We start from the raw sequence: 54,480 nt of genomic DNA, 5'->3' as shown, positions 1-54,480 counted from the left end.
TTGCATTAATGGCGATAAACTTAAGAAAGTACGCAATACGGGAATGGTAATTCCCAATTTATACATAAAAATAGAGAAGGTGATGTCAAATTCGACATCACCTTCGTTTCACTATGATAGAAAGCATTCCGCTTTAATGTTTTTTAATCAACACAGATAATAGTTTTTTCGGTAACATACGCTCTAAAAGTACCGCAATCAAGCAAACGGTAATAAAGCAATAAACAAAAAACACAACACTCCGAATAAATTTCGTTACATCTAAGATCATAATCCACTTATCAAGAAAATGATAGCCGATGATCATGAGTGTAAATAATCCACAATATGAAGTTAGAGCTAAATAACGTTCCTTGTGCGTAAGTTGCTTAATGATTGTACGTTTTCTAAAAATTTGGATGACAAGTAGCAACGTAATTGCTGTAATCAATATGCTAAGTAGCATTTGCATCCCCCTCTCAAGCGATTCCTTACCTATGTAGTTTTGACTGCTCTTATACTTATATTGTTCCCAAATCGCTCAAAATTCAAGCAATTGCTTTTAAAAATTTAAGAATTTTTACATATTTGAAATATAATAAATATGCTGTAAGTACTTAGTATTTATTGTATAGACTTATATACGATAGAGTATTTGCTTGTATTCAACATAAAAATTTTACTATTTTTAGCCTAAATAGCTTAGGTTCTATAGTAAACATATGAAAAAATTCATTGCTACATCATTTTTGTAAGGCATTCTTAAAAGGCAACACGATGAAGGACTGGGAAAAATACGGCACGATAAACCGTAGTACTATTTATAAAAAATACAATACTTCATTCGTAAATTCTTACGCTGAAATGAACGTTAGCAAAGATTTCGCCGAAACATTTACACATTTTATCTTCTTAAAAAAAATAGCTACCACAGCCTTTCAAAACAAAAAAATTCGTTACTTCTACAAAAATAAAGGCATGGTGATATGACGCAATGGCATTCTAAAAAATATCAACAAGTCATACTATTAAAAAAGAGAACCCGTCGAATCATACGGGTTCTCTTTAGTCGTGTAAGCGATATTGTTGGCATCCATTATCGATTAAAAAATGGACTTTCTTCTATTATATTAGCGTAATGCAGTTGAAATTGATTTTGATTGTAGGTGTAGACCGATAAAGTCTGGGCCACCTGCTTTTGAACAAGTGCCGGACATATTATAGCCACCAAATGGTTGGTAGCCAACGATGGCACCTGTACAGCCACGGTTGATATATAGGTTCCCAACGAAGAAATCTTGTTTTGCCTGTGCAATATGGTCTTCATTGTCTGAAATAACAGCACCTGTTAAGCCGTATTCTGTGTTGTTTGCGATGTCTAATGCTTCATTAAAATCTTTTGCTTTTGAGAAAGCAACGATTGGACCGAAGATTTCTTCCTGCATTAAGCGTGCGTTTGGTGCAACATCTGCGACAACCGTTGGATTGACAAAGTAACCTGTTGAATCATCTGCTGTCCCACCGGCAACGATGCGGCCTTCTTCTTTCGCTACATCGAAGTAGCTTGTAATTTTTTTGAATGCAGCCTCATCAATAACGGTTGCCATGAAGTTTGAGAAGTCTTGTGGGTCTCCGATTGTTAAGTCATTTGTTAATTTCACCACTTTTTCAAGTACCTCATCATACACATCCTCTACGATTACCGCACGTGAACATGCTGAACATTTTTGACCAGAAAAACCAAATGCTGATTTCACAATAGATTCAGCTGCTAAATCTAAATCCGCCTCTTTGTCGACCACAATCGTATCTTTTCCGCCCATTTCTGCAATGACACGTTTGATCCAAATTTGACCTTCATTTACTTTTGATGCACGCTCGTTAATACGTAAGCCGACATCACGAGAACCCGTGAAGGATACAAAGCGTGTACGTGGATGGTCAACTAAGTAGTCACCCACCTCACCGCCAGGCCCTGGAATGTAGTTGACAACACCGGCCGGAAGACCAGCCTCCTCTAAAATTTCCATGAATTTATAAGCAATCACTGGCGTTGTTGACGCTGGTTTTAATAACACCGTATTCCCTGCAACTGCAGCTGCAACTGTTGTACCCGCCATAATCGCAAATGGGAAATTCCAAGGCGAGATGATCACACCGACACCAAGTGAACGGTATTCGAATGTATTTTTCTCACCGTCACGTGAGTTGACTGGCTTGCCATCTTTTAGCTCCAGCATTTGACGCGCATAATATTCCATAAAGTCGATTGCTTCTGCTGTATCCGCATCGGCTTCAATCCATGGCTTGCCTGCTTCTAGCGTCATCATCGCTGACATTTCATGGCGACGTTCCTTCGTAATTTCTGCTGCTCGTAATAAAATCGCCGCGCGCTCTTCTGCTGGGGTTTTACTCCACTCATCGAATTTTGCATCTGCGACCTGCATCGCACGTTCCGCTAATTCTTTTGTTGATTTTGACACCGTCCCTACAACTTGTGTTTTATTCGCTGGGTTATAAGACGTAATTTTGCCATCCGTTGTAACACGTTCGCCACCAATAATTAACGGGTAGTCTGTGCCAAGCGTCGCTTTCACTTTTTCAAGTGCTGCTTTGTAAGCCGTTACATTTTCCTCTTTCGAAAAATCTGTTAATGGTTCTGTTACGTAGTCTGGTAAGTTTTTTACATCAATCATCAATAAATCCTCCTCGGTGAAAGTGCCAAAATATTTTGCACATTTATATTTTACATTTTTATTATAGTGCATAATTATTTTACAAAGCAACTGTTTTATACGATTTTTTTGTTTTTTCGAGAATTTAATTACCCCAAACAACATTTACGCATAAAAAAGAAGCCAAGGAATCCATTCCCTGACTTCTTTCATGTTTTAACGTTTTGAAAGGCGACCGATTAAGAAAGCCCCTGCTGCTAAACCGAGTAGCGTATTTGTTTTTTTGTTGAACACTTGCTTCGTTACAAGCGCTAAATTTTGTGGACGCTCTGCTAGACGGCGCATAAAGTAGCCGTACCAATCTTCGCCAAACGGTACATATGTTGTGAAGTGATACCCTTCTTTTGCCAATTCCTTTTGCATATCTGAACGGAAGCCATAGAGCATTTGGAATTCAAATTTATCATTCGAAATATCATGCTCTTTAACAAATTTTTTAATATGCGCAATAATCGTATGATCATGTGTCGCAACCGATGTATATTTTGCATGCAGTAAACTATATTCTAAAAGTTTTACATAGTTTGCATCGATGTCTGCCTTGTCTGTATAGGCCACATCTGCTGGCTCCTTATACGCACCCTTTACAATGCGTAATCGATAATCACTGTATTTTTCTAAATTATCCATCGCCTCGTGGAAATACGCTTGAATTACTGTACCAACGATACCTGGGTATTTGGCATGGACCGCTTCTAAAATCGAAAATGTCGGATGTAAGCGTGAATAATTTTCTTGATCTAAGTTAATAAAAATACCATACTCATACGCTTTTTCAGCAATTTCTAATACATTCTCTAAGCAAAAATCATAATCAATATCCAGACCCACCTGTGATGGCTTAATTGAAATATGGGATTGAACACCACTCGCATGAATCGCTTCTACGACTGCTAAAATTTGCTCTTTTGCTGCTGTTGCTTCAGCGCGGTCATGTACAAATTCCCCTAAATTATCAATTGTTGCTTCGATGCCTTGCTCATTCAAATGACGAATCGTCTCGATTGCCTCGTCAATATTTGTCCCCGCCACGACAGATTGTGCACCTAATTTCAATCCAAATTTTTGTGCCCCTGCATTTAGCGTACGATTATTTGATAGTGTTAAAAAGAAATTTTTTAGTAGTTCAGCCATTGCCCAAACCCCCTTGCATTATTTGATTTGAAGCATAAAACGTTTTTTTTATTTTTGCAACTATTATTTTTTCTACTTTTTCTCGTTTATCACAGAAAAACGTTTACTAAAGCGCTTTCATCATTTGTAAAAAATATTTTTGAAGCATAACAAAAAGACCTTTCTTTTGTAAAAAGAAAGGCCTTTTATACCCTATTAGGTGTTATTTAAAGTTATAGTTCGTTACAATCGGCTCGCGACCTTCTGTTGTATCACGGAAATATTCATATAAGCATGTGCCTAAGAATGAGCCTGCCATATTTTTTACATTTGTAAAGCCAGCACCTTGAAGCGCTACCGTTGCGTTATAGCTTCGTTGTGCAGAACGACAGTGAATATAAACTGGAATATCGCGAGGAATTTCATCCATACGTTCACGTAACTGGCTTAAAGGAATATTATGTGCACCCTTTAGCATGCCATTTTTTAATTCTGCCTCTTCACGCACATCGACAATATAGGCCCCTGATTCTACTAATTCACGCGTTTGTGACACATGAACTTGCTTGAAGCGTCCCGCTAAAAGATTATCCGCTACGAGTGCCGCCATATTCACAACATCCTTGGCTGTGCCATACATTGGTGAATACGATAACTCTAAATCTTTTAAATCATCGACTGTGCCGCCAAATGAAATAAGCGTCGCAATGACATCAATTCGTTTGTCTGCATTGCCTTTACCAATTGCTTGTGCACCGACAATCTTTCCTGTTGGCACTTCAAAAATTAATTTGAAATGAAGCGGATTACTATTCGGCATTAACCCCACTTTATCAGGCGAAATAACATAAACGCTATCGACTGTCATACCTGCTTCACGTGCTGTGCGCTCATTGATGCCCGTTGTCGCACATGCGTAATCAAAAATTTGAATGCTTGATGAACCAATGACACCGCGGTGACGGTTTGTGATGCCGTACATGTGATCTGCCGCTGCACGCGCTTGTTTTTGAGCTGGTCCTGCCAGCGCAAGACGTGTTTTCTTATGCAAAATTTGGTGGAATACTTCAATCGCATCGCCTACCGCATAAATCGATGGATCACTTGTAACATAATTACCATCGACAACAATGGCACCCGTTTCACCAATATCTAAGCCCGCATCCTCTGCTAAAGTAGTATCTGGACGAACGCCAATGGCTAGTACGACTGCATCCGCTTTTACTTGCTTACCTGACTGCAATGTAACTATTTTGTCCTCGATAGATGCAAGACCATCTCCTACACGTAAATCAATGCCTTTATCAAGCATCTCCTTATGAATGATTTGAACCATATCGTCATCAAATGGCGCCATTACTTGTGGTGCAAATTCAATCAGTGCAACATTTTTATTCGCTAGGCGTAGATTTTCTGCCACTTCTACACCGATAAACCCACCACCGATAACGGCGATATTTTCAATCGTATCTTGTGATACATACTGCTGTAAGCGTTCAATATCCACGACATTACGCACTGTGAAAACATGTGTCGCATCGATACCCGGAAGCGCTGGTACGATTGGTTTGGCGCCTGGAGACAGCACCAACACATCATAGCTCTCATCACTTGTTTCACCTGTTGCATGATTATGTATTGTCACTTTTTTATTCACTTTATCAATATGTGTTACCTCTTGAAAAACACGTGCATCAATATTGTATTTTTTCTTAAATTGTACCGGATCCATCATTAATAATTTTTCGCTATTCTCAACAATTCCACTTAAATGAAACGGTAATGAACAATTAGAAAATGATACATGTGGACCTTTTTCAAGCATAATAATCTCAGCTTTTTCATCTAAACGACGAACACGTGCAGCAGTAGAAGCTCCTCCTGCTACGCCGCCGATCACAACAACTTTTTTCGACATACTATCCCTCCATTATTGAATATAGCTTAATTTTATACCTATCGGGGTATCAAAACAATACATTACGTAAAAAACTTCCTAGCATTGCTACTAGAAAGTTTTCGTTTCTTCATCAGAGAACGTCATTTTTAAAGGCTCTATTTTATGTGCAATAAGCCAACCTGCCGCATTACGCACCGCAATTTTTACACTTTCACCATAAACATTGTTATGATTACGATCTTTAATCAATGCATGTATTAGCTTGCGTTGATGACTTTGAAAGCGCTCGTTCTCCTCTGATTTTTGTACAGCATCATAGTAAAGCTTCGTCTGAGAATCAAATGAATTAAAATATTGAACATTTTTAGTATCCATTATTTTACTTAATCCTTCTGTTGTTTTTTGTAATATAAAATGCGCTAATACATACGCTGAAGGCGCATAATAAGCATATTTTTGTAGAAAATCTGTGACTGCTGGATGATTGTACATAATTTCCATCAAATAATAATTTGCTGGATAAACAAATGATTTTTCCCAATTTCGAACACTGACTAAACGCTCACTATTTAACTGCGCCCATATCGAAAGTTTCGCTGTTTCATAATCATCTGTCATCGTTGACCAAGCAGGGGACGCCGGTAATGCATCCTCTAGCAATGCTTTCTCTTCCAGAAAGACAGTGAATTGCGCTTGATCAATTAAAAACAAACAATTTTTTTGTATAATTTGATTGTTCATTTGATTGCTTTACTCCCTTATCACATATCGAAAACACATTAATTTTAGAAAAATTCAAATACTTTATTAAGAATACCATACCATTATAGTGTTTTCTATTACTTTATAAACTTTTTATTTTTTTGTTTACATTTATTTAAATAAAATATATATTGTTTATTATAAAACAAACGAAAGGTGTTTTTGTTTATGAAAAATATTGAAAAGGTGTCTTTACACCTTGGTTATAAAACGGATAATGAGCAACTCCATTGTTTATATTGTGATTTGACCTTATCTGTTCATGAAATTTTTTCAATAGACGGTCGTTTTTTTGATGCTACGTATAAAATGCAACAACATATAAACGAAGTACATGGCGACAATTTTGAAATGCTTTTACAACGCCCTAAAAAAGACATTGGTCTCTCAGATATTCAGGTGGAAATGCTACGCTATTTTTATGAGGGCTTAAGTGATGAGGAAATTGTCGAAAAGTCCGATACCATTTCAAGTGTCTCAACTGTCCGACAACATCGTTTTAAAATGCGCGAGCGTGAGCGCCAAGCACATTATTATTTAGCGTTAATGGAACTATTAAAAACACCGCATCCATATTCGGTACATGAGGGGGCAAAGCAAGTGGATGAACGTTATGCCATAACAAATGATGAGCGCCAAAAGATTTTAAGTAACTATTTTAAAGAAGGTTTAGATGGTGCTATCGAGACCATTCCGAGTAAAGAAAAGCGCAAAATTGTCATACTGCAGCATATTATCACACGATTTGAAGCAAAAAAATCGTATACAGAGGCACAGGTCAATGCCATTTTGAAAGGCGTTCATGAAGATTACGTTTCGCTACGCCGCTATTTAATTGAATATGGCTTTATGACGCGTAGTGATGACGGTTCACGTTATGAACTGACAACTCATTCTTAGCCAAAAAAACCAGGTGCTGCTAAAAGACACCTGGTTTTTTCAAGATAATTTATTGTTGAACGAGTCGCACAAGTAATGTCGAAAGTGTTGTTTTTTCTTCATCTGATTGTGTAACTTTCCATAACTCTTGCAGTAAATTTTGCTCACTATTTTGCGGATCTTCATTTTTAGCTAGATGTTCTGCGACGAATTTAGCACCTTTTGCTAACGTTTCTTCGCTCAATCCAAGTTTTTCACCACGTGATACTTGCTTACCTAAATAAGATTTGAAATCTTCAAAATCATCTAAGATTTTTTGCTTCTGTTCGGGAGTTAAATTATTTAACTTTTTATCTACTTGGTTTAAATTTTCATCCATTGCTAGAACCTACTTGAAATAGTTTGTACTAGTACATGTATTAGGATGCCCTTTATTTATCTAATTAAACATTATAGTTTGAAAAATCGCTTTGTATTGCTCGCAACTGTTTCAAAAAACACCGTTTCCTCTACTTGCATAATATCCGCAATTTCACGGCCGATATGCGGTAAATACATTGGTTCATTCGTACGTGATTTGGGCTTCGGTTTCAAATTTTTTGGAATTAAATACGGTGCATCTGTCTCAATCATGAGACGGTCTAGTGGCATATATTGTAGTGCATCACGTAATTCCGTACCGCGTTTTGGATCACATACCCAGCCCGTCACACCTATATGAAAGCCTAAATCTAAATAATTTTTAAGTTGCTCCTTATCACCCGTGAAGCAGTGTACAACTGCACGTTCAATAAGCGCTGGATGCTGCTTCATGACATCGATAAATTCGCGATGTGCTGCACGTTCATGTAAAAAAATCGGTAAATCATTTTCTTCAGCTAAAGAAAGCTGTGTCTCAAATACGCGGTATTGGTCCACCGGGTCTGAATAGTTGCGATCAAAATCAAGGCCACATTCTCCAACCGCAATCACTTGTGGTTCTTTATAAAGGGCACGTAAACGCTCCGCAGACGTATTATCAAATGTTTTCGCATCATGTGGGTGCACACCAGCTGTTGAAAACAATACATGCTCATGCTTCTTCGCCATCGCTAATGCACGCTCACTACCTTCTACACTACCACCTGTTAAAATCATTTGTTTGACACCCGCTTCTAGTGCGCGTGTCAGTACATCACGTTCTTTTCCTAAAAATTGATCTTCCGTTAAATTTAAGCCAATATCAATCATGTTGTCAGTCCTTTTCGTTAAACAATATCCTTATCATACGATGTTATATGCCGTTATACAATGATATTGTTTCCTACAAATCTTCCAGTTCATTCGCCTGCTCTGTTGTTAATTTGTAGTTATCAATTATTTGCTGCTTCGTGCCAAGGAACGTCACTTCACGCAGGCTCTGCTGTTCAAATGCTATTTCCATAAATAACCCTGGCATAAAAGAATCCCCGTATTTTAACACGCGGTACAGGCGATAGCCCTTTTCAAAGCCGATAAAATTCTCACTCAGCACAAAGCTTTCGGTTGTCATCATTTCCTCTTCTAAAAATAAATCGACAAATTCCGATGTCTCAATCGGATAGCCCCGATACATCCGTGGATAGCGCTCGGTAAACTCTAAATGCTGCTCCTCGCAAAATTCTTTACTATAATAGGCGACATCCACCATATCCGGATATTTTTCGATGTCCTCCCACACGACATCTGCCATTGTAAACGGCTCCTGCTCTATATGATACTCTTTTTTTAAGGTGTCATAATGCTCGTCAAAATAGCTCTCCCTCGTTTGATGCATTTTATAAAATAAACGAATTTCCTCGCTGGCAATAAAGATTGCTACCGGTCCGAGTGTAGGATCTGGAAATACCCACACCTCTGCAGGAAAGGTTTCTGCTAAATAATCACTATCGAGAATCCAGATGCCATTTTCCTGAATTGCAAATAAGCGCTCGTCTTCACATCGCTCAATCACTTGCTCAGTCGTTAACTTTAAAGCTTTCGCTGCCTCGGTTACACTGATTCTCATCGTTACTAGCCCCTTTCGCTAAAAATAGTTGTAGTAGTATTATTCTCGTATTTGAAGGACTTAAAACCGAAGGCCTAAAAGCAGCCAATTACCCTAGATAATTTACAACAAAAATGTGTACCTTCTAAGCTATGATGTCTACTGGCAAAACGCACTTTCCCAAAAAGCGTCAAAAAATTATTTGAACTTATTGTTAATTATCATCATACTATGGAATAGAAAGGGGATTTTTTCGATATATGATTGAATTACTGATTGTTCTTATTATTGGCCTTGCTTCTCTTGTGGCCATATTTTATTTTTTAAAAACAGAGAAAATCGTCTATCTCGTTGCGTTTGTGGCAATTGCCTTAGTACCGATTCTATCTATGACTTACGTGCCACAATGGATAGCAAAAACCGCAACAGCTGACAAAATCACTGCGACGACGATTTATTCAGCAGCTCATGTCAACGCACCTAATGATCAATTTTTAGCGAAGCCGTCTATTTTTTATTTTACGAACCAAAAAATCACCGACACCAAAACGCTTAAACAGGTGAACGAGGCTGTAGCAAATGCGACAACAACAAGCGCCCCATCACGTAGCGAGGCCTGGATGGACTTCATTATGATGAATGACAAAAAAGAGCAAAAACGCTATCAGCTATTATTAGCGGAGCCTCATGCCGTATTATACGATGTCGACAAAAAACACTATTATGATTTTGCGAATACAGCACAAGAACAGCAATTATATGATATTTTCTTCCCGCAAACACCCAATCTATTTTTTGTCGCCTTATTTGTCTTAATTCTTTTAAATGCTGGTGTATCCGCATGGTTACGTCATCGTCTAGATATTCCAAAACGCACACTCCTGAAAACGCCACTTTGGTCAATCGTCATTCTCGTTGTGGGAGCCATTATCTTTTTAGCGTATATTTCGGCTGCGACAATGTTTAATGCAGCAATTTTCCTTTGCCTGATTACGCTTCACATCGCCGTTTATATTTGGTATGAGCATCGCTATCATAAGCTCAGTATGCATTACTTTTACGCGATTATTATGTATTGTGGCTTTTATTTATTTGCCGTTATTGTGATGGCTAAAAATATTTTATAAAAAAAGAGGAAGGACCCTAATAGGATCCCTCCTCTTTTTTACGTTGTTTTAACTTGAATGACCTTGCCGCCACATGTCATTCGCACTTGCTTACGTGCCTCTGCCATCGTGCGCGCCTGCACTTCGGTCGTTTGACGCTTTCCATCCTGTTCATATTCAATCGTAAATCGCTTCGTTCCACAGCGCATAACGCCTCACCTCATGTGCGATTGTAACACAGATGAAACAGCAACGCGCACTACAAGTTCTAGCCTTTCGTCCGTAATTTTTCTGTTTTCATATCATTTTCCACGAATTCGCAACATTTTGTTGTAATACAGCGTTTCTTTTATACGTTGTCTATTGTAAAATAGATACATTCGAATTATGTGATAATTCAAATAGTTTATGTAAAAATTCGGATATTATGGATGAGAGCACCTTTTCTCATCATCACTGGAGGGCAATTTATGAAACTTACAGCACAAGAAATCGAAATTGTTGAAATCTTAGAAAAAGACGCTCGTATGGATTTAGCGAATGTAGCTAAAATGGTCGGGTATACATTAGAAGAAACTGAAGCTGCTGTCAAAAAATTAGAAGATCAAAAAATTATTGTACGCTATTTATCCCTTGTTGACTGGACAAAAATTGAAGAGCACCCAGGTGTACGCGCAATGATCGATGTCAAAGTAACACCAAAACAAGGTGTTGGCTTTGATGATATTGCAGAGCGCATTTACCGCTTCGACAAAGTGCAATCTGTCTACTTGATGTCAGGTGCCTACGATTTATCCGTTATCGTTGAAGGCAAATCAATGAATGAGGTCGCAAACTTCGTGTCACAAAAATTATCAACACTTGATTCCGTCATCTCAACAACAACGCACTTTATTTTAAAGAAATACAAGCACGATGGCACAGTTTTAGAGGCTGGCAATCAAGATAAACGAATCGTGGTGTCTCCATAATGATTACATCTAGAAAAAGCTATGTTTCCAAAATGGTGAGCGAGCTGAAGCCATCTGGTATTCGTAAATTTTTCGACTTAGCAGCAGGAATGGAGGGTGTTATTTCACTTGGTGTTGGTGAGCCCGATTTTGTGACACCATGGCATGTACGTGAAGAAGCCATCCGATCACTCGAACAAGGATTCACTGCCTATACACCAAATGCGGGACTTCTTGAACTACGCCAAGAAATTGCACAGTATATGTATAATGAATTTGATGTTACATACGATCCAGAACATGAAGTCATCGTAACCGTTGGCGCAAGCTCTGCCATCGATATTGCGATGCGCACGATTTTAGATCCGGGTGATGAAGTAATTGTTGTTGAGCCTTGCTTCGTATCCTATGTACCGACTGTCGAGCTTGCAGGCGGGACTGCGGTGACGGTACAGGCTTTACAGGAAAATGACTTCAAAATTTTACCGGAGCAATTAGAAGCGGTGACAACTGAACGTACAAAAGCGATTATGATTTGTTCACCAAATAATCCAACCGGTACGATGCTATCAAAAGCTGATTTAGAAGGCATTGCCACATATGCCATCAAGCATGACTTACTCGTGATTTCGGATGAAATTTATGCGGAGCTTGCTTATGACGAAAACTATACGAGCTTTGCGGCAATCAATAATATGCGCGAGCGTACGATTTTAATCAATGGCTTCTCAAAAGGCTTTGCGATGACTGGCTGGCGCTTAGGCTTTGTTTGTGCACCACAGGAAATTTCAGAGGCGATGCTAAAAGTATTCCAATATCAATTAATGTGTGCATCGACAATGGCACAGTATGCGGCCATTGAAGCTCTACGCAACGGTCGCCCCGAAGTCGACATGATGGTCAAAAGCTACCGTCGTCGTCGTAACTTTATCGTCGAATCCTTTAATGAAATGGGCCTTAGCTGTCATAATCCTGGCGGTGCATTCTATGCCTTCCCGTCGATTAAATCAACAGGTCTTAGCTCACAGGAGTTTGCTGAGCAGTTATTACAACAGGAAAAAGTAGCCGTTGTACCTGGTGATGTATTCGGAGAAAGTGGCGAGGGACATATTCGCTGCTCATATGCTTCATCACTTGAAAATCTACAAGAAGCGGTAACACGCATTAAACGCTTCGTCGAATCATTAGAAAAATAATGCATGAAAGAGACTGTGACAAAATACGTCATGTTCCTTTTTTAGCGTTCGCAACGAAAAACCGGAACCGCGCCACAGCGCGATTCCGGTTTTTTTATGCTTATAGGAGCAGTTGTTTTTTTACACGTATGTCTCAGCCTCTTTGTGTTGCGATTAATTTTTGTTCGCTTAAAAACTGCTCCCACGCGGTGAGATAGCCTTTTTTATTGTCCGCTGTCACTTGATACGTAATCGTGAAACGGTAAAATTCCTCTGCCACAAGCGAAGGCAATTTAAAATCATATAATACGTCATAGACCTTTAAATTATACTCAAACGGCTGAAAGGGTTCTTCAAAATTGATTGATTATAGTCATCGCGGTTTTCATATAGCCAAAGCATTGCTACATATAGAAATTGATTTTTACAGCGTAGCATATGCGTTTCATCCGTTAGTAGCGCACGTGAAATGACGTGCTCCGCCACTAAATCCTCTACGTATTGTGCCGCTAATGCATCCTCGCCCTTAAAAATAGAAGCAAGTGCGAGCACTGTATCTGACTGTTCACCACTAGACACTTCTTCTAGCGCCTTTTTCACGGCATAATCTAGTGGAATATACGCACTTTTTAAACCAAAATAAAGCCTATCCCAGTCTAGTGTAATATGCTCCATTAAAAATTCGTACGATATCGCTAAGGATAGCGGATTTTCTGGCATGACGAATAATTCATCTGAAAATAATAATTGTTCATTTGTCATACGATATAATTCCCATCTTCCCCTGCACCGCAGTCTCCCTCGGGATCTACACCCTCATAGGCACCTACATATAGCACCTTATCGCCTCGAATAACCCACTGCATACCATGTTCCTCTTCCCAACTACAATCTAATTCTAAATCAATAATCGGTACACTACGGTCTGCTGGCTGTGTAATTTGCATACCACGTGGTGTGATTTCTTTTAATACATCGCGCGGCGTTGCAAAAATTTGCGGCTCCTCATCAATCTCTTCTAAAAACTCATTGCAATAACGAATAGCTGCCTCACAAATTTGTGTAATCTGTTCTTCTCTTAGTGTGTTGAAATGCGCCACACACAGTTCTGCATAGGCAATATCCTCTTCGCTTTCAAAATGAATTTCAATCTCTTTTTCAAATAAATTGATATACGCATCTGCTTCGAATTCACCATCATAGTCTCTAATATTTTTAATCATTCTATGTATCCCCTTTGGTTTATTTTGAAATAAACAATCACAACTAACTGATTACCTCAGATAGCGTGTTTTAGATACGACTTAATTTTAAATATGCGTCATTTCTAAGAAAATAGCGCTATAAAAGTCGTATTTATTTGCCTACATTCTATTTTATCAAAAATAAATAGTAAATTTTTGGCGATAATTACTAACTTTTGTCCATTCAAGTAATTAAAAACGGGCGAAAAACACCCCATAGAGGACGATTTTCGACCCATTTTATGCGATTTCGGGCATTTATAAGCCCCCCTTTCTTCGCTGTCAGTGCTTTATAATGACACATTTTCGTGTGCGTTAAATAAATGACATCATTTTTGTTTCCATCTTGATTTTTGAGCACAAAAGCACCCGGCAGAGCGCCAAAACAGCCTCGTTTTAGCTCTTTATCGGTTAAAATCCGTATTTTGCATTGCTTAAAAATAATGATCATTTGATGAAAAATCGTAAATAAAAATTTTCATTGACAGCTTTTTACACGTTATTTAGTAATTGCTTATTTTTTCGTATGAAAATAGCTGGATTTTGGCACTTATTTTCAATTATGTTGTAGTCAAAACCCGCTTCCTGAGCGCCTAAACGATTTCATATGAGTCATTTTTCTGTTCATCGTCAGTTAACGCAGCGTCTTTGTAAAACATACGATACGATTGGCCTCGGTAAAACCTAGCTTTTTATGCATTCTAATGCTGGCATCATTTGATAACTCACAATCACTCGCAAACTCGCGACATTTTTTATCCTTAGCCCAAAGCTCACAGCTCTTCACGAGTTCATTCGCGATGCCTTTCATGCGGTACGCTTCCTTAACATATAGTCCCTCTAAATAACCAACAGGAGATGAATCGGTGCCCTCCACATACTCATGACGCAGCTGACACTGAGCAAAGCCAACTGCATAATCTTGATCTAGCGCGAGTAAAATCAATGCTTCGTCATCCTCAATCCATGTTTTAAATTCCTTTGTAAATGCTGCTAAATCATTGTTTGGCCATAGTAGTAGCGCAAGCTCGGCGACACGCATGGCCTCATTTTTTTCTGCTTGACGAATCATTTTACTTCCTCCCTCGTTTGGATATACTACCTGTTTCCCCTATATGAAAAAGGCAACCATGTTTTCGTTAAAATTAAGTTGGGGTATAGAAAGATTAGACGTATTTGAAGAACATGAGGTGAGCAACGGTGGGACAAACATTAATCGTATCAACAGAATCTTTTTCTCCCTACAAAACCATTGCCGCTGCACTAGAAGTAGCGGTAGATGGCGATACAATCGACATTACAGGACAATTTCAAGAACCAGTAACTATTGCGAAAAACATCCGTGTCCGCGGACAAGCAACTATTTTTAAACAACCGATTCGCGTACAGGCCAATGTGCGCTTTGAAAATATACATTTCCATTCCACTGTGACAGTCGAACAAGGCACGCCGTATTTTGCAAATTGTACGTTTGAACCTACTGCAGCTAACGCTCTTGACATTTTTGCACCTACGACATTTTTGCAATGTCAAATCCGTGGTGGGGACTACGGTATTTTTACGAAGGCGCAAACGATCATTCAAAGTACGACCATTCATGGAGCGACCATTGGACTTTATAGTCAGCAAGCATCTGTCACAGTTGAACATAGTACGATTTTAGACTGTAAAAAGTTTGGTATTTCAACAATTGATGGTGAGCTATTAGTGCATCACTCGAAAGTGTTACGCTCCGCCGAATCGAACATTAAAGTAGACGGCACTAAAACCACATTATCTGATAGCATCTCGAAAAATAGTCAGGATGGTGCTGGCCTATGGGCACTAAATCAAAGTGTGATTAGCATTACAAGAAGCGAATTATCCAATAATGCGAAGCCAAATATTAGCATCGCGCATAGTCAACTTTTTATTGAACAGACACAGCTACTAAATTCCAATCAATGTGGCATTTGGATGAAAGATCAATCGAAGGCTCAGGTGCTTGATTGTACGATTGGGCATAATATTTATGCCAATATCGAGCTTGCTGATTCTATGATTAATTTACAGGATTGTCGCATTGACCATTCCGCATCAGATGGGCTATATATTTCCAAGCGTTCGATTGCGCATGTGACAGGCTGTGATTTCAATCATAATGCAGGATCAAATGTATGCTTTATTAATAGTGATGGCAGTATCATTGATTGTACATTGCATGATTCCGCTAAAAATGGGCTATGGATATCAGATAATAGTAAAGTAACGCTCAAGCAGTCAAAACTATTCCGTAATAAATACCCAGCAGTCGGTGTGGAGACGAGCGAAATTGAAATGGAGACATGTGATTTTTTTGATGGCTTACAAAGCGGTGTGTGGTTAAAGGACCGCGCAATAGCGAATATCCACGATTGTCAGTTCAATAATCAGGAAGCCTCGCATTTAATTGTGGAAAAAAGTAGTCGCCTAACGATGACGCGCTGTACGCTAACAAAGGCCAATCAAAATGGTGTGTGGGCACGTGAGCAAGCCACAATCGAGATGGATGATTGTAAAGTTTCCGAATGTCGTTATCCTGGTGTTGGCGGTAGTCAATCAACGCTACATGTCAAAAATTCAACGATTGAACGTAATACTGAACATGGTGTGTGGCTAAAGGAAGGCAGTGTTGCAACGATTGATAATTGTGATATTGCGCTCAATGGCTATAGTAATATTTCACTCGATGATAGCGATTTGACGCTCGCAAATAGCCGTTTAAGTGATGCGAAAGAATACGGCGTCATCTTAAAAGAAAATAGCAATAGTATTTTACAACATACGACAATTCGGACGAGTGGCTATGACAATATTTATGTAGCGAGCATGGCGGCACTACAAATGACCGGCAGTATTTTAGAATATGCGGAGCGTAATGGTCTCTACATTCACTCAAATGCGAGTGCAACGGTGACAGATAGCCGCTTCGAGCATAATAAGCAGTATGGGGTATACGAAAAAAAAGACGCCACAGCGGTGCAACTCATTACGCCAGATTACGCTGGCAATACGCGCGGTAACTATTTAAAAGAAGGTGAAACGGTTGCCTCTACAGGCCCTGTACGCTTTAAAATTAGTACCCCAAAAACACAGGAAATTAGTGCTTTAAAAGAGTTAGATGCATTAGTGGGCTTACCAAAAATCAAAAAATCGCTCCATGATCTTGTACGTATTTCGCAGTTTAATACCGAAGTGGCAGAGCTTGGCTTTGATGACCCGATTCAAACAATTGCAAGTCACACGGTATTATATGGTAACCCTGGGACAGGGAAAACAACTTTTGCCCATATTTTAGCCAAGCTGTATAAGGAGCTTGGCTTACTCGAAAAAGGGCATGTTGTGCAAGTAAATCGCGAGCAATTAGTTGGTCCTTATATCGGGCAAACGGCACCAAAAACGCAGGAGAAAATCGATGAGGCGATGGGTGGTATTTTATTCATTGATGAAGCCTACGCGCTATCAAATCGTCATAGCTCAAAGGATTTTGGTTCTGAGGCAATTGAAGTGCTATTGGAGGCAATGGAAAAACATCGCGGGGAATTTGTCGTTATTGCGGCGGGTTATCCTGAGGAAATGCAGCATTTTTTAAAAAGCAATCCAGGCTTTGAAAGTCGCTTTACACAGTTTTTCCAGTTTGAAGATTATACACCGGAAGAAATGGTACAGATTGCTGATAATATGCTAACGCAGCAAAAACGAACGCTTGATGCGCGTGCAAAAGAGGCGCTACTAAAGGAATTTATTCGCTTATGGCGTAAAAAAGATAGCTATTTTGCCAATGCTCGGACTGTTCGTAATGATGTCGCAAAAATGGTGACTGCTCAAAAGCTACGCTGTATGGACATCGATCGTACATTATGGACGAAGGAGCTGCTCTCAACGATTACGATTGATGATGTAAAAACCGTTGTGGCAAGCCCACAAAAGCGCGATTTCACCGTTCCTATTCAAGAGGACATGCTACAAGAGGCACTCGATGAATTATACACTCTCGTTGGGCTAGACAATGTGAAGCAATCCGTTACTAAGCTAATTGAGCTGACACGTTACTACCGTGATGAGCACAAAGGTGTCGAGCATTTAATGACGAATTTTGTATTAACAGGACATCCTGGCACTGGGAAAACGGTCGTCGCACGCATTATCGCGAAAATTTATGAGGCACTCGGTATTGTGGAACGTGGTGAATTAGTTGAAGTAACACGTGATATGCTCGTCGGGCCACATGTCGGGGATATCGAGCGCTTCACGCAACATTATATTCAGCGAGCGCGCCATGGTGTGTTATTTATTGATGAAGCCTATCAGCTCGCTCAATATGGCAATGAAGACGTCGGCAAGCGCGTCGTCGATACATTACTAAACTATTTAGAGCAATACCGCGATGAAATGGTCGTTATTATCGCCGGTTACCCCGAAAAAATGACCCAATTTATTAATCAAAATGAAGGGTTACAGCGCCGCTTCCGTGATTGGCTAAACTTCCCTGATTACACACCGGAACAGTTGCTGGCTATTGCGACACAAATGGCACAGCAATCTGGCTATCACTATTCCGAGCAGGCTTTACGCGCACTCTCATTTTATTTAATGAATGCGTATGAATACCGCGATGAAACATTTGGCAATGCGGGCCTTGTACGTAATATCGTCCAAAAAGCGATTCAAAATACCGATTACCGCTTTGCGAAACAATCAGATCCACTGGTCGATAAAACACTGATTACCGAAGATGATTTAATGCTTTGGGAATCAAAAGAATAATAATGTATTAAAAAAAGTAGGTATCGCTCATTGCGCTACCTACTTTTTATTTATAGAGCCACGACTTAAGAGAAAGGGTTATTTTTTCTTTGATGATTTTTTCTTCGTCGTTTTTTTCTTTTTCGCTGCTTTTTTCTTCGTCGTCTTTTTCGTTGTAGCCGGTTTATCCGGTGTAATCGCTACCTCATCCGTTTTGGCAGCAGCGTTATCACTCATCGGTTTCCATGTCACTTTTTCTGTTTTTGTTTCAACAACGACTGCTTGATCTTCCACAGTTGCTGCGCTTGCTGTCAATGGTGTAGCTGTCACAAGAGCCACGCCACATAATGCAAATACCCATTTTTTCATCATTTTCATACTCCTTCTTCTCAAGTCGATTATAGTATTTTTTATCTGATACTAATTTATCATATAAGCATTATTAAATAAATATTTTTTATAATAAAAGGTCTTATTACCCACTATTTTTTCCTAAAAATAATTTGCAGGATTTTGGACCTATTATTTTTTCTCAAAGACATAAAATGACTATTGACATAGAATTATCAGTTTGTTACGATAATTCACAACATAGAGCATACAAATTCATTGACGAGAACGAGTACATCCGATAGGTAGCACAGAGAACTGCTGAAATGGTGAAAGGCAGTGTACCGATTTGATTGAAAATCCTCTCCGAGAAGATTCGCTGAATTTCAGTAAGCGTATCCGGCTGTCTACCGTTAAAAGGAATGCGTATGATTGTACGTTATTGAAGTGCTATTGAACGAGTTGATGTATTCTTTCAATGTTATAGTGCTGTTGACGAGGCAAATTAGACATATTATGTCCAAAGGAATTGCGTATTGTAGCGATTCCTTTTTATTATTTTAGGACATACCTTACCTTCTGTTATCTATCTCGCTTTGTATGTATCTAATCTTTTATAGAAAGAAGGGCACTCTTTTGAGTAAAAACAATGTTTCATTTTCAACCTACGCACTAATTGGCACGATGTTATTTGGGCTATTTTTCGGTGCTGGGAACTTAATCTTCCCTATTCAGCTTGGACAAATGGCCGGCGAAAACTTTTGGCCGGCATTAATCGGTTTCCTCGTGACCGCAACGGGACTACCATTACTCGGTATTTTAGCAATTGGCCTAACAGGTAGTAACGGTCTGCGTGACCTTGGTAGTCGCGTACACCCAATATTTGGGCTTGTATTCTCTGTTGCACTTTATTTAACAATCGGTCCATTCTTTGCGATTCCTCGTACTGCGACTGTACCTTTCACAGTTGGTTTTGAGCCGTTTATCGCACCAGAACATCTGACATTATTTCTAGCATTATTTAGCTTTATCTTTTTTGCAATCGTTTATTATTTCTCATTAAATCCCGCAAAAATCATGGATTATATCGGTAAATATTTAACACCGGCCTTTTTAATTTTCTTATTCGTATTAATTATTATTAGTGTAATTAAGCCGATGAGCTCATTTCAGGGCGCTGTAGGTGATTATATCGACCATGCCTTTATTAGCGGCTTCAAAGAAGGCTATAACACGCTTGATGCGCTTGCGTCACTAGCCTTTGGTATCGTTGTCATCAATGCGATTAAGCAACAAGGCATTACCGATAAAAAAGCCATTGCTAACACAACATGGAAAGCAGGTCTTTTCGCCATTCTTCTAATGAGTATCATTTATGGCTTCATTACGTATATGGGTGCAATGAGTGTTGGCACAATCGGCTCATTTGAAAATGGGGCACTTATTTTTGCAGCAGTGGCAGATCATTACTTCGGCTCATTTGGCGCCATTTTACTCGCCATCATCATCGTGCTTGCTTGTTTAAAAACAAGTATCGGCTTAATCACATCATGTAGTGAATTTTTCCATGAAGTATTCCCGCGTATTAGCTATAAATGGTACGTCTTCATTTTATGTGCCGTATCATTTACAATTGCCAACTTTGGTTTAAATAATATCATTACGTACTCTGTACCGGTATTAATGTTCTTATATCCACTTGCCATTGTATTAATTCTTTTAGCGCTTTGTGCACCATTATTTAAAGCGCGTCGTGCCGTATTTGCGACCGCAATGTTCTTTACATTCTTCATCAGTATTATGGATGCCTATACGGCATTAATTCCGAATGTAAAAGCAGCACAGCTCGACTTCCTTGATAGCATCGTCGCATTTTATGCCGAATTCCTGCCATTTTATAGCTTAGGACTTGGCTGGATTGTTCCTGCTTTCGTCGGCGCATTACTTGGCTACGTCTACACACTTTTTAAAAAAGCATAAGCACGTATTGGAAGCCTTGACATACGTATCTCCTATCGAGCATTAAAAAAACCGGAATCGCGCTATGGCGTGGTTCCGGTTTTTCGCTGTACAAAAAAATCGCTATTGTTAGCGATTTCTCCTTATTCACCTACTACCCATGTTTTTGCGACAGCGGCCATTTCGCGAATATGCAGTTGTACGGTAACGGACTCAGGCGTTTTTGCCGCCACTCTATCGGCCGTTAAGCCCTCTTTTTTCGCTAAATAGCCGGCACGATACAAATGAAAATCGTTGGAAACGAGCGTAATCGCTGTCTCATTTTTTGGTAATAATTTTTTTGAGTAGCGCAGATTTTCTGTCGTTGACATCGACTCATCTTCTTTGACAATACGCGTCGCCTCAATTCCATGTGCGATTAAATAATTGGCCGTTACTGCTGCCTCTGACTGCGGCTCATCGGCTCCTTTACCACCAGAGACGATGACATTCACATGCGGATATTTTTTCAAATAAGGTACCGCCGCATCTAAGCGCTCTTTCAATGCTAATGAAGGTTCTCCGCTCGCCTTCACCTTGGCCCCTAAAATAATCATATAATTCGCTTGTCCGTTAGCTGTCGTTTTAGCACCACTCATGACACAGGCAAATAGCACTCCTACGATACTGACTACGACCACAAGTAGACCAATAATCCATTTTTTCATCAAATCCCCTACCTTTTCTTCATAGTACGTATTTTTTTGCAATAAGTTGCTTCCTATTTTTTTGAATTAGATACTAAGTCATTGTTTAGTGAATAAAATAGAGTAAAATACCCACCAAAAAGATTGCTATAGACCGATTCTTTTTATTCATATATAATAAATTGAATTTTCAAAAAAAGAATGGAGGGTTTGTATGAAAAGCATTAAAGCAAAGATTTTAACTGTGTTATTAAGTATTACAATCGCGTTTGGCGCATTGATTAGTTATTCCATTTACTCCTTACACTCAACAACGGATTCGTATTCAAAACTAATTGATAACGAAGGGCAAATCCGCAATAATATGCAGGTTGTCGTTAGTGAATCTGTGAAGCAGTCATTATCCGTGCGTGGCTTGATTGTATCAACAGCACTTAAAAATGAGGAAGAATTTAATAAGGCAAAAGATGAAATTGATACACGTCTACATACGTCGCAACAACTTATTACTAAGCAGCAAGACAAAGATACGATGAACCATTTATTAGCATTAAATAATGATTTTAAAACGCAATTCGATGACATGAATACATTAGTGAAAAATGGTGGTACAGAAAAAGAAGCGATTAATTATTGGCAAATGAAGGTCTACCCTGTTGGGCAAGAAATGATGAAAACTGCGCAAACATATGCAACAAAAGTAGCGGAGGATATGGAGAAGCAAAATGAGCTAAATAACAAGCATACGTCACAAGTATTTATTTTTATGATTATTTTAACAGCAATTGCAATCATTGCAGCAATGCTTGCAAGTATGATTTTTGCACGCATTATGAGTGAGCCTATCAAGCGCGTCACAGAAGCAACGCAGCGTGTCGCAAATGGTGATTTAACTGTAGCTACACTTGATATCCGTTCAAAAGATGAGGTGGGTGCTTTAACGACAGCCTTTAATCAAATGGTCGAAAATTTACGTGGACTCGTTCAAACGGTATCAGAAAGTAGTGAGCATGTGGCGTCGTCATCTGAGCAATTAATGGCGAGCTCGGACCAAACATCAAAAGCAACCGAACAAATCACCTCATCGATTCAAGAGGTGGCATCAGGCTCGCGCATGCAAGAGGAATATATTGATGAAAATAAACGTGCACTAGAAGAAATGTCAATTGGTGTATCCCGCGTTGCCGAAGCAACACATTCAGTTGCGGAGCTATCGGACAATGCGACACAAATCGCGCAAATCGGACAGCAATCTATCGAGCAGGTCATTACACAGATGAGTCAAATTAGCACCTCAACGAATGATACAGCACAACGTATTCACTCATTAAATAACCGTTCGGCGGCGATTGCTGATATTGTGAGTGTCATTACCGACATCTCAGATCAAACAAATTTACTAGCACTCAATGCAGCGATTGAAGCGGCTCGTGCTGGTGAGCATGGTAAGGGCTTTGCGGTCGTTGCAGATGAAGTGCGTCACCTTGCAGAGCAATCGAAACAATCTGCCGATGATATTGCGAAATTAATTGCCGAGATTCAAAGTGATACAAAACAAGCTGTTGTGGCGATGACGCGTGGCTCTGAAGATGTGTCTGCCGGTATGAAGGCTGTCTCACAAGCTGGTACTGGCTTTAATAAAATTAATGAAGCGGTTGTCCATATTTCTGGTCAAATTATGGACATTACAGCCGTTGCACAGCAAATGTCTGCCTCAGCAACGCATATCGTCGATGCGATGCAACAAATTGCGACGCTATCACAAGATGCTTCTGGCAACTCAGAAAGCGTAGCCGCTGCGTCTGAAGAGCAACTTGCTTCAATGCAGGAAGTAACCGCCGCCGCGGAATCGCTATCACAGCGCGCAGAATCCTTATTACGTGAAATGCATTTCTTTAAAATTCAATAATTAAAAAAGGCAGGAATCACGCGATTGACGTGGCTCCTGCTTTTTAATCTTGTGTCCATCCTTTAAAACAAATATTCGCAAAGCAACGAATATTAAAAATATCCGATGCACGAATATTAATCAGTTGAACCCCTCGATCTGTCGGACTTGTACGCGAGAAGAAAAGGGTTCCGGGAATATCCATTTGCGTACCATTTTGTAGACAAATTGACCAAATCGGTTGATGTTCCTTGTAAGCTGCGAGCTCATCCACTAAAATAACGAGCTCATCCGAATAGTGAATCACCGCATAGCGATTGGCGCGTAACTGCCGACAAATCTCCGCGCGAAACTCTGCCGTATTGCCCGAATTAAAAATTGAAATTCTTTGCGTCTGCATCCATGTATTGTCGTCACACCTAACTGCATACATTGCTGTGGGACTGCCCATTTTGCACACCCTTTCTTTTTTATGTTACGTTCTTTTATACCCGTCTTCATTCCTTTTCTACCATGCTGTCAATTTTTTAAATAGGTTTGGATCAGTCGCTTTTTTTGTATTCTTAAAGTTGGCTAAAATTCTCTTTACTATTTTACACATCAAAAGACACTTTCAATATTTATACATTGAAAGTGTCTTTTAGATCTCTACTGCATAATTCGTGAGTTATTGTTTTGCTACTAATGCCTGTGCATGTGCTGTTTTTGCTTGCGCTAATAATGTAGGTTGCTCAAGATAGTCTAGCCCGGTAAGCGCCAATGCCTTTGCGCCGCGAATCAGTGCGCCATAGCCATAGTCCGAGTTTGCCGCTTCACGAAAGGCAGGTGTATGCGGCACAAGTGCTTCATCACCAATTTTCAAATAGCCATGTGCTGTTGGAACCTCGTAGCTAATATTACCGGCATCTGTTGAACCGAGTGACTTGCCACTATCTAATATGACGTTTTCACCAACTGCGGCCAAATGCTCACTTAATACTGCATCAACTGCTGGCGTCACGACTAAATCCTTCACCTCATTTTGGAAGCGTTCAATTTTCACCGTCGCACCTGTTGCAAGTGCGGCCGCTTCGGCAATCGCTTCGACCTTTTTAGCCGTTTCAGCGGTACGATTCCATGAGTTTGCACGAATATAAAAGCGCGCTGAGGCGTAGTCTGGCACAATATTTGGTGCGTCTCCACCGTTTGTAATAATGCCATGAATCCGCACATCAGCTGCCACATGTTGACGTAGCGCATTGATGCCATTGTAAAGCTGAATCACCGCATCTAATGCATTAATGCCTTCCTCTGGTGCACTGGCTGCATGTGCTGACTTTCCGTAAAAATGAAAATCAATCGGGTCAACTGCAAGTGAATCTGTCGTTGGCATCGTAATACCGAATGGGTGCAGCATAAGGGCTAGGTCAATCTTTTCCAAATAGCCATGCTTTACAAAACTTCCCTTCGCACTACCATTTGGACCCCCCTCCTCTGCAGGCGTCCCAAGAACAACAACCTTCCCACCTGTTGACTCCGCTATTTCACTCAGCGCAATCGCGGCCGCTGCGCTCATGACACCAATTAAATTATGCCCACAAGCATGTCCTAATCCTGGCAGCGCATCATACTCTGCTAAATACGCAATCGTCGGACCGGACTTCCCACTATCCTTTACTGCATAGAATGATGTTTCATGACCTGCAACGGCTGTCTGTACATCAAAGCCATTTTCCTTAAGCAAAGTCACGAGTTGCTCACTCGCGAAAAATTCCTCGTTGCCGATTTCAGGCTTCGCATGAATGGCCTGACTGATAGAAATATACCGCGCCTGCTGTTTGTCAATGAACTGCGTAATACGTTGTTGCTTACTGAGTACTGTCTGCATGATTAGAACCTCCTAAATGGTTATTTTTTTAATTCATCAAATGTTTTTAATAAGTCTTCCTGCGGCTCAACAACGATGCTTTGGCCGCCCTTTGTTTCTTCTTTTACAGCTTTTTGAATGTCTTCACTTTGGTATAATTCAGCGATTTTTTTGTATGTTTCATTATCCTTATCCTCTGCACGAACGGCAAAAATATTAATATATGGTTTAATATTATCACTTGCCTCATCCTCGCGATAAAGTGGATCTTCACCTGGTGATAAGCCTGCTTGGCCTGCGATACCATTATTAATAATAGCTGCCGCAACGTCTGGTAATACTTGCGGTGTTTGCTGTGCCACCATTGGTTTAATGTCTAGCTCTAATGGATTTTCTGTAATTTTTGATGCATCATCATATAAGCCGAAATCTGCTTTTAATTCAATTAAGCCAGCTGATTCTAATAATTTTAGTGCCCGTGCTTGGTTTGATGGATCATCTGGAATCGCGATTGTATCGCCTTTTTTAATGTCTTTTACATCTTTTAATTTTTCTGAGTACAAGCCAAGTGGTGCAAATACGGTTGATGCTAATGGTACTAGGTCATTGCCACTTTCTTTTACATAAGAAGAAAGGAATGATACGTGCTGGAATGCATTAATGTCGATATCCTTATGTGCTAATGCATTGTTTGGTAATGTGTAATCTTCAAATTCAACAAATTCAATATGGATGCCTTCTTTTTCTAATTTTTCTTCTAGTAATGGCCACTGCATGCCATCTGAGCCACTAATACCGATTTTCACGGTCTTATCTGCAGCGTCATCTGATTTCCCACACGCTGCTAATACAACGACAAGTAATGCTGTTACTAATACATATCCTAATTTTTTCATCTCTTAATCCCCTTATCTTCTTAAAATTTTCTTCGATACCGTATTTCCAAGCCACTGCGCTAATTGTACAAGCACAATCAAGATAACGACCGTTACAATCATGACACTCGTATCAAAGCGCTGATAGCCGTATGTAATGGCAATATGTCCAAGACCTCCGCCGCCTACTGTGCCGGCAACTGCTGAGAAGTCTATCAAACCAACCGTCACAAAGGTTAAGCCTAACACTAATGGTCCAAGTGCTTCTGGAATTAAGACAGTGAACACAATTTGCCAAGAGCTCGCACCCATTGCCTTCGCTGCTTCAATAACACCTGGGTCGATACTAATTAAGTTATTTTCGACAACACGCGCAATGCTAAAGGCTGCCGCAATGGTCATCGGAAAAATCGCCGCTGTCGTGCCAATCGTCGTTCCCATCACGATACGCGTTAATGGTGATAGCGCCACAAGGAAAATAATAAATGGAATGGGGCGAATAATATTAACGAGAATATTTAAAATGGTAAAGACGACGTTGCTTTCCATAATATTATTTTCGCGTGTCACATAAAGTAGTAACCCAATTACAATGCCGATAATAGCGCCAAAAATTAATGTTAGTAGCACCATGTAAATCGTTTGACCTGTCGCTTCTAAAATACGCGGCCAAAATAATGCCCAATCAACTTTCATGCACAACCACCTCCTCCATCTCTACGATTTGCTGTAATTCCGAAATAGCTTTTTTTATCGCTCGTTCATCGCCCTCAAAGGAAACAAGTAGATTGCCAAACATCTGCTGTTGCAATTCTCGGACCGTACCATAAAGAATATTGAAATAAACGCCGTATTTTTGCGTAATCTCCGATAATAATGGCGTATGTGTCGTCGAGCCTTTAAATAACACACGATATAAATGATTGCCGCCATTTTCCCGCCATTCTTTTAAAATTGCCTCAGACGGTCTATCCTGATTCACCGACTGAATAAAGCGCTGTGTCGTTGGATGCTGCGGGTTTGTAAATACGTCATACACATCCCCCGATTCAATCACAAAACCGTTTTCCATGACTGCCACACGATTACAAATTTCTTGGATGACATTCATTTCATGTGTAATTAATAACACTGTAATACCAAGCTCTGCATTGACGCGTTTTAACAGCTTTAAAATATCCGCTGTTGTTTCCGGATCAAGTGCCGATGTTGCCTCATCACAAATGAGAATGTCCGGGTTATTTGCTAGTGCTCGTGCAATACCAACACGCTGTTTTTGACCACCAGACAATTGCTCCGGATAATCCTTTGCCTTCTCTGATAAGCCGACAAAGGATAACAGCTCTTTTGTACGACGCTCAATTTCCTTTTTTGGCACTTTTTCAAGCTTCATTGGGTAGGCAATATTGCCAGCAACCGTGCGTGAGGTCATCAAATTAAAATTTTGAAAAATCATACCGATATTGCGACGTAGACCACGTAATTCTTTAGGTGAAAGCTTCATTAAATCGGTATCATGCACCTTGACTGTACCTACTGTTGGCTTTTCTAATAAGTTCACCATGCGTAGTAGCGTGCTTTTTCCCGCACCACTAAAGCCGATGACGCCAAAAATATCTCCTTTTTCAATTTTCAATGATACATTTTGCACCGCTTTCACTTCACGACTTTTCACTTTAAATATTTTTGAAACATCTGAAAATTCAATCATTTAAGCATCTACCTTCTCCCTCTTAGACGTAAGTTACATCAAAAAAACCTTTCGCTTCTCGAAATAAAAGAGAAACGAAAGGTGTTAAAATCGTACTCTTATCTTCCAAGTGAAACTACTTGCAGGATTTGGCACATTACTTTTTAAAAAGCTGTTGCCGAGATTTCACCGGGCCTGTCCCTCCATCTCTCTTGATAAGAACTATGTAATTATTGTTTGTTTTGATTGGTTTCATCATAAACCCTAGTAAATTACTTGTCAATAAATTTACTGAAAAAATATTTTTTTCTGAAAATAAGAAAATTATAGTCGTTAAAAAGAAAACGATTTCATTTTTTTACTGAAAATAGACAATTACTCACTGAAATAACGTAAAACTCGTATTTATATCCTTGTCATTCAGTAGACTTTTAAAAAAAATCGTGAAAAAAATACTTATAATTATACATTTGAGTCTAATTTTTTATAAAATAATAATAGAACAACAATTTGTAGCAAAGTGAAGGAGATTCTATGGCAGAAGGAAAAACAAAAAAGAAGAGTTTTAAGAAAACACTATTTAAAGGATTAATGGTTATTATCGGGGCTTTGATTGCGGCCTATGGACTAGAAGCAATCCTAATTCCAAATAGCGTATCCGATGGTGGCGTTACAGGTATTAGTATCGTACTATCACAATTATTCGGCTTACCGCTTGGCACGTTAATCGCAATTATTAATATTCCTTTTATTTGGCTAGGCTATAAGCAGATTGGTAAAAGTTTTGCACTCTATTCAATTTTAGGGATCGCAACGTTAGCAATCGGAACAATTATACTCCACCATGTCGATACAATTATTGAAGGGGACACGTTATTAATTACCGTTGTCGGTGGTATCATTTTAGGTTTTGGTATGGGTCTTGCACTACGTAACGGTGGTGCACTAGATGGTATTGATATGCTCGCAGTATTATTAGCGCGCAAGCTACCATTTGGTACGAGTGATTTAATTTTATTTTTAAATATGTTTGTCTTCATTCTCGTATCAACAGTATTCGGTCTTGAAGGTGCGATTCTTTCTGGTCTAGCATACTTCATCGCCTCAAAAGTAATTCATATCGTTGAAGAAGGTCTGAGCGGCTCGAAAACATATAAAGTCATTACGAAGGACCCTGATTTACTTGTCGAAACGATTCGCGATCGTCTTGGTCGTAGTTCGACATTGTCAGAGGTCTATGGTGGCTATTCAAATGAAATGTTCAAAGAAGTAACATGCGTCATTAACCGTATGGAAGATACAAAAATGAAATCAATTATTTTTGAAACAGACCCAAATGCCTTCGTTACTGTGTATGACACAGCCGAAGTTAAGGGCGGGAATTTCAAGAAAAAAGATATTCACTAAGACGAAAGAGGAATTGCAAATGCAATTCCTCTTTTTTAAATGCGTTCAATTAATTGCATTAAACGCGTATGAATGACAGACCAATGCACATTTAAATCGACGGTTGCGACGGTTAACGGATAGCCATTTAACTCGACAACTAAATCAACTGGTTCGTCGACCTGCGGATATAACAGCATACCCGCCATCATGGGCCGAGATTCAGCATTCTCTAAATAACTATAGAGCTGATACAGATTTTGCGCATGTACGCGCTCTGCTCCGTAACGCGTCGTCATGAGCGTATGCTCGTAATATTTCGTATCAATAATGATTTTTCGCGCCTCATTCGTCAAACAAATATCCGTCTGCATTTTTGGAATGAGTGAACGGTCTCCCTTTACAACACGCCCAACATGCCAATCTATATATTCACGTGACACCTGATAGTCATGTAGATGCTGCTTATAAAAATTACGGACAAACTGCTCAAATAGCTCATGCATACGATGCGTCTTTTCAAAATCAATAAAGCGCAGTCGCCCGTCTACCTCATCAATCATCGTATATAAATGAATCATGCGGCAAATATCTAGCAGCATGCGGTCATTTTGATTTTGACGATGAAATGTTAAATTCTCAAAATGCTGCGCTGTGACACGAATGGGTGTGATTTCTTGAAAATAGCGCAGCTGACGCGTTAATTTTGTTGTCGTTTGCCGCGTCAATGAGCCGTCATGAATTAATTTCACTAATGTTGCCCGTATAATTTGATTATGCAAAATATCGACTGAAAAGTGGTCTACCTCACTCACAACACGAGGCTTATGGCCAAGACGCATCGTTTCACGCATTAAAATTTTGCCGCGTGGTGCAGTCGTTTCTTGCTTTGTTGTTACATACTCTTTATAAAATCCACGCTTTACAACTGGCGTCAATCGGCGTTCAAAGGCTTGTGCAAATAACTCCACAAGTGCCTCATCATTCGACGCTGTCACAAAACGCTCACCCTGTTCTGGCAAAATACCAGCACTGTAGCTCAGCATATAATAAATATTCGCAATTGGAATCATCCACTAAACCTCATAGCGTAACTTCGCAATTTCCGTACGCGCAAGCTCCGGCTCATCGAACCAATACTCTTCTAATAACGGCGCAATCTCTAGGCGAATGACGCGATTATACCACTTCACCGCATCTGCCTGTGGCTGTGAAAAATAACTATGTCCTATCATAAAGCCACGTCCTAGATTTGGTTCCTCTGCAATAATTGCATTGAGCTTCGTCATTTTTTCATTAATAAAATTCGCTAATACGAGCGGTACTTCTGCATCAAGTAAATGCTGGCGAAATTTCTGATTAAACTGCGGTGTCAACGTCACAAACGCAAAACGACGACGCAGCGCATAATCAACAACCGCGAGTGAGCGGTCTGCGGTATTCATCATGCCAATAATTGATACATTTTCTGGAATATAAAACGGCGTTTCATCATATGCTAGTGGAATCGCAAATGACGGTCCGCGTTTATCTGCCTCCATCAGCGTCATCAGCTCACCAAAAATCTTACTAACATTCCCGCGGTTCATTTCATCAATAATAAAATAATAGGGATGCGATGGATCTTGCTGTGCCGTCTGACAAAATGTATAAAACACCCCATTTTTCAGCTCAAAGCCTCCGTCAACGGTCGGTTTATAGCCCTGCACAAAGTCATCATAGCTATACGACTGATGAAACTGCACCGTTCGGATGAAATGCTGTTCTTTAAACGGCATGTTTAAATAGGCTAACTGCTTCGCTAAATAGGTTTTCCCAACACCTGGAGGCCCCTGTAAAATGATATTTTTCTTGTATAAAAGTGCCTCTTGTATCATGTCTAATTGAGCTTCATCGAAAAATAGCTGTTGCTTAAGTTGTTCTTCATCAACCGTTAATTCTGCCTCAAATAAAGAGTACTGAATATGATTTGATGCTAAAAACTGCTCGTATTCGATATCATCGAAGGCATAAAAATCCCATTCAATCTTTGGCACATCAAGCGCTGTTAAAAACCCATCAATCGCCGGGTGTACCAATCGAAAGGATTTCTCAAACCAAATAAGCGGCTGCTCATATGTTGGAGAAAGCTCAATTTTATCCGTTAACGTCTCATTTACTTCATCAAGTTCTTTCTTTGTCAGCACCTTCTGAATGCGCGACATCATGACCGGCGCTCCGTCATACCAATAAAGCGCATATAATGCTTCCCCTGTTTCGAGTTGTTCATCAATAAACCGTTTCACAAAAGGAAGTTCATCCCCCTCCTCTGTGAACCAATATTTATCAAAGGAACCATCGCGATTATTATGCTCAAAATGAAAATAAGCCATTGGATTTTCATCAAAATCAAATCGAATGATTACTGCCATATTATCGCCCCCTTTTTCTATTCTAACAACATTTTAGCATACCCTTTATATTGCCTTAATATATTCCCCTTATTATAAGGTTGTACGATAAACTAAAGGGAGTGACCTCATGAAAAAATCACTTATAGGAACTATGGTTGCTGTTGCAGCAACTATTATCTTTACAGGAGAGGCAAGCGCAGCCAAACATTCTCAATGGCTTCAAAGTAATAAAACTGAACTTAGCGCACATCGGGGTGCACAAATAATAGCTCCTGAAAATACGGTTGAAGCCATTGCAGCAGCTGGTAAATTGCGCTATGGTTTTGTCGAAATTGATGTTCAACGAACGAAAGATCATCATTACATTTTAATGCATGATAAAACGGTTGATCGCACAACGAATGGTAGTGGACAAGTAAGTAATATGACGCTTGCTGAAATTGAAAAATTAAAGATTGAAGATGATACAGGTCATTTAACCTCTTATAAAGTACCTACATTACAAGAAGCGCTTGAAGAAGCGGACCGTTATGATGTTGGTATCAATTTTGATGGTTCTAAGGGGAATTGGGATGATAAAGATTTTGTAGATGATGTGATTCAACTAGCACAACAAGAAAATGTATATAACCATTCGTTCTTTGTTCTAAGTAATACAGAAATTCGTGAACAATTTAATAAATGGTACCCTGAAGCACCCGTAACTTCCCTTGGGAACGCACTTAAAAATGTTGATACAGATCTTATCGCATTGAAAAAATATAATCAAGCACTCTACTCAGTTTCTATTAATAACATAAACGCGGAAACTGCAGAAAAGATTAAACGTGCTAAACTCAAATTGCATGTCTATGGCGTCAATACAGAAGCACAATATGAAAAAGCTCAAAAATTGCATCCTCGTTTAATCGAAACGGATGTTATTATTCCGTAAGAATCGGATGAGTATAGGAGATAGGTTTTCTGAATGAGCATTATTTCATAAAAAAAGAAGGAATCGTCTTATCGATTCCTTCTTTTTTCTATTCATTTTTAGAGTATTTTATCCTAGTTCATTTTTTATGCTTTTTCAATGTAAAACGTAATCACATCGCCATCTTCTTTTTGCTCCAAGATGTTATGACCACCTGCTTGTGCCCATGCTGCGAAGTCATTTAGTGCGCCTTTATCTGTAACGAAAACTTCTAATACGTCACCTGCTGCTAGTGTATCCATTGCTTTTTTTGTTTTAACGATTGGCATTGGGCATGCTAGGCCTTTTGCGTCTAATGATTTTGTAATATTCATGTGTAATTCCTCTTTTCCTGTTTTTGTGTAAGTGATTTATAGAATCAGCCGTTTGGGACAGCTCTCACGCAGTGTGTGACAATAATATGCTCCAGCAAACTGCGAATTTTAGCGTACAGCACAACGGTTTGGACCGATTTCCATTTCCGTTTGCTCGTCGTTATTTGGTGTTACTTTCCCCATATTTACATGACGAATTTCTTGGTATGCGTTTGGTTGTGGTGGTAAGTTATCTGTTACTAAATGACGGAATTCGTCTGCATCCGAAACATTTAAACCATGATTTTGTGCAAATAAATCGCCTAAACGACGTGCTACTGTACCATCTTCATTCAATTCATCAATAATCATAAAGTGTGCCGGTAAAACGATTAAATCTTCCGCTAATGCACGGTAACGACTATATAATGTTTCGCGTAAATCAGCTACCCAGTCCTCTGCGAGACCAGCTAAATCAGGACGGCCAATTGAATCGATGAATAAAATATCACCTGTTAATAAGAAGCGATGATCGATAACAAACGATGTTGAACCAATTGTATGCCCCGGAGAGTATAGCGCGCCAACTTCGATTTGAGATGCACCAATTTTTACTGTTAGACCATCTTCTAATGCTGTATAGTCGAATACAACTTCTTCCGCATCTTTTTCTGGTAAATAGTAAGTTGCACCAGTTTGTGCTGCAATATGACGACCACCTGAAATATGGTCAGCATGTAAATGTGTATCAAATACATGTTTAATTGTTGCGCCTTTTTCAGCTGCGAAGTTTGTAAACACTTCTGTAAAACGCACTGCATCAATGATTGCTGCCTCGCCACCTGAGATAACCATATACGATAAGCAACCTTTACCTAAACGTACAAATTGATACAATTCGCCACCGTCTGTTAAATCAGCTACTTTAATTGGCTCTAAATACATTGACCAAGATTTCATGCCACCTTGTAAATACGCTACATCAAGGCCTTCTTCTGCTAACATTTCTGCTACCATGATAGAAGAACCTTCTTTTGCGCAGACAACTAAAATGTCTTTATCCGCTGGCAATTTCGGTAAAATTTCTTCTACACCATCTAATAATTCAAAGTATGGAATATTTAAATACTCAAATTTGTGACCTTCAATTTTCCAGTCCGCAAACGCATCTGCATTTCGAACGTCTAAAATAAATAATTCATCATTATTAATTACTTTTTGTGCTACTTGTTGTGCTGTCCATGTTGATACTGTCATCTTTTTACCCCCATAGGTATTATTTTTTTGAAAAAATTTTATAGTTCTTGCGCGGTTTCACCCTGCCATTCACTCATGCCTGGTAAAACATTATATACATTTGTAAAGCCATTTGCTGCAAGTGTTTGTGCGGCTAAATCTGAACGTGTACCTGTACGACAAATAACGTAGATTGCTTCATTTTTATTTAATTCATTCATACGTTCCTCTAACTCACCTAGTGGCATTGATAGCGCCCCTGGAATATGACCAAATGCATATTCAGCTGCTTCGCGAACGTCTAAAATAGTGCCTGTTACATTAGCTAAATCATCATTTGAAGCAGTTTGTGTAAATGTTTTCTCAGTAGCATCTGCTTTTTCTGGGTTGCATTTACGAATATAGTGGAATAATACGTCGCCTTCTTCAATTAGGCCGATATATTGATGGCCTGTTGATTTTGCCCATGCCACTAAATCTGCTTTTGAGCCTTGATCCGTTGCTTGAATTTCTACTACCTGTCCTTCTTGTACTTCTTTTTCAATTGTTTTTTTCGTTTTTACGATTGGCATTGGGCAAGCTAAACCCTTTGCATCTAATTTTACATCTGCATGAATTGTCATAATTTGTTTCCTCCAAGTTAAATAAATAAGTTGACGTTGCCTTGTTCAGCATCCGCTAAATACGCTGCAACACCTGCATACGTAATATCATCTAATAGCTCCTCTTTTTGAAGCCCTAATAAATCCATTGTCATCGTACATGTTACTAATTTAATATCTTGCTCCTGCGCCATTTCAACAAGTTGAGTTAGCGTTAGTGCATTATGCTTTTTCATTACATGTTTAATCATTTTTGGACCCATGCCTAACATTTGCATTTTTGATAAACCAAGCTGCTCTGCTCCGCGCGGCATCATTTTAGCAAACATTTTTTCAAGAAATCCTTTTTTCACCGCTACTGGCTGTTGTTTGCGCAGGGCATTAATACCCCAGAACGTATGAAAAATCGTTACCTCATGGTCGTACGCTGCTGCCCCATTTGCAATAATATAGGCAGCCATTGCCTTATCATAGTCTCCACTAAATAATACGATTGTCGTGCGTTTCTTTTCCATTAAGTCCTCCATTAATTACCCATATAGGTATTTTTTTATTGAAAAATAAAGAGCTGTGATACAGCAATTTATTTGTTTTTTCATTTTTATTTTGTGATATCTTACAAGCTCTATATTAATACCCTATTAGGTATATGTCAACGAATATTATTTATTTTCTTTGAAACACTGTAAATAAAGACTTTTAAAACATTATATACATTGATATCTTCTTATATATATAGGGGTATATGTATTTTTTCATAAAAAAAGTATCTAATTTTCATTAGATACTTAAAGTTTTCTCTAGCTCATTACAGCTGTTTTTAATTTATCAAGTGCCGTTCGCTTAATTCGTGATACATGCATTTGTGAAATACCTAGCTGCTTACCAATTTCAATTTGTGTCATATTTGCCATAAATGTTAGCTCAATAACATCCCGTTCCCGGTGATCTAGTACTTGAATGCTTGCTTGAACAGCCATCATTTTCTCCAAATAATCAAAGTTTTCATCCACCGATCCTACTACATCAAAAAAAGTTCGATCCCTATCCTCACTGTCCACATCCATAGGTACATCTAATGATAACGTATTGTAGCTTGTCATCATTTCCATCGTTTCAAGCACTTCTTCTAAACTTGTATCTAAAGCTTGTGCAATTTCTAAAATCGATGGGGAACGCTGTAAAGTAGTCGTTAACTCTGCTACCTTACGTTTAATTTTAGGTCCTAATTCTTTTACCCTACGTGGTACGTGCACATCCCATGTCGTATCCCGAATATACCGCTTGATTTCACCTAAAATCGTCGGGATTGCAAATGCTTCAAAGCTACGTTGAATGGATACATCAAAGCGACGTATCGCTTTTAATAAGCCAATAACCCCTACCTGAAATAAATCTTCTTGTTGCGCATAGTTTTTCACATATCGATTTGTGATGGAATAAATTAATGATTTGTAATTAAGTACTAACTGCGTTTGCGCATCCTCGTCACGATTTTGCTGATACTGCTGAATCCACTGATGTACTTGCTCTTTTGATGCATACTTTGTTGTCATCGATATACACCTACTTTTCATTGGTATGAAGCATTCACACAAAAAACAACATACTACAATAAGGACCTTCTCTCACTTTTCTACCCATTAAGTGTAAAAAGAAATCTTTATTTCTGTAAAATAGTGTAAAAGTGGGAGTGCTCAGGCATATGGTTGCATAAACCAAATCCTTTTTATGGAAAATTATCCGTTGTTAAAACGGGTATACAATAAAAAAGGAGGGAGCGGAATGCCGAGATTCGGTTTAGCAATTAACGCATCAAATGTGACCCAATCTGCCGCATTTTTTTGTGAGGTTTTAGGCTATGAAGTGGAGACAAGCGTTGGAGATTGGTATCGTTCACTTGCGCGCGCTGACATGCAGCAAATGGCCATTGATTTTGTACAGAAAGACCATGAAAGCTTACTTAAACGTCAATTCCAAGACCCAGCAGGATTTTTACTTGCCTATATTGTTGAAGATATTCAGCAAATGTATAAGAAAAATGTAGTGAGCCATTCGCATATGACCATGCGCCACCAATAAAAATACTCATAATATCTCCTCCTAATAAAAAAACGCCCTAATCGAAAAATCGATTAGGACGAATCGTATCGTGGTACCACCTAAATTTACTAGTTGCATCTGCAGCTAGTCTCTATCAGTACGTGTTCATACTGCTCCTGTTGTAACGAGTGGCTTCTCGCTGCAGCCTACTTTCATTTCGGTGCAGGGCTCCAAGGTCATATTCATTCTCCGTCATACGCTTCATTTCCACCAGCAGAAGCTCTCTTTACTATGCGACAAGAATTACTCTTCCTTTTCTTCGCCTGAATATTTTACACGTATGAGCATATCATTTTTTAAATTGTTTGACAATTAAAACAATAAGCATTGCCTTCAACCTCCATTTGAGTTAACATTAATTAAAATAAAGTTAACTCAAATAGAGGTGCAAAAAAATGTATCAATTACGCGGACACCATATTTTTTGTATGGTCGGCTATCAAGGAGTTGGGTATTCTAAGGAATACGCGGATAATATGACAGCTGTTCATAATAAATTACAGCAACAACCCCAAAAATTAGTTCAACTGATTAGTGGCCCTGATATGCTCTGTGCAAAATTCCCATGTTATCAGGAAAATCATTGTCATGAAAAAAGAATTTATGCGCAAGATGCGGCTATTTTAGATTTCCTCGGTCTACAAGTTGGGCAAATTGTGTCCTGGGCGACGATTGAGCAACGCTTAAAAATTTATGCAAAGCCTAATAGCATTCAAACACTTTGTGGGCATTGTACATGGCGAAAATTTGGCTATTGTGAGCAAGGTTTTAAACATTTACTCGATGGGCACGGGCTCCAGGATGTGAAGTTTTCACCATAGGCTTTCAACTGTTTCACATCCATTAGAAGATACATGATAAAAAAAGAATCCATATAACACGAAAACAATTAAAAAACTAAAGAAAATAGGCCAGCCAATTGTATGAAAAACAAATGCTTCAAACTGCAGCATCGCCAGTAAATAAAATTGGAAGCCAAACATTTTTTTGCGCATTCGCAAGCGAAATGTTGTTGTCCCACAACGAGGACAGGGTGTTTTTCCCTTCCACATTTTTTTACGTAAATAACGCTCGGAAAGCTCCTCCCCACATGATGGACAGTAAATCGTTTGTTTCACACGTCTTAGTAAATAAATATAGACGATGTGACTTAAAAAAATAAGCACAACGATAGCGTACCACCAGTTAAACGCGACTGTAGCGCCCGTATGTAACGTTGTCGTAAAAGTCGGCAGTAATAGTACAAAAAATAACAAGGCTGTCGCTACCCATGCGACACTGATAAGCATTGGTTTTCGAGAGGGTTTCGTCACCGTTTGCGTTTCTCGCACGATGCGTTCAATCTCTTGTTCCGTTAGCATAATAGGCTTCAATTCCGCTTCGAGTTGCTTCTTCATCTATCGCCACCTCCAATTTCTCCTTTAAATGCATGCGTGCCCGCTGTAATCGACTGCGCACCGCCGAGGACGTAATCGACAAACAGGAAGCAATTTCAGGCGTTGTCCATTCCTCAAAATAATGTAAAATAATCACTTCACGCTCTTTAAATGTGAGGGTATGTATCGCGCCAATCAGATTTTCTGTGCGTTCTTTTTGTAGTAGTCTTCGTTCGGGTGTCCTAAAATCGACTTTCTCTGTCATCGGCTCATACCATTTTTTCTGCTTACGTAACAAATCATGACATACATTCACCGTCATCCGCACTAAATACGTTTTAAGCTGACTTTCCGCACGAAACTGGTCCACCTTCTTCAAACGCTTTAGCCATACTTGCTGGACAACATCTTTTGCGAGCTCGCGGTCCTTAACATACAAATACGCAACCTGATGTAAATAGCTACTGTATAGCCGTATTTCCTGTTCCATTTCTTTGCCCCCTTTACTTATAGACGTAGTAGCTGCCAAAAACGTCCCATTTTCTTTTAAAATAAATGAAGAAAATAGAGAGATGGACTAATATAATGTTATCTTTACTAACCCCTGACTTACAGCAAAAAGGAGCTCGGATATTTATCCAAACTCCTAAAAACCCTAATGAGACTCTACACGTTCGACTGCGCGGAACAAGCGCAAATCTAATTTAGCAGTCATAACACCTATAAGCATAAAGGCCGCTCCTATATAGCCTTGCATCGTTAAAACTTCGTGTAAGAAAATGAAGGAAAAGGCAATCGTAAATACGGGCTCTAATGAGAAAATAAGTCCCGTTCGAAGCGGTGTTGTATATTGCTGCGCGACCGTTTGTCCAATAAAACCACACGCACTGCACAAAATACCTAAAGCAAGTACCGCTACCCAAGCAGTTGATGTTTCTGGTAGTTTAGGTGTTTCAAATAAAAATGCGATGACGAGTCCCCAAAGCGCTGTAAATGCAAGCTGCCAAATGCCAAGTGCAAGCGCATCACTCTGCGTTGCGACACGATCAGTCACTAATATGTACAATGCGTATAATAGCGCACCAATAATAATGAATAAATCCCCCATGCGAATACCGAATCCATGTGTCATCGTCATCAAGCAAATACCGATAAAAGATAGCACAACGCCAAATAACACATGCCGTTCTGGACGTTTTTTATAAAATAACGCTAATAATAACGGCACAAATACGACCGCAAGACTAAATAAAAAGCCTGCATTCGATGCCGAAGTAGATTTGACACCAATGGTTACCACAATCAATGAAGCAAACAATAAAGTGCCAAGTAAAAAGGCATGTTTCAGCATAAGCCATGTCGTTTTGCGCATCCGTTTATAAAAAACAACTGCTGCTAATATAAAGGCAATACCAAAACGCAATGCTAATAAATTGCTCGGTTCAATTGACCCTAAGCCCATTTTAATAAATAAATACGAGGCGCCCCAAAATAATGTCACAACGACCATAATCAAATCGCCACGCATTTGCAACGTCGAGGTACGTTCTTTTGTCTCGTGCATTTTGTATCACCTATCTTTCAAAATTATATAAAACTTATTATAATAGCCTTATACATATAAGAAAAATGAATGTTTTTGACGATTTACATGAAAAAAATTCACGTAAGGAGAAATGGTCATGTCTCTAGCAAAATTTGAAATTATTAGTACAATTATTGAGTTAGGAAGCTTTGCAAAAGCTGGCGACAAACTTGGACTTACGCAGTCTGCCGTTAGCCATGCTGTCTCTAGTTTAGAAAAGGAATACGGCTTTTCGTTATTAACTCGCGGCCGTGCGGGTATTCATTTAACAACAAACGGCGAACGTATGCTTAGCTATATGCAAGCCATGCTCAAAACACAAAAAGAAATGGCACAAGAAATCGCCAACATTAACGGCCTTATCGTTGGTGAAGTACGCATCGGGACTTTTTCAAGTGTATCTTCGCAGTGGCTACCAGAAATCTTACAGCAGTTCACCGAACTCTACCCTAATATTGATATTCAACTCTACGAGGGAGATTATGACGCCATTGAGTCGTGGATTGCGAATGGCTATGTCGATTTCGGTTTTGTATCACTCCCTACTTCCTATCAATTGGATGTTATTCCGCTTAAAAAAGATCGCATGGTCTGTTTTGTGGAGGAGCATCATCCGTTTACAAAACTTGATGCCGTCACATGGGCTGATATTAAAGAACAGCCATTTATTCGTGCGAAAAAGGGTAGTGACAACGATTTACGACGGATTTTAAAGCAACAACAAATCATCCCCAATGTCCGCTTTGAACTAGCAGATGACCAAGCCATCTTTTCAATGGTATCGCATGGTATGGGCATTAGTGTGCTTTCAGAATTAGCGATGTTCCGTATCCCTGAAAATATTCATATTATTAAATTAGAACCTGAGGAATACCGTACAATAGGCATTGCAGCACCTTCCTTTAAAACGATTGCACCCGCTACAAAACGCTTTATTTCCTACTTACAACAATATGTCGACCAAAAATAGCTTCTGCATTAAAAAGACACCTCCAAAAATTTGGAGGTGTCTTTTTCATCTTTTATTACCGATAGACACGTAAAACATCCGCATAAGATTGACGCTTTTCGATACGTTTAGAACTACGCTCAGCAAGCGGATTATTCGTTTTTTGTTCGTATTCCTTTGTTTTTTCATCCTGTTTTTGTACATCTTTCAAATGATTCATCAGAACTTTCTTTTCGACTGATGACAACGAACTTTTTGAAATCGTTGATAATAAATGCATAACCGTCATGTCTACATCCGATTTTGTACGCGCCATCCGCATCATTATTTCCATCATACGTCGCTTTCGCATCATTTTTTCAACCACAATCATTTTATCTAGTGTATGGAAACGTAAATATACAATCTTGCTTGCAGTTAATGCTTTGTCCGCCGTAAATTTTGCATAGATTGTCTGTACACGCTTATCTATTGTTGCACCTTTTTATAAAACGGAGGACGACAACGTGTTGTACATTTGCTTTTGCCTAAGATTATAGACAATAGCTGAAAACGTTTGACTTTTTGTCTGGGGATTAATGTATTTTTTCATTACAGCAAGCATCGCTTGTTCCACAAAAATTGAATGAATGACCATAACATTCTCTCCTATCACTTTTTATCGAAACAAACCTCTTTTTTGTAAAATAATTGCTAGAAAATCCCGAATATCAAAAACATGTCTTTCCTCATTGTTTTTAACTTCTTTTTAACCTTAAGTATATCTTTTTAATTATATCAATATTAAAAATAAGTTAAATTTAATTTCACAATAGTTAAATAGATATAAAAATAGACTTTATGAACTAGGTTATTTTATTTTTTTTGGGTCATTTATAGTAAAAAGCAAACAAGGACGGTGAGCACATGAAAAAATTAAGCTATACTCTTCTCTCTTGTATGTTATTAGCAGGATGTGCGGGAGAAGAGGCGCAACCCGTAACAAAAGCACATGAAAAAATAACGATTGCAACACCTTCAAAAAAATCTGTAGAACCTATTTCACAAGTAAAAATCCCTGAAAAACTCATCGCACTTACATTTAATGGACTTGCAGATGATGGCAAAATGGACCAATTACTCACTGAATTAAAAGCGAATAATATAACAGCAACTTTCTTTATTCCTGGTATTGAAGTTGCTGAACGCCCTGATCTTGTGAAACGAATTTTAGCAGATGGTCATGATGTGGAAAATAACACGTTAAACTTTGTCATGCCTGAGAAATTAACTTATGAAGAAGCGTACTTAGAAATTTCCCTTGCTAATAAAGTAATGAAGGATAAATTAGGTATCGAACCAAATTTAGTTCGTTCTCGTTCTGGAGATTCAAGTAGCAATTTCGAACAAGCAGCTGCTGAACTCGGCATGCAAGTTGTTACGAATAATATCAATCCAAAAGACGGTGACCTGCAAAGCGCTGAAGAAATCACAAAATATGCGAAGCGCTGGGCAAAAAGTGGCTCGATTCTTGAACTGAATACGTATTTAAATGATGAGGTCATTCGTGCCATACCGATGCTTAAAAAAATGTTCGCCAAACAAGGCTATGAAATGACCACCATAAAAGAAGCGATGAAGCATGTATATTTAACCGACAACTATAAAACAAACAATTTAGATTATGCAGAAGATTATAAAGATGTTCAGCCCAACATTGTCAAACGCTTCAAAACAAATGGCAAAAAAGAACTCGCGATTACATTTGATGACTGGAGCAGTGAGGAAACCCTTACAAAGGTGCTCAATATTTTACGAGAGCATCACGTAAAAGCGACCTTTTTCTTAATTGGAAACGGTGTTCATACTTCGCCGCAACTTGCTAAACAAATTGTGGACCAAGGACATGAAGTAGCAAATCACTCTTATGCCCATGACGATTCCACTACTCTTACGCCTAAACGCTTACAAGAATCCGTTATAAAAACTGACAAAGCCATCTCTTATGCAATTCAAAAGCCAGGAAATCGTATGTATCGTCCACCTTATGGTTCAATCGACAATAAAAGTGCACAGGCGATTACTGCAAGGGGTATGGATTACATTATTTTATATGATGTCGCATCTTTTGACTGGGACATGACGCGTTCATCAAAAAAAGTATTAAATACGGTACTCGATAAAGGGCAGCCAGGTAGTATTCTTGGCATGCATATTCTAGACGACTCCCATATCTTAACTGTGTTACCAACAATTTTAGAGACTTACGAAGAACGAGGCTATCAATTCCGTTTAGTCTCGGATATGTTAGAAGACTATGACTATTACACGAATGAAGGTGACGATAGATGATACAAGAAGTATTAACATTGGTGAAAAAAGACCGACGTAAATTATCTAATATTCCAGACCCACATCAAATACGCCATCAAGTCGACCGACGTGGTATTTCAGCAAATGATTTAGACGCAAATGAGCAATACGTACAGCGCCAGCAAGGTCAACGTTATGTTAGCAATTTTCCAGTAAAACTACTCTCTACAAAAGAAGCGGCCCAAACCGTCACTTGTTTAGACATTTCTAATAAAGGCATGCTTGTACGTTCAGATGAGCCCATTCATACTGAGCAAGCAGTAACCCTGAAATTTAAAATAGATGGTGGCGTTATGCCAGAGGGTTACGAGGCACGTGTAAGCATCCGGGCTACACCTATTCGTGCTTACGAGGAAGATGGTGACTACTACCAAGCTTTTGAATTTGAACAACCACTAAACCGTTACATGAAAAAAAGACGCTGGGGATTATCCATTTTTGCTGCAAGTTTATTTTTACTATTCTGTGCTGTCATCGTGCTCCTAATGCGTACGGAAAGTGTATTGTATTTTAAATTCAATAAATTCCTTTATTTATATAGTTTAATTGCTGCAACGTTTTTATTAAGTCGTTATGTATTTGGGCTCTTTTACCGAAATGTTCCGATCAATCCACATTATGAACCGGGTGTCACCATTATTATTCCAGCCTTTAATGAGGAACAGTGGATTCACCGCACAATTGCTACATGTGTCGACCAGGATTATCCGATTGATAAATTAGAAATTATCGTTGTTGATGACTGCTCGACAGATGAGACATTCCGTAATGCTCAGCTCACGATTCAAGAATTAGCAAGAGACGGTGAGCGCTTTCAAATTGCAGAACGCCTACAATTGATTCGTCTAGCGCAAAATAGTGGCAAACGCGAAGCACTCGTTGCCGGCGTTGAAAAAGCAAAGCATGAACTGATTGTTTTCGTCGATTCAGATAGCTTTTTAGAACCAAATGCCATTCGTAATATCGTACAGCCATTCCAAGACCCTAAAATGGGTGGCGTTTCTGGTCGTACAGAAGTCGAAAATAAATATACAAATACGATGACAAAGTTACAAACCGTGCGTTACTACATCGCTTTCCGCATTATGAAAGCGGCCGAGTCATATTTCGATGTCGTTACATGTCTCTCAGGCCCTCTATCCTGCTATCGTAAAGATTTAATTGAGAAGCATCAGAAGGCTTGGTTAAAGCAACAATTTTTAGGCCACCCCGCTACCTTTGGCGATGATCGTAGTATGACAAACTATATTTTAAAAACACATCGTACTGCTTATCAAGATGCGGCGATTTGTTCAACAATTGTGCCATCTCAATTTAATGTATTTTTAAAGCAACAAATGCGCTGGAAACGTTCTTGGCTACGTGAATCGCTACGCGCACTAACGTTTATGTGGAAAAAAGAGCCGCTCATGTTCCTGTTCTTTATCGTCGGCTTGATTGTCCCGATTGCGGCACCTATTGTCGTTGTCTACAATTTAATTTATGTCCCAATTGCACACCAGGTTTTCCCTACTACTTTCGTTGTGGGACTCACAGTTATGGCACTACTCCTAAGCTTTGCCCATCTGTTATTCCGTAAAAGTACACTTTGGTTACATGGTTTAACATTCGTATTATTTTATGAGTTCGTACTACTTTGGCAAATGCCAATTGCTTGGTTTACTTTCTGGAAATCTACATGGGGAACGCGCGATACCCCACAAGATTTAGAGGAACGTCGTTTAAAAGAAGAACGAAAAATGCGTCGTGCGGCACTAAAGCGAGGAGGTCGTCTAGATGGCGAAAAATAAGGAATTAAATGTCAAAGCAAAAAATCGTCATAAGGTCATCCGTACAATTTTAGAAGTCATTGCGATTATTGCTGCTGGCTTTTTTGTCATCAAATCGGTGTTCTTTCTTTATCATTATGAAGAACCAAAAGCAGCTGCAAATGATGCAAAAGGCTTTGTTGCTATCTCGTACTTTGGTGTAGATCGTAGCGGCTCAACAAAACACATTGGACGTGAGCAATTAAACAAACAACTTAACATATTAAAGGAACAAGGCTTTACAACAATTTCACAGCAACAAATTATTGATTTTTATAACAAAGGAACACCGCTTCCTGAAAAAGCGCTGTTCTTATCGTTTGAAGATGGGCGTACCGATTCAAGTATTTTCTCACAAGCTACCCTCGAAGAGTTAAATTTCAAAGCAACGATGTTTACGTATGCCGATAATATGCAAAGTAAGGACAATAAATTTCTAACAACAAAAGATATTCAAGCGATGGTTGACAGTGGCTACTGGGAGCATGGCACAAATGGTAATCACCTTTCGTACATTAATGCCTATGCTCCAAATGGTAACTACCTCGGTGAGATTGCTGAAAAGAATGTTACAGATAAAACAAAAATCGAATACTACAACCACTTTTTAATGGATTATTTACGCGATGAGTATATGATTCCAAAAGAAACAAATGAAGAAATGGACATGCGTTTGACAAATGAGTATACAAAGATGAAAAAGCTCTATACGCAAGATGGTGGCGCGCTACCAAAAGCCTATGCCATTATGCACTCAAATGCTATGTACAATATGATGGATGACAGTGTTGAGAAGGTGAATGAACGTAATATTCAACATCTCTTCTCCCTACATTTCAATACAAACTACCAAAGCTATAACGACGCCGAACAAAATATTTACAATCTAAATCGCCTTCAAATTGCACCATTCTGGTCAACAAACCACATGCTATTAAAAATGAAAGATGAATCTGATTTGGACATTAAAATGGTCACTGGGAACAAAAAGCTTGCAAATGATTGGATTGTCGAACAAGGTTATGGTGAATTTACAAAACAACAAATTATTTTAACCTCTGAGGCGAGTAAAGAGGTTTCCGCAACATTAACGAAAAAATGGCCCGCACAGTCGATTGTCGAAGCAGATTTTAATGGGGCTATTATGGGCACACAAAGCATGACATTATCCGACGGTGTAGTAAAAGCTAAAATTAGCTTACAAAAAAATAAACTACTCATTGCAACAGAAAATGGCTACAAAAAAACCAGCTTCAAAAAATCAACTTACCAGAAATTGATTGGAAAAATGAAAATTACGCCTTTGGTAAAGCAACCAATTATACGTATCTTGAAACGCAGCAAGGTTCTCGTGTCAATTCCGAGACGTATCCAAATAATATAATGAATGATCGCTATGTACGCGTTCAGGCAGTGAAAAACAAGCTTTTAATTACGGTCGATGACAAACATTACGAAGCTAAGTTACCAAAAGAATTAGCTGATTTTGCGCTCATATTATCTGGAGAGCACTTAACAAGTGATAGCGAGAAAGAACAATATACAGATACACGCTACGATGCCTTTTTTGAAGATGTAATCGTTTCCAAAAACCGCGAAATTTTATACTCAACACGCGCTTCTGTCGCTGAACGTGTTCGTGATAGTGCGAAAAAACAATATGATAATGTTGTCGATTTCTTTATTCAAACATTTTAATGGAGGTGTAGCAACAGGATGAAGAAATTATTTGTAGCCACTTTAATTATCATCATGCTGCTAGGCTTCTATCTTTATAGCCAAAACAAAGCCACTAAGTCAACAGCTTCTTCTAGTATGTGGCTTGTTGATTGGCAGCCCGAAGCCGGACTTCAAGATGCACAAAAGCTAGGAGATGCGCTCGGCAGCGTGTCATTATTCGGTATCTATTACAATAAAGAACATACTAGTTTCCTACCGGCTTCTTCTAAAAAATTAATTATGGATTCAAAGCATTTACATGCAAAACGTTATTTAACCGTTGTGAATGATCAAATTCAAGGCAAGAAAGAATTAAAATCCATGGCAGTCATCAATAGCATGTTGGATAACCCAAAAAAGCATCAGCAACAGCTCATTCATCTAACAAAACAAGCACAGGTCGATGGGCTCGAACTAGATTATGAAAATATTCCAGCCGACAAAGAAGCACAGTATCTTCAATTTATAAAAGACTTACAGCAGCAACTAGATGATGAAGAAATAGCCTTACGTGTCGTCATTGAGCCAACATTTAAGGCGCCTCTACCGGCCAATACCCAATTTATTATTATGGCCTATAATCTTCATGGTCCGCATAATGATGCCGGTCCAAAAGCAAATTTTGAGTTTTTAGATACACTCGCAAAACGGTTTCCAAATGACGCAAAAAACATCACCATCGCCTTTTCACTTGGTGGCTTCCGTTTCACACAAGATGGTGTAAAAAGTTTAACGGATAAAGAGATCGCAGCACTTGATACATCTAAAGCAAAACGTGATTCAGCGAGTGCCGCCATGTCATTTACAAATGAAGATGGTAGTGAAGTATGGTACAGCGACACAGAAACACTTAAACAATGGCGTGATTATATGCAGAAAAAGAACTATACGTATTTTGCCTATTGGCGTGCAGGCGGTATAGCTGAAAAAACGCTAACAATGCTCAAAGACGACTAATTATTAATGGAGGTGTAGAGAATGCCACACAAAATTGCCATAGTTGGTTTAGGATATGTCGGATTGCCACTGGCTGTTGAATTATCACATGCTTATGATGTAATAGGCTTTGATATCCAACGTGAAAAAATCGCTCTTTACAAAGAAGGCATCGATCCTACAAAAGAAATCGGGAATGAAAAACTTCAAGCAGCTGCTGTACAATTCACATATGACGAAACATTATTAACTTCTTGTAATATGTATATCGTGACGGTTCCTACACCGATTCATTTAGATAAAACACCTAATCTTGAGCCACTCATTGGCGCTTGTGAAATCATTAGTCGTCACTTATGTAAGGGGGATATTGTCGTTTTTGAATCGACGGTTTACCCTGGTACAACAGAAGAAATTTGTGTACCTATTTTAGAAGCACAATCAAATTTACAGTTTGAACAGGACTTTGCAGTTGGTTATTCGCCAGAACGTATCAATCCTGGTGACAAAAATAATAGCTTACGAACCATTTTAAAAATTGTTTCCGCTTCTGATGAAGCAGCACTCACTGTGTTACAAGAGATTTACGGTTCCATCATTGATGCAGGTCTTCATATTGCGCCGTCGATTCGTGTAGCAGAGGCAGCCAAGATTATTGAAAATGCACAGCGTGATATTAACATCGCTTTTATGAATGAATTATCGATGATTTTCAATAAAATGAATATCGATACAAATGAAGTGCTCGAAGCGGCTGGAACGAAGTGGAATTTCCTCCCCTTTACACCAGGGCTTGTAGGAGGGCACTGCATCGGTGTCGATCCATATTATTTTCTCTACAAAGCGGAAGTACTCGGATGCAAATCAAAAATTATCGCCGCAGGACGTCAAGTCAACGACGGCCTCGCCCATTACATTGTCGAAAATTTCACCAAGCAATTCTTCACAAAATACCCGCAAAAAACGACGCGTAAGGTGGGTGTACTGGGCGTTACGTTTAAAGAAAATTGTCCCGATACGCGCAATTCGAAAGTCATCGATATTATTACAGAGCTACAGCAATATGGTTTCGATTTACACATTTATGATCCGTATGCCGATGCAAAAGAAACCGTATGTGAATACGGCATTGAGCTTTGTTCATTCGACGACCTCCAAAAATTAGATGCGCTTATCGTTGCGGTGAAACATGATGTGTTCTTAGAAGCCTTCCCAGTAGAGACATTACACACCCATTTTTCAGCAGACAGTAAGCTCTTATTTGATTTAAAACATTTATATAATCGGCACGATTTAACTGTCCAAGATTTTGATGTTTGGAGCTTATAAACAAAAAAACGACTTCTCTTTTGAGAAGTCGTTTTAAATGTCTGGTATATAAGAACATTTTATAGAATTGCCTTCATTATACGTGATGAAAGCTGTTGTTGCAATGCTATTTGTTTTTCAAGCGATAAATCACGAGGGAAATGAGCGTAAAAACGACGATTGCGAAGATGACATACCCTGTACTTTGTGCCATTGTTAGAATAGCGCCATTGACCTTATATTGTCCACCAAAGGCGAGCATATACGACTCCTTGTTCGCCGTCATATTACCAAAAACCGTTGGCAATGTTGGCTCCATAAACAATTGACGCAGTAACACTGTCGTATGACTAATCGGGAAAATTTCAACCACTTTTTGTACAAAGACGGGTAGCACACCCATTGGCACATACACGCCACACAAAAAGCCAATCATTGTACTAACAATTGATGCAAAGGCCGAAAATGTACCCGAATTTTTAATAATTAATGTGAAGAAAAACATCATAACACTGCTCAAAAAGACTGCTAATACAAGAACACCTAATACTTTTAACAAGCTCGTGAAACTTAGCCATTCACCACCAGTAGCTACGAGAAAAATTTCACAGCCAATAAAAGCAATCAATGTCATGAACAGTCCAATTTGAAAAGCACTTAACATATAGCTAAACTGAATCGTATGACGTGACATCGGCGTCGTCAAAAAATCATATAATATTTTGCGCTCGTTATCTTGAACATATAAACTATATGCCCCAAGTGTCGATGTGACGGGAATAATCGATAATACGCCCGCAATCATCCATTCATTCACAAGTGTTTTAATCGCCGCATTTTGCTTCGCCATTTCAGCAATAGAATCTACTTGTAGCTTCTGCAAAAAAATCGCATACAGTCCAATTAAAATAATAATCGATAGCACAGAGAAAAAAACTTGCATCCGGTTGCGGAAAAACATCTTATTGTTACGAATAACAAAGTTTGCTAAAGCACTCATACGCGTCTCTCCTCATTCAGGCGAATAAAGACATCGTCAAGCGATCCTTTAATAACCTCAAAAGATGCGATATATGGGCGCAACTTCAGTAGCAGTGGCAGGGCATCTCGTGTATCCTCAAGTTGAAAATAATAGCGTTCTCCTATTTTTGTAGCATGTAGCTCTGCGGGCAGTTCGGCATCCTCTTTTAATACAATAATTAATTTATCCGCTGCATAGGCTGCCTTTAAGCTTTCTGGTGAGCCCTCTGCAACAATAGTGCCTTCTTTCATAATGATAATTTTATCAGCCACCGCCGCTTCTTCCATATAATGTGTCGTTAAAAAAATCGTCATATTCGTTTCCTGACAAAGTGTTCGTACCGCATTCCAAACGAAGCGACGCGTTTGCGGATCTAAGCCGGTTGTCGGCTCATCTAAAAATAAAATATGTGGTCGATGAATCAATGCACGCGCAATATCTGCACGACGACGTTGCCCACCTGATAACTTCTCATAACGCTTATGTGCAATATCATCTAGCTTTAAATAATGATTCACGAATGCATAATTTTCTTCAAATTCCTTTTTCGATTGTTGATAAAAGCGACCTCGGTGACGAATGTTTTCATATACCGTTAAATAGTCATCCAGCAAATTTTGTTGAAACACAATGCCAATAGAACGGCGAATATGCTCATTTCCTTTCAATGTACCAAGAGAGTGTCCTGCAACCGTTACTTCACCAGTTGTCGCCTGACGTAATGTACATAAAATTTCAATTGTCATCGATTTTCCCGCACCATTTGCTCCTAAAAAAGCGAAAAAAGCGCCTTCTTCTACCGTAAATGAAATATCATTAACCGCGACTTTGTCGTTGTACGTTTTCACTAAATTCGTCACTTCAATCGCATTCATAAACATACCTCCTATTTTTTACGGATGAATTCATTCACCTCATACACTTGTCGCTTCAAGGATTGATATTGGAATAGCCAAATCAAGCTATAAATAACGACAAAATAGAATGTTAAAAAGCCGAAAGATAGCCAAGTAAACACATACCAATGACCAATATAACCAGCAACTAATACGCTCATATAGGTCGCTATAAAATGAAGGATTAGTGCAACAATCATTGGGAAACGTTCCATCATAAAAATATGTGTAAACAAGCCAATAAAGGCACCCATCATCGAGGAGATGAGTAATTGTTGACGTAAATTTTCAATAGAGATACTCCCAGTTGTCGTGAGCGCGATAATAATCGTACAAATCGTCATGCCAATCATTGCACCTGTAATCGCATTTAATAAAAATCTCATTGTGCGCCCCTCCCTATACCTAGTTTTTCCTTGAGCGGCTTTAGAAATTTGCGACTAATCGGAATTTCCACACCATTTGATAACACTACTTGCGTCGTTCCTAATGCTTTTAACTGCAATGATTGAATATGATTAATTTGAACAAGTGTCGATTTATTCACACGAATCAATTGTTTTTCAAATTGTTCCTCTAGCTCATACAATTTCAGCTTCGCACGATATTCTTCTTCCTCCGTTTGAATAAAAACTTTCGCTTCTTCTACAAAGATAGAAAATACCTCCTCAATTTTAATGAGGTGAATATCCTCCTCTATATACCCAACAACAGTCGTTGCACGCTGTTGCTTTAAGCCCTTCATTAACATTTCGACACGCTCGTCATATTGCGCGGTATAAACATGGACATCTAACCCCTTGTGCGCGGGTTCAATGTGTAAATGAATGTTCATATCATCCTCCTGCATCTACTATAACTCCCTTCTTTCTCCTATTTCTAAAATCCATTGTATGTGGTCGTTTTTCTAACCTAACACGTCACTTTTTTTAATTAAGTGGCACAAAAAAAACGCAACCTTATTTAGTAAAGTTGCGCAAACAATGTAATAAAACCAGATATTACGCCCGTCACAAGTGTCAACACCGAGTAGCCAATCATTTCTCCCGTAGTCATTAACTGTTTCGCACGACAATAAATGAGTAGTCCACAAACACCGATAAACGTCGCAAAGGTTAGCAAAGTTAGCATCGACGTTACGATCTCTGCTGAGGAGCCTGTCATCTTATTCATCAAATACATATTTGTAAACGCGAACATTAAGCCAAGCACGCTAAGTGTATAGACATAGAGTCCATTTGCCACAAAGCATCGCCCCCTTTGCTATTTGATACCCCATTTAAAATTGTTAAACGCATCATCTTCACATTGACGTAAAGCACCGCAAGTAACAGCACAAAAACAACTGGTGTCAAAACCATCTCTGCAGGTGTAATACCAACTACCCCCATTGTAACGACGAAAGCACCGACAATTAACATCAGCGTTGCTAGAAAGTTAGCTGTCTTTTCTGGATCCTTTGCACGCTTAATTTGCACACCTGCTAGTAGCTGCCAAAGCTTTTTCACACCGATTAAATAGCCGCACACAATCATTACTACACCAAATACGAGTAACTCAATTGTCATATCCTCACCTCACTGTTACACTTATTATAAAACAAAGTTAGAAAATAATGGGATTAAAAGAAATAAACGGGCTTCCCCTATATAAGGACGGTATCATATGATTCACATAGAACTCGAAAAACAGTTAGCAAAAAAACAATTGAAATCACAAGATTTAGCACAAATTATCGGCATGACAAACGCTAATCTATCCCATTTAAAAACAGGTAAAGCGAAAGCGATTCGTTTTTCAACATTAATCGCACTCTGTCAGGCACTCGACTGTCAGCCAGGTGATTTATTACACTATGTACCAGACGACACAGATTTTTAAGCACCCCAAAACAGCGCTCATCCCATACGGTCGACGCTGTTAGGTATTGCATGGCACACTATTTTCCTCCTTGCCGTAAACTTCTATACCACAAACGATTCGATAGGCAATTTTTCTTTTAAAATAACACTGAAATATGGTTTCCATTTTAATTCTAGTAATTGCACAGTGTCTCCATGAATAACTTCGAATGCAAAACGCTTTTTATTGATTTCATTATCTAAAATAATAAAACGTTGAATTTATTTAAATTCAAATGACCCTATTATTCGATTTTCTTGTTCAATTTGAATATGAATTAAACTCTTGTCAACATATAATGTAAATGTATCGTTCTCTTCGCCTTTTGCAACTTGATACGTCACTACTTTTTTATCCGCTTTTCACCACTAAAAAAAGCCACGCCAATGCGTGACTACTCCCTAATCGAATTGCAATGTTGCTACCTTATCTAGCAATTCTTTTGCTTCCTGCAGTTCTAGCGTCAAATGACAATTCTGTTCACGACTCGATGTTGCAAGCCAGTCTGCCCCGTTGTCACGGAAAAAAGATAAATCTTCAGGAAAGTTTGGTTGCTGCCATGCATAAAGCGAGGATACGGCTTGCTGTAACACTTTCTTCGCGGCATCATCAGTATGATAATAATATACATATGCTGTTTCGCCATCTAGAATAGTGCTCGCCCATTCTGATTTTTCGACTTTCTGAATCAATGATGGCTCTAATTTTTTTAAAATTGCTTTAGCAGACTGCGCTACCGCAACTTCTTTACGAATGACTAAGTGAAATTTCGCACTTTTTTTACATGCCGCTTCAATAAATGATTGATATGCGTCACCCGTCACATCATTATGTAATTCAAATTCCATGTTATTCACCCTTCCACTTGACTGAAAATTTTAATAATTACAATTATAAAATATTATACAGCGAAAAACTACCGAGCAATGGACCTAAAAAAACAGCTGGCTAATAAATCGTCAGCTGTTTTACATCCTCATGACAACTTGAAAAAATAGTCGATAATGGTAAGCCCATAATTTCGGTATCGCGTATAAACGCTTCACAATTCGACGTGCGCATCGAGCGGTCAATTTCCTGTGTGCCAACGATTTCTACAAGTACAAAGCCACCATTCCGCTGCGCAATATAATAATGTGCATTTTGGAATATGAAGCCAATTTCGCGACCTCGCTTTAATTGCACATCAAGCTCTTGCATATTCATTGAACATCACCCCTTTCATAATAAATAACCGTTTTCTACCATTTGTAATCCTTTTCCTACTAATCTTTAAAGGAATTTCTTTATCAGTAAGCATCACCATTTCTAACATGATAGACTTAGAAGGAATATGCTGCAAAGGAGGCGACATCTTGGTTGAATTTTTTCTTACGATTATTGGTCTCTTCATCGGTATCGCATTTTTTCTTTATATCGGACGACGCCTACAGAACCGTATGAACAAGCGTATGACAATGGGTATTGCGATTAGCTATTTTACAGCAGGGATTGTCTGTATGCTTCTTAGCTTTTTTATTCCCTCGCTATTTCCGCTTTTATTTTGTGGATTTCCAGTCGCAGTATGTGGTATTTTATCAGTTGTTCGTGTCCATATGACGATTGATTTTTAACTAAAAAAGAACCTCTTCCATTACACAGAAGAGGTTCTTTTTATCATTTCTTCGCAGAATACCGCTCCCTCAAGGAACGTAGTGAGTAGGGAGGGGATGAATGCGAACCCAATGATTCTGCCAGTACTAATTTGCTGAAAAGA

General features: G+C 39.0%; 60 protein-coding genes, 1 riboswitch and 1 other annotated feature. Of the genes, 20 read left to right on the top strand and 40 right to left on the bottom strand.

Going from position 1 to position 54,480, the window contains the following annotated elements; translation table 11 throughout:
• Positions 1-133: 133 nt before the first annotated feature.
• The 5 genes from ACFSY7_RS17020 to ACFSY7_RS17000 form a co-directional block, all read right to left on the bottom strand.
• Entirely contained in the window at positions 134-445 is a 312-nt protein-coding gene (locus ACFSY7_RS17020) for a hypothetical protein (RefSeq protein WP_380148830.1), read from the bottom strand.
• A gap of 664 nt (positions 446-1,109) precedes the next feature.
• Positions 1,110-2,675 (bottom strand): L-glutamate gamma-semialdehyde dehydrogenase, encoded by a 1,566-nt coding sequence (gene pruA, locus ACFSY7_RS17015; protein ID WP_380148829.1) that lies wholly within the window; start codon positions 2,673-2,675, stop codon positions 1,110-1,112.
• Between the two features lie 195 nt (positions 2,676-2,870).
• Complete coding sequence (locus tag ACFSY7_RS17010) at positions 2,871-3,848, bottom strand: proline dehydrogenase family protein (protein ID WP_380148828.1); 978 nt, start codon at positions 3,846-3,848, stop codon at positions 2,871-2,873.
• A 202-nt stretch (positions 3,849-4,050) separates the two neighbouring features.
• Positions 4,051-5,745, bottom strand: coding sequence for an FAD-dependent oxidoreductase (locus ACFSY7_RS17005; protein WP_380148827.1), 1,695 nt, complete (start codon positions 5,743-5,745; stop codon positions 4,051-4,053).
• 90 nt (positions 5,746-5,835) lie between these two features.
• Positions 5,836-6,468: a hypothetical protein gene (locus ACFSY7_RS17000; protein ID WP_380148826.1), complete on the bottom strand. Its 633-nt coding sequence runs from the start codon at positions 6,466-6,468 to the stop codon at positions 5,836-5,838.
• A 189-nt stretch (positions 6,469-6,657) separates the two neighbouring features.
• Here ACFSY7_RS17000 and ACFSY7_RS16995 point away from each other — a divergent pair, with 189 nt between their 5' ends.
• Complete coding sequence (locus ACFSY7_RS16995; protein ID WP_380148825.1) at positions 6,658-7,389, top strand: DUF2087 domain-containing protein; 732 nt, start codon at positions 6,658-6,660, stop codon at positions 7,387-7,389.
• Positions 7,390-7,438: 49 nt separating this feature from the next.
• Here the strand turns inward: ACFSY7_RS16995 and ACFSY7_RS16990 are convergent, their stop codons facing one another.
• The 3 genes from ACFSY7_RS16990 to ACFSY7_RS16980 form a co-directional block, all read right to left on the bottom strand.
• Entirely contained in the window at positions 7,439-7,747 is a 309-nt protein-coding gene (locus ACFSY7_RS16990; RefSeq protein WP_139992948.1) for a DUF3243 domain-containing protein, read from the bottom strand.
• A gap of 71 nt (positions 7,748-7,818) precedes the next feature.
• Complete coding sequence (locus ACFSY7_RS16985) at positions 7,819-8,598, bottom strand: TatD family hydrolase (RefSeq protein WP_380148823.1); 780 nt, start codon at positions 8,596-8,598, stop codon at positions 7,819-7,821.
• A gap of 73 nt (positions 8,599-8,671) precedes the next feature.
• A complete protein-coding gene (locus ACFSY7_RS16980; protein ID WP_380148821.1) occupies positions 8,672-9,394 on the bottom strand; it encodes a hypothetical protein in 723 nt (240 codons plus the stop codon).
• Between the two features lie 239 nt (positions 9,395-9,633).
• Between ACFSY7_RS16980 and ACFSY7_RS16975 the strand changes: the two genes are divergently transcribed.
• Positions 9,634-10,500, top strand: coding sequence for a hypothetical protein (locus ACFSY7_RS16975; protein ID WP_380148820.1), 867 nt, complete (start codon positions 9,634-9,636; stop codon positions 10,498-10,500).
• A gap of 38 nt (positions 10,501-10,538) precedes the next feature.
• On the opposite strand, the gene ACFSY7_RS16970 is transcribed toward ACFSY7_RS16975, so the two are convergent.
• On the bottom strand, positions 10,539-10,688 hold the full coding sequence (locus tag ACFSY7_RS16970) for a hypothetical protein (RefSeq protein ID WP_186439540.1): 150 nt from the start codon (positions 10,686-10,688) through the stop codon (positions 10,539-10,541).
• A gap of 261 nt (positions 10,689-10,949) precedes the next feature.
• Between ACFSY7_RS16970 and ACFSY7_RS16965 the strand changes: the two genes are divergently transcribed.
• Together ACFSY7_RS16965 and ACFSY7_RS16960 are read left to right on the top strand one after the other, a co-directional pair.
• On the top strand, positions 10,950-11,450 hold the full coding sequence (locus ACFSY7_RS16965) for an Lrp/AsnC family transcriptional regulator (RefSeq protein WP_126991770.1): 501 nt from the start codon (positions 10,950-10,952) through the stop codon (positions 11,448-11,450).
• Entirely contained in the window at positions 11,450-12,625 is a 1,176-nt protein-coding gene (locus ACFSY7_RS16960) for an aminotransferase (protein WP_380148819.1), read from the top strand. Before ACFSY7_RS16965 ends, ACFSY7_RS16960 begins: the two co-directional genes overlap by 1 nt.
• A gap of 133 nt (positions 12,626-12,758) precedes the next feature.
• Here ACFSY7_RS16960 and ACFSY7_RS16955 read toward each other — a convergent pair whose 3' ends face one another.
• The 5 genes from ACFSY7_RS16955 to aac(6') form a co-directional block, all read right to left on the bottom strand.
• Positions 12,759-12,884 (bottom strand): hypothetical protein, encoded by a 126-nt coding sequence (locus ACFSY7_RS16955; RefSeq protein WP_380148818.1) that lies wholly within the window; start codon positions 12,882-12,884, stop codon positions 12,759-12,761.
• A 41-nt stretch (positions 12,885-12,925) separates the two neighbouring features.
• Positions 12,926-13,366 (bottom strand): DUF2247 family protein, encoded by a 441-nt coding sequence (locus ACFSY7_RS16950; protein WP_380148817.1) that lies wholly within the window; start codon positions 13,364-13,366, stop codon positions 12,926-12,928.
• On the bottom strand, positions 13,363-13,827 hold the full coding sequence (locus ACFSY7_RS16945; protein ID WP_380148816.1) for a DUF6985 domain-containing protein: 465 nt from the start codon (positions 13,825-13,827) through the stop codon (positions 13,363-13,365). Before ACFSY7_RS16945 ends, ACFSY7_RS16950 begins: the two co-directional genes overlap by 4 nt.
• 205 nt (positions 13,828-14,032) lie before the next feature.
• A complete protein-coding gene (locus ACFSY7_RS16940; RefSeq protein ID WP_380148815.1) occupies positions 14,033-14,299 on the bottom strand; it encodes a hypothetical protein in 267 nt (88 codons plus the stop codon).
• Positions 14,300-14,482: 183 nt separating this feature from the next.
• Entirely contained in the window at positions 14,483-14,920 is a 438-nt protein-coding gene (aac(6'), locus tag ACFSY7_RS16935) for an aminoglycoside 6'-N-acetyltransferase (protein WP_380148814.1), read from the bottom strand.
• A 128-nt stretch (positions 14,921-15,048) separates the two neighbouring features.
• Here aac(6') and ACFSY7_RS16930 point away from each other — a divergent pair, with 128 nt between their 5' ends.
• Positions 15,049-18,633, top strand: coding sequence for a right-handed parallel beta-helix repeat-containing protein (locus ACFSY7_RS16930; protein ID WP_380148813.1), 3,585 nt, complete (start codon positions 15,049-15,051; stop codon positions 18,631-18,633).
• Between the two features lie 78 nt (positions 18,634-18,711).
• Here the strand turns inward: ACFSY7_RS16930 and ACFSY7_RS16925 are convergent, their stop codons facing one another.
• The gene (locus ACFSY7_RS16925; protein ID WP_380148812.1) at positions 18,712-18,984 is read right to left on the bottom strand and encodes a hypothetical protein; all 273 of its coding nucleotides are present in this window, start codon (positions 18,982-18,984) and stop codon (positions 18,712-18,714) included.
• A 594-nt stretch (positions 18,985-19,578) separates the two neighbouring features.
• On the opposite strand from ACFSY7_RS16925, the gene brnQ reads away from it, so the two are divergent.
• On the top strand, positions 19,579-20,922 hold the full coding sequence (brnQ, locus tag ACFSY7_RS16920; protein WP_255411585.1) for a branched-chain amino acid transport system II carrier protein: 1,344 nt from the start codon (positions 19,579-19,581) through the stop codon (positions 20,920-20,922).
• A gap of 122 nt (positions 20,923-21,044) precedes the next feature.
• Here the strand turns inward: brnQ and ACFSY7_RS16915 are convergent, their stop codons facing one another.
• Complete coding sequence (locus tag ACFSY7_RS16915) at positions 21,045-21,650, bottom strand: YdcF family protein (protein WP_380148811.1); 606 nt, start codon at positions 21,648-21,650, stop codon at positions 21,045-21,047.
• Positions 21,651-21,801: 151 nt separating this feature from the next.
• Between ACFSY7_RS16915 and ACFSY7_RS16910 the strand changes: the two genes are divergently transcribed.
• Positions 21,802-23,496 (top strand): methyl-accepting chemotaxis protein, encoded by a 1,695-nt coding sequence (locus tag ACFSY7_RS16910; protein ID WP_380148809.1) that lies wholly within the window; start codon positions 21,802-21,804, stop codon positions 23,494-23,496.
• A 43-nt stretch (positions 23,497-23,539) separates the two neighbouring features.
• On the opposite strand, the gene ACFSY7_RS16905 is transcribed toward ACFSY7_RS16910, so the two are convergent.
• The 5 genes from ACFSY7_RS16905 to ACFSY7_RS16885 form a co-directional block, all read right to left on the bottom strand.
• Entirely contained in the window at positions 23,540-23,926 is a 387-nt protein-coding gene (locus ACFSY7_RS16905) for a hypothetical protein (RefSeq protein WP_380148807.1), read from the bottom strand.
• Between the two features lie 216 nt (positions 23,927-24,142).
• The gene (locus tag ACFSY7_RS16900) at positions 24,143-25,342 is read right to left on the bottom strand and encodes a M20 family metallopeptidase (RefSeq protein WP_380148805.1); all 1,200 of its coding nucleotides are present in this window, start codon (positions 25,340-25,342) and stop codon (positions 24,143-24,145) included.
• Between the two features lie 20 nt (positions 25,343-25,362).
• Positions 25,363-26,217, bottom strand: a complete 855-nt coding sequence (locus tag ACFSY7_RS16895; protein WP_380148803.1) for a MetQ/NlpA family ABC transporter substrate-binding protein — start codon at positions 26,215-26,217, stop codon at positions 25,363-25,365.
• 12 nt (positions 26,218-26,229) lie between these two features.
• The gene (locus ACFSY7_RS16890; protein WP_380148801.1) at positions 26,230-26,892 is read right to left on the bottom strand and encodes a methionine ABC transporter permease; all 663 of its coding nucleotides are present in this window, start codon (positions 26,890-26,892) and stop codon (positions 26,230-26,232) included.
• A complete protein-coding gene (locus ACFSY7_RS16885) occupies positions 26,882-27,907 on the bottom strand; it encodes a methionine ABC transporter ATP-binding protein (RefSeq protein ID WP_380148800.1) in 1,026 nt (341 codons plus the stop codon). The genes ACFSY7_RS16890 and ACFSY7_RS16885 overlap by 11 nt, the downstream gene beginning before the upstream one ends.
• A gap of 95 nt (positions 27,908-28,002) precedes the next feature.
• A riboswitch (SAM riboswitch) is annotated at positions 28,003-28,108 on the bottom strand.
• Positions 28,109-28,420: 312 nt separating this feature from the next.
• Here ACFSY7_RS16885 and ACFSY7_RS16880 point away from each other — a divergent pair.
• Positions 28,421-29,293 carry a YitT family protein gene (locus ACFSY7_RS16880; RefSeq protein WP_380148799.1) on the top strand — a complete coding sequence of 291 codons (873 nt, stop codon included), beginning with the start codon at positions 28,421-28,423 and terminating at the stop codon, positions 29,291-29,293.
• 35 nt (positions 29,294-29,328) lie between these two features.
• Here the strand turns inward: ACFSY7_RS16880 and ACFSY7_RS16875 are convergent, their stop codons facing one another.
• Positions 29,329-30,345, bottom strand: coding sequence for a 5-methylcytosine restriction system specificity protein McrC (locus ACFSY7_RS16875; RefSeq protein ID WP_380148798.1), 1,017 nt, complete (start codon positions 30,343-30,345; stop codon positions 29,329-29,331).
• A gap of 3 nt (positions 30,346-30,348) precedes the next feature.
• Positions 30,349-31,683, bottom strand: a complete 1,335-nt coding sequence (locus tag ACFSY7_RS16870) for an AAA family ATPase (protein ID WP_380148797.1) — start codon at positions 31,681-31,683, stop codon at positions 30,349-30,351.
• Between the two features lie 109 nt (positions 31,684-31,792).
• Between ACFSY7_RS16870 and ACFSY7_RS16865 the strand changes: the two genes are divergently transcribed.
• Positions 31,793-32,599, top strand: a complete 807-nt coding sequence (locus tag ACFSY7_RS16865; RefSeq protein WP_380148796.1) for a glycerophosphodiester phosphodiesterase — start codon at positions 31,793-31,795, stop codon at positions 32,597-32,599.
• Positions 32,600-32,724: 125 nt separating this feature from the next.
• Here the strand turns inward: ACFSY7_RS16865 and ACFSY7_RS16860 are convergent, their stop codons facing one another.
• The 5 genes from ACFSY7_RS16860 to sigB form a co-directional block, all read right to left on the bottom strand.
• On the bottom strand, positions 32,725-32,952 hold the full coding sequence (locus ACFSY7_RS16860) for a sulfurtransferase TusA family protein (RefSeq protein WP_126991753.1): 228 nt from the start codon (positions 32,950-32,952) through the stop codon (positions 32,725-32,727).
• A gap of 108 nt (positions 32,953-33,060) precedes the next feature.
• Positions 33,061-34,188, bottom strand: a complete 1,128-nt coding sequence (locus ACFSY7_RS16855) for an MBL fold metallo-hydrolase (protein WP_380148795.1) — start codon at positions 34,186-34,188, stop codon at positions 33,061-33,063.
• 38 nt (positions 34,189-34,226) lie between these two features.
• Positions 34,227-34,790, bottom strand: coding sequence for a sulfurtransferase TusA family protein (locus ACFSY7_RS16850; RefSeq protein WP_380148794.1), 564 nt, complete (start codon positions 34,788-34,790; stop codon positions 34,227-34,229).
• Positions 34,791-34,807: 17 nt separating this feature from the next.
• Complete coding sequence (locus ACFSY7_RS16845; protein WP_126991750.1) at positions 34,808-35,284, bottom strand: DsrE/DsrF/DrsH-like family protein; 477 nt, start codon at positions 35,282-35,284, stop codon at positions 34,808-34,810.
• A gap of 285 nt (positions 35,285-35,569) precedes the next feature.
• Positions 35,570-36,325 (bottom strand): RNA polymerase sigma factor SigB, encoded by a 756-nt coding sequence (gene sigB, locus ACFSY7_RS16840; RefSeq protein WP_380148792.1) that lies wholly within the window; start codon positions 36,323-36,325, stop codon positions 35,570-35,572.
• Positions 36,326-36,554: 229 nt separating this feature from the next.
• Here sigB and ACFSY7_RS16835 point away from each other — a divergent pair, with 229 nt between their 5' ends.
• Positions 36,555-36,851, top strand: a complete 297-nt coding sequence (locus ACFSY7_RS16835) for a hypothetical protein (RefSeq protein ID WP_380148791.1) — start codon at positions 36,555-36,557, stop codon at positions 36,849-36,851.
• A gap of 51 nt (positions 36,852-36,902) precedes the next feature.
• Positions 36,903-37,141: a binding site (T-box leader), on the bottom strand.
• A 126-nt stretch (positions 37,142-37,267) separates the two neighbouring features.
• On the top strand, positions 37,268-37,693 hold the full coding sequence (locus tag ACFSY7_RS16830; protein WP_126991745.1) for a DUF1284 domain-containing protein: 426 nt from the start codon (positions 37,268-37,270) through the stop codon (positions 37,691-37,693).
• Here the strand turns inward: ACFSY7_RS16830 and ACFSY7_RS16825 are convergent.
• The 3 genes from ACFSY7_RS16825 to ACFSY7_RS16815 all read right to left on the bottom strand — a co-directional run bounded on the left by ACFSY7_RS16825 (position 37,685) and on the right by ACFSY7_RS16815 (position 39,812).
• On the bottom strand, positions 37,685-38,269 hold the full coding sequence (locus tag ACFSY7_RS16825) for a hypothetical protein (protein ID WP_380148790.1): 585 nt from the start codon (positions 38,267-38,269) through the stop codon (positions 37,685-37,687). The genes ACFSY7_RS16830 and ACFSY7_RS16825 overlap by 9 nt on opposite strands.
• Positions 38,211-38,738 carry an RNA polymerase sigma factor gene (locus ACFSY7_RS16820; RefSeq protein ID WP_380148789.1) on the bottom strand — a complete coding sequence of 176 codons (528 nt, stop codon included), beginning with the start codon at positions 38,736-38,738 and terminating at the stop codon, positions 38,211-38,213. The genes ACFSY7_RS16825 and ACFSY7_RS16820 overlap by 59 nt, the downstream gene beginning before the upstream one ends.
• A gap of 165 nt (positions 38,739-38,903) precedes the next feature.
• A complete protein-coding gene (locus ACFSY7_RS16815; RefSeq protein ID WP_380148788.1) occupies positions 38,904-39,812 on the bottom strand; it encodes a DMT family transporter in 909 nt (302 codons plus the stop codon).
• A 118-nt stretch (positions 39,813-39,930) separates the two neighbouring features.
• Here ACFSY7_RS16815 and ACFSY7_RS16810 point away from each other — a divergent pair, with 118 nt between their 5' ends.
• A complete protein-coding gene (locus ACFSY7_RS16810) occupies positions 39,931-40,803 on the top strand; it encodes a LysR family transcriptional regulator (protein WP_139992999.1) in 873 nt (290 codons plus the stop codon).
• 55 nt (positions 40,804-40,858) lie between these two features.
• Here ACFSY7_RS16810 and ACFSY7_RS16805 read toward each other — a convergent pair whose 3' ends face one another.
• Entirely contained in the window at positions 40,859-41,155 is a 297-nt protein-coding gene (locus tag ACFSY7_RS16805) for a hypothetical protein (protein WP_380148786.1), read from the bottom strand.
• Positions 41,156-41,721: 566 nt separating this feature from the next.
• Between ACFSY7_RS16805 and ACFSY7_RS16800 the strand changes: the two genes are divergently transcribed.
• The 6 genes from ACFSY7_RS16800 to ACFSY7_RS16775 are packed head-to-tail and all read left to right on the top strand — an operon-like array spanning position 41,722 to position 48,926.
• Positions 41,722-43,113: a polysaccharide deacetylase family protein gene (locus ACFSY7_RS16800; RefSeq protein WP_380148784.1), complete on the top strand. Its 1,392-nt coding sequence runs from the start codon at positions 41,722-41,724 to the stop codon at positions 43,111-43,113.
• Complete coding sequence (locus ACFSY7_RS16795) at positions 43,110-44,924, top strand: glycosyltransferase family 2 protein (RefSeq protein ID WP_380148783.1); 1,815 nt, start codon at positions 43,110-43,112, stop codon at positions 44,922-44,924. The genes ACFSY7_RS16800 and ACFSY7_RS16795 overlap by 4 nt, the downstream gene beginning before the upstream one ends.
• On the top strand, positions 44,911-46,326 hold the full coding sequence (locus tag ACFSY7_RS16790; RefSeq protein ID WP_380148781.1) for a polysaccharide deacetylase: 1,416 nt from the start codon (positions 44,911-44,913) through the stop codon (positions 46,324-46,326). The genes ACFSY7_RS16795 and ACFSY7_RS16790 overlap by 14 nt, the downstream gene beginning before the upstream one ends.
• Entirely contained in the window at positions 46,326-46,640 is a 315-nt protein-coding gene (locus ACFSY7_RS16785; RefSeq protein ID WP_380148780.1) for a hypothetical protein, read from the top strand. Before ACFSY7_RS16790 ends, ACFSY7_RS16785 begins: the two co-directional genes overlap by 1 nt.
• An 18-nt stretch (positions 46,641-46,658) precedes the next feature.
• Complete coding sequence (locus tag ACFSY7_RS16780; RefSeq protein WP_380148779.1) at positions 46,659-47,618, top strand: glycosyl hydrolase family 18 protein; 960 nt, start codon at positions 46,659-46,661, stop codon at positions 47,616-47,618.
• 21 nt (positions 47,619-47,639) lie between these two features.
• On the top strand, positions 47,640-48,926 hold the full coding sequence (locus ACFSY7_RS16775) for a nucleotide sugar dehydrogenase (RefSeq protein ID WP_126991735.1): 1,287 nt from the start codon (positions 47,640-47,642) through the stop codon (positions 48,924-48,926).
• A gap of 106 nt (positions 48,927-49,032) precedes the next feature.
• On the opposite strand, the gene ACFSY7_RS16770 is transcribed toward ACFSY7_RS16775, so the two are convergent.
• From ACFSY7_RS16770 to ACFSY7_RS16745, 6 genes are all read right to left on the bottom strand, one after another.
• Positions 49,033-49,905 (bottom strand): ABC transporter permease, encoded by an 873-nt coding sequence (locus tag ACFSY7_RS16770; protein WP_380148778.1) that lies wholly within the window; start codon positions 49,903-49,905, stop codon positions 49,033-49,035.
• Entirely contained in the window at positions 49,902-50,801 is a 900-nt protein-coding gene (locus tag ACFSY7_RS16765; protein WP_380148777.1) for an ABC transporter ATP-binding protein, read from the bottom strand. Before ACFSY7_RS16765 ends, ACFSY7_RS16770 begins: the two co-directional genes overlap by 4 nt.
• 11 nt (positions 50,802-50,812) lie before the next feature.
• Positions 50,813-51,208 (bottom strand): DUF3021 domain-containing protein, encoded by a 396-nt coding sequence (locus tag ACFSY7_RS16760; protein ID WP_380148776.1) that lies wholly within the window; start codon positions 51,206-51,208, stop codon positions 50,813-50,815.
• Complete coding sequence (locus tag ACFSY7_RS16755) at positions 51,205-51,657, bottom strand: LytTR family DNA-binding domain-containing protein (RefSeq protein WP_380148774.1); 453 nt, start codon at positions 51,655-51,657, stop codon at positions 51,205-51,207. Before ACFSY7_RS16755 ends, ACFSY7_RS16760 begins: the two co-directional genes overlap by 4 nt.
• 128 nt (positions 51,658-51,785) lie before the next feature.
• Positions 51,786-52,067, bottom strand: a complete 282-nt coding sequence (locus ACFSY7_RS16750; RefSeq protein WP_126991730.1) for a hypothetical protein — start codon at positions 52,065-52,067, stop codon at positions 51,786-51,788.
• Positions 52,022-52,390, bottom strand: coding sequence for a DUF3784 domain-containing protein (locus ACFSY7_RS16745; RefSeq protein WP_380148772.1), 369 nt, complete (start codon positions 52,388-52,390; stop codon positions 52,022-52,024). The genes ACFSY7_RS16750 and ACFSY7_RS16745 overlap by 46 nt, the downstream gene beginning before the upstream one ends.
• A 97-nt stretch (positions 52,391-52,487) precedes the next feature.
• On the opposite strand from ACFSY7_RS16745, the gene ACFSY7_RS16740 reads away from it, so the two are divergent.
• Positions 52,488-52,703 (top strand): helix-turn-helix domain-containing protein, encoded by a 216-nt coding sequence (locus ACFSY7_RS16740; protein WP_126991728.1) that lies wholly within the window; start codon positions 52,488-52,490, stop codon positions 52,701-52,703.
• Positions 52,704-53,125: 422 nt separating this feature from the next.
• Here the strand turns inward: ACFSY7_RS16740 and ACFSY7_RS16735 are convergent, their stop codons facing one another.
• Together ACFSY7_RS16735 and ACFSY7_RS16730 are read right to left on the bottom strand one after the other, a co-directional pair.
• Positions 53,126-53,572, bottom strand: coding sequence for a stage III sporulation protein AH (locus ACFSY7_RS16735; RefSeq protein ID WP_380148769.1), 447 nt, complete (start codon positions 53,570-53,572; stop codon positions 53,126-53,128).
• A gap of 100 nt (positions 53,573-53,672) precedes the next feature.
• Positions 53,673-53,930, bottom strand: coding sequence for a hypothetical protein (locus tag ACFSY7_RS16730; protein ID WP_126991726.1), 258 nt, complete (start codon positions 53,928-53,930; stop codon positions 53,673-53,675).
• A gap of 149 nt (positions 53,931-54,079) precedes the next feature.
• On the opposite strand from ACFSY7_RS16730, the gene ACFSY7_RS16725 reads away from it, so the two are divergent.
• On the top strand, positions 54,080-54,337 hold the full coding sequence (locus ACFSY7_RS16725; protein WP_139993025.1) for a hypothetical protein: 258 nt from the start codon (positions 54,080-54,082) through the stop codon (positions 54,335-54,337).
• The last annotated feature ends 143 nt before the right edge of the window (positions 54,338-54,480 follow it).

It is taken from the genome of Kurthia populi (assembly GCF_042686175.1).
GTDB classification, from domain to species: Bacteria; Bacillota; Bacilli; order Bacillales_A; family Planococcaceae; genus Kurthia; species Kurthia populi.
Note: the sequence above shows the minus strand (reverse complement) of the source record. Positions and strands in the feature narration are given on the sequence as shown.

Bases quoted from the DNA above. Each gene is read 5' to 3' on its own strand.
- ACFSY7_RS16870 (WP_380148797.1), bottom strand. From the start codon at position 31,683: ATGGCAGTAATCATTCGATTTGATTTTGATGAAAATCCAATGGCTTAT.
- ACFSY7_RS16855 (WP_380148795.1), bottom strand. From the start codon at position 34,188: ATGACAGTATCAACATGGACAGCACAACAAGTAGCACAAAAAGTAATT.
- ACFSY7_RS16995 (WP_380148825.1), top strand. From the start codon at position 6,658: ATGAAAAATATTGAAAAGGTGTCTTTACACCTTGGTTATAAAACGGAT.
- ACFSY7_RS16765 (WP_380148777.1), bottom strand. From the start codon at position 50,801: ATGAATGCGATTGAAGTGACGAATTTAGTGAAAACGTACAACGACAAA.
- ACFSY7_RS16975 (WP_380148820.1), top strand. From the start codon at position 9,634: ATGATTGAATTACTGATTGTTCTTATTATTGGCCTTGCTTCTCTTGTG.
- pruA (WP_380148829.1), bottom strand. From the start codon at position 2,675: ATGATTGATGTAAAAAACTTACCAGACTACGTAACAGAACCATTAACA.
- ACFSY7_RS16825 (WP_380148790.1), bottom strand. From the start codon at position 38,269: ATGAAGAAGCAACTCGAAGCGGAATTGAAGCCTATTATGCTAACGGAA.
- ACFSY7_RS16940 (WP_380148815.1), bottom strand. From the start codon at position 14,299: ATGATCATTATTTTTAAGCAATGCAAAATACGGATTTTAACCGATAAA.
- ACFSY7_RS16785 (WP_380148780.1), top strand. From the start codon at position 46,326: ATGAATGATCGCTATGTACGCGTTCAGGCAGTGAAAAACAAGCTTTTA.
- ACFSY7_RS16810 (WP_139992999.1), top strand. From the start codon at position 39,931: ATGTCTCTAGCAAAATTTGAAATTATTAGTACAATTATTGAGTTAGGA.
- ACFSY7_RS16775 (WP_126991735.1), top strand. From the start codon at position 47,640: ATGCCACACAAAATTGCCATAGTTGGTTTAGGATATGTCGGATTGCCA.
- ACFSY7_RS16820 (WP_380148789.1), bottom strand. From the start codon at position 38,738: ATGGAACAGGAAATACGGCTATACAGTAGCTATTTACATCAGGTTGCG.
- ACFSY7_RS16850 (WP_380148794.1), bottom strand. From the start codon at position 34,790: ATGACAATTCATGCAGATGTAAAATTAGATGCAAAGGGTTTAGCTTGC.
- ACFSY7_RS16845 (WP_126991750.1), bottom strand. From the start codon at position 35,284: ATGGAAAAGAAACGCACGACAATCGTATTATTTAGTGGAGACTATGAT.
- ACFSY7_RS16985 (WP_380148823.1), bottom strand. From the start codon at position 8,598: ATGATTGATATTGGCTTAAATTTAACGGAAGATCAATTTTTAGGAAAA.
- ACFSY7_RS16925 (WP_380148812.1), bottom strand. From the start codon at position 18,984: ATGATGAAAAAATGGGTATTTGCATTATGTGGCGTGGCTCTTGTGACA.
- ACFSY7_RS16950 (WP_380148817.1), bottom strand. From the start codon at position 13,366: ATGACAAATGAACAATTATTATTTTCAGATGAATTATTCGTCATGCCA.
- ACFSY7_RS16860 (WP_126991753.1), bottom strand. From the start codon at position 32,952: ATGAATATTACAAAATCATTAGACGCAAAAGGCCTAGCATGCCCAATG.
- ACFSY7_RS16875 (WP_380148798.1), bottom strand. From the start codon at position 30,345: ATGATTCCAATTGCGAATATTTATTATATGCTGAGCTACAGTGCTGGT.
- ACFSY7_RS17005 (WP_380148827.1), bottom strand. From the start codon at position 5,745: ATGTCGAAAAAAGTTGTTGTGATCGGCGGCGTAGCAGGAGGAGCTTCT.
- ACFSY7_RS16895 (WP_380148803.1), bottom strand. From the start codon at position 26,217: ATGAAAAAATTAGGATATGTATTAGTAACAGCATTACTTGTCGTTGTA.
- ACFSY7_RS16755 (WP_380148774.1), bottom strand. From the start codon at position 51,657: ATGAACATTCATTTACACATTGAACCCGCGCACAAGGGGTTAGATGTC.
- ACFSY7_RS16990 (WP_139992948.1), bottom strand. From the start codon at position 7,747: ATGGATGAAAATTTAAACCAAGTAGATAAAAAGTTAAATAATTTAACT.
- ACFSY7_RS16730 (WP_126991726.1), bottom strand. From the start codon at position 53,930: ATGAATATGCAAGAGCTTGATGTGCAATTAAAGCGAGGTCGCGAAATT.
- ACFSY7_RS16945 (WP_380148816.1), bottom strand. From the start codon at position 13,827: ATGATTAAAAATATTAGAGACTATGATGGTGAATTCGAAGCAGATGCG.
- ACFSY7_RS16885 (WP_380148800.1), bottom strand. From the start codon at position 27,907: ATGATTGAATTTTCAGATGTTTCAAAAATATTTAAAGTGAAAAGTCGT.
- ACFSY7_RS16880 (WP_380148799.1), top strand. From the start codon at position 28,421: ATGGCAGAAGGAAAAACAAAAAAGAAGAGTTTTAAGAAAACACTATTT.
- ACFSY7_RS16900 (WP_380148805.1), bottom strand. From the start codon at position 25,342: ATGCAGACAGTACTCAGTAAGCAACAACGTATTACGCAGTTCATTGAC.
- ACFSY7_RS16790 (WP_380148781.1), top strand. From the start codon at position 44,911: ATGGCGAAAAATAAGGAATTAAATGTCAAAGCAAAAAATCGTCATAAG.
- ACFSY7_RS16805 (WP_380148786.1), bottom strand. From the start codon at position 41,155: ATGATTGTGGTTGAAAAAATGATGCGAAAGCGACGTATGATGGAAATA.
- ACFSY7_RS17020 (WP_380148830.1), bottom strand. From the start codon at position 445: ATGCTACTTAGCATATTGATTACAGCAATTACGTTGCTACTTGTCATC.
- ACFSY7_RS16965 (WP_126991770.1), top strand. From the start codon at position 10,950: ATGAAACTTACAGCACAAGAAATCGAAATTGTTGAAATCTTAGAAAAA.
- ACFSY7_RS16780 (WP_380148779.1), top strand. From the start codon at position 46,659: ATGAAGAAATTATTTGTAGCCACTTTAATTATCATCATGCTGCTAGGC.
- ACFSY7_RS16830 (WP_126991745.1), top strand. From the start codon at position 37,268: ATGTATCAATTACGCGGACACCATATTTTTTGTATGGTCGGCTATCAA.
- ACFSY7_RS16815 (WP_380148788.1), bottom strand. From the start codon at position 39,812: ATGCACGAGACAAAAGAACGTACCTCGACGTTGCAAATGCGTGGCGAT.
- ACFSY7_RS16865 (WP_380148796.1), top strand. From the start codon at position 31,793: ATGAAAAAATCACTTATAGGAACTATGGTTGCTGTTGCAGCAACTATT.
- ACFSY7_RS16905 (WP_380148807.1), bottom strand. From the start codon at position 23,926: ATGGGCAGTCCCACAGCAATGTATGCAGTTAGGTGTGACGACAATACA.
- ACFSY7_RS17010 (WP_380148828.1), bottom strand. From the start codon at position 3,848: ATGGCTGAACTACTAAAAAATTTCTTTTTAACACTATCAAATAATCGT.
- ACFSY7_RS16770 (WP_380148778.1), bottom strand. From the start codon at position 49,905: ATGAGTGCTTTAGCAAACTTTGTTATTCGTAACAATAAGATGTTTTTC.
- sigB (WP_380148792.1), bottom strand. From the start codon at position 36,325: ATGACAACAAAGTATGCATCAAAAGAGCAAGTACATCAGTGGATTCAG.
- ACFSY7_RS16890 (WP_380148801.1), bottom strand. From the start codon at position 26,892: ATGAAAGTTGATTGGGCATTATTTTGGCCGCGTATTTTAGAAGCGACA.
- ACFSY7_RS16970 (WP_186439540.1), bottom strand. From the start codon at position 10,688: ATGCGCTGTGGAACGAAGCGATTTACGATTGAATATGAACAGGATGGA.
- ACFSY7_RS16795 (WP_380148783.1), top strand. From the start codon at position 43,110: ATGATACAAGAAGTATTAACATTGGTGAAAAAAGACCGACGTAAATTA.
- ACFSY7_RS16960 (WP_380148819.1), top strand. From the start codon at position 11,450: ATGATTACATCTAGAAAAAGCTATGTTTCCAAAATGGTGAGCGAGCTG.
- ACFSY7_RS16745 (WP_380148772.1), bottom strand. From the start codon at position 52,390: ATGACAATTGAGTTACTCGTATTTGGTGTAGTAATGATTGTGTGCGGC.
- ACFSY7_RS17000 (WP_380148826.1), bottom strand. From the start codon at position 6,468: ATGAACAATCAAATTATACAAAAAAATTGTTTGTTTTTAATTGATCAA.
- ACFSY7_RS16735 (WP_380148769.1), bottom strand. From the start codon at position 53,572: ATGGAATTTGAATTACATAATGATGTGACGGGTGACGCATATCAATCA.
- ACFSY7_RS16800 (WP_380148784.1), top strand. From the start codon at position 41,722: ATGTTATTAGCAGGATGTGCGGGAGAAGAGGCGCAACCCGTAACAAAA.
- ACFSY7_RS16760 (WP_380148776.1), bottom strand. From the start codon at position 51,208: ATGAGATTTTTATTAAATGCGATTACAGGTGCAATGATTGGCATGACG.
- ACFSY7_RS16835 (WP_380148791.1), top strand. From the start codon at position 36,555: ATGCCGAGATTCGGTTTAGCAATTAACGCATCAAATGTGACCCAATCT.
- ACFSY7_RS16910 (WP_380148809.1), top strand. From the start codon at position 21,802: ATGAAAAGCATTAAAGCAAAGATTTTAACTGTGTTATTAAGTATTACA.
- ACFSY7_RS16740 (WP_126991728.1), top strand. From the start codon at position 52,488: ATGATTCACATAGAACTCGAAAAACAGTTAGCAAAAAAACAATTGAAA.
- ACFSY7_RS16980 (WP_380148821.1), bottom strand. From the start codon at position 9,394: ATGAGAATCAGTGTAACCGAGGCAGCGAAAGCTTTAAAGTTAACGACT.